54 protein-coding genes, 1 tRNA gene and 1 pseudogene (2 of these 56 cut by a window edge) are annotated in these 55,476 nt (G+C 68.1%); 23 read left to right on the forward strand and 33 right to left on the reverse strand.

Features of this window, described 5'->3' with window-relative positions; genetic code table 11:
* Both ACIA5H_RS20500 and ACIA5H_RS20505 read right to left on the reverse strand, forming a co-directional pair.
* A protein-coding gene (locus tag ACIA5H_RS20500) for an MFS transporter (RefSeq protein ID WP_397077074.1) crosses the window boundary here: on the reverse strand, window positions 1-2,235 show its 5' portion. Its footprint begins 333 nt before the window's first position; 2,235 of the gene's 2,568 nt are visible here — the first part of the coding sequence; the start codon lies at window positions 2,233-2,235; its stop codon lies beyond the left edge, outside the window.
* 9 nt (window positions 2,236-2,244) lie between these two features.
* The gene (locus ACIA5H_RS20505) at window positions 2,245-2,742 is read right to left on the reverse strand and encodes a MarR family winged helix-turn-helix transcriptional regulator (protein ID WP_379254166.1); all 498 of its coding nucleotides are present in this window, start codon (window positions 2,740-2,742) and stop codon (window positions 2,245-2,247) included.
* A 134-nt stretch (window positions 2,743-2,876) separates the two neighbouring features.
* Between ACIA5H_RS20505 and ACIA5H_RS20510 the strand changes: the two genes are divergently transcribed.
* Window positions 2,877-3,686: an APH(3'') family aminoglycoside O-phosphotransferase gene (locus tag ACIA5H_RS20510; protein ID WP_397077075.1), complete on the forward strand. Its 810-nt coding sequence runs from the start codon at window positions 2,877-2,879 to the stop codon at window positions 3,684-3,686.
* 5 nt (window positions 3,687-3,691) lie between these two features.
* Here ACIA5H_RS20510 and ACIA5H_RS20515 read toward each other — a convergent pair whose 3' ends face one another.
* Entirely contained in the window at window positions 3,692-4,015 is a 324-nt protein-coding gene (locus ACIA5H_RS20515) for a YbjQ family protein (RefSeq protein ID WP_355075979.1), read from the reverse strand.
* A 360-nt stretch (window positions 4,016-4,375) separates the two neighbouring features.
* On the opposite strand from ACIA5H_RS20515, the gene ACIA5H_RS20520 reads away from it, so the two are divergent.
* The gene (locus ACIA5H_RS20520) at window positions 4,376-5,050 is read left to right on the forward strand and encodes a hypothetical protein (protein WP_397077076.1); all 675 of its coding nucleotides are present in this window, start codon (window positions 4,376-4,378) and stop codon (window positions 5,048-5,050) included.
* 110 nt (window positions 5,051-5,160) lie between these two features.
* Window positions 5,161-6,435 carry a lipase family protein gene (locus ACIA5H_RS20525; RefSeq protein ID WP_397077077.1) on the forward strand — a complete coding sequence of 425 codons (1,275 nt, stop codon included), beginning with the start codon at window positions 5,161-5,163 and terminating at the stop codon, window positions 6,433-6,435.
* A gap of 18 nt (window positions 6,436-6,453) precedes the next feature.
* Here ACIA5H_RS20525 and ACIA5H_RS20530 read toward each other — a convergent pair whose 3' ends face one another.
* Both ACIA5H_RS20530 and ACIA5H_RS20535 read right to left on the reverse strand, forming a co-directional pair.
* A complete protein-coding gene (locus ACIA5H_RS20530; RefSeq protein ID WP_379254171.1) occupies window positions 6,454-7,509 on the reverse strand; it encodes a phosphotransferase family protein in 1,056 nt (351 codons plus the stop codon).
* Window positions 7,506-8,714 carry an acyl-CoA dehydrogenase family protein gene (locus ACIA5H_RS20535; protein WP_355075763.1) on the reverse strand — a complete coding sequence of 403 codons (1,209 nt, stop codon included), beginning with the start codon at window positions 8,712-8,714 and terminating at the stop codon, window positions 7,506-7,508. The genes ACIA5H_RS20530 and ACIA5H_RS20535 overlap by 4 nt, the downstream gene beginning before the upstream one ends.
* Before the next feature lie 90 nt (window positions 8,715-8,804).
* On the opposite strand from ACIA5H_RS20535, the gene ACIA5H_RS20540 reads away from it, so the two are divergent.
* Together ACIA5H_RS20540 and ACIA5H_RS20545 are read left to right on the forward strand one after the other, a co-directional pair.
* Complete coding sequence (locus ACIA5H_RS20540; protein ID WP_397077078.1) at window positions 8,805-9,416, forward strand: TetR/AcrR family transcriptional regulator; 612 nt, start codon at window positions 8,805-8,807, stop codon at window positions 9,414-9,416.
* A gap of 406 nt (window positions 9,417-9,822) precedes the next feature.
* Window positions 9,823-11,394: a hypothetical protein gene (locus tag ACIA5H_RS20545; RefSeq protein ID WP_397077079.1), complete on the forward strand. Its 1,572-nt coding sequence runs from the start codon at window positions 9,823-9,825 to the stop codon at window positions 11,392-11,394.
* 87 nt (window positions 11,395-11,481) lie between these two features.
* Here ACIA5H_RS20545 and ACIA5H_RS20550 read toward each other — a convergent pair whose 3' ends face one another.
* Complete coding sequence (locus ACIA5H_RS20550; RefSeq protein WP_379254173.1) at window positions 11,482-12,018, reverse strand: PadR family transcriptional regulator; 537 nt, start codon at window positions 12,016-12,018, stop codon at window positions 11,482-11,484.
* A 141-nt stretch (window positions 12,019-12,159) separates the two neighbouring features.
* Between ACIA5H_RS20550 and ACIA5H_RS20555 the strand changes: the two genes are divergently transcribed.
* The 4 genes from ACIA5H_RS20555 (at window position 12,160) to ACIA5H_RS20570 (ending at window position 15,354) form a co-directional block, all read left to right on the forward strand.
* Window positions 12,160-13,032, forward strand: a complete 873-nt coding sequence (locus ACIA5H_RS20555; protein WP_379254174.1) for an SDR family NAD(P)-dependent oxidoreductase — start codon at window positions 12,160-12,162, stop codon at window positions 13,030-13,032.
* Window positions 13,029-13,871, forward strand: a complete 843-nt coding sequence (locus ACIA5H_RS20560) for an SDR family NAD(P)-dependent oxidoreductase (RefSeq protein ID WP_379254176.1) — start codon at window positions 13,029-13,031, stop codon at window positions 13,869-13,871. Before ACIA5H_RS20555 ends, ACIA5H_RS20560 begins: the two co-directional genes overlap by 4 nt.
* A 63-nt stretch (window positions 13,872-13,934) precedes the next feature.
* Window positions 13,935-14,540, forward strand: a complete 606-nt coding sequence (locus ACIA5H_RS20565; protein WP_379254177.1) for a ClpP family protease — start codon at window positions 13,935-13,937, stop codon at window positions 14,538-14,540.
* 220 nt (window positions 14,541-14,760) lie between these two features.
* Window positions 14,761-15,354 (forward strand): ClpP family protease, encoded by a 594-nt coding sequence (locus ACIA5H_RS20570; RefSeq protein WP_379254179.1) that lies wholly within the window; start codon window positions 14,761-14,763, stop codon window positions 15,352-15,354.
* On the opposite strand, the gene ACIA5H_RS20575 is transcribed toward ACIA5H_RS20570, so the two are convergent.
* A complete protein-coding gene (locus ACIA5H_RS20575; protein WP_355075777.1) occupies window positions 15,355-15,741 on the reverse strand; it encodes a helix-turn-helix transcriptional regulator in 387 nt (128 codons plus the stop codon).
* A gap of 129 nt (window positions 15,742-15,870) precedes the next feature.
* Here ACIA5H_RS20575 and ilvD point away from each other — a divergent pair, with 129 nt between their 5' ends.
* Window positions 15,871-17,577: a dihydroxy-acid dehydratase gene (ilvD, locus tag ACIA5H_RS20580; protein ID WP_355075779.1), complete on the forward strand. Its 1,707-nt coding sequence runs from the start codon at window positions 15,871-15,873 to the stop codon at window positions 17,575-17,577.
* A 314-nt stretch (window positions 17,578-17,891) separates the two neighbouring features.
* On the opposite strand, the gene ACIA5H_RS20585 is transcribed toward ilvD, so the two are convergent.
* The 4 genes from ACIA5H_RS20585 to ACIA5H_RS20600 form a co-directional block, all read right to left on the reverse strand.
* The gene (locus tag ACIA5H_RS20585) at window positions 17,892-18,620 is read right to left on the reverse strand and encodes an alpha/beta fold hydrolase (RefSeq protein WP_379254183.1); all 729 of its coding nucleotides are present in this window, start codon (window positions 18,618-18,620) and stop codon (window positions 17,892-17,894) included.
* 37 nt (window positions 18,621-18,657) lie between these two features.
* A complete protein-coding gene (locus ACIA5H_RS20590; RefSeq protein ID WP_397077080.1) occupies window positions 18,658-19,623 on the reverse strand; it encodes an alpha/beta hydrolase in 966 nt (321 codons plus the stop codon).
* A 38-nt stretch (window positions 19,624-19,661) separates the two neighbouring features.
* Window positions 19,662-20,384: an alpha/beta fold hydrolase gene (locus tag ACIA5H_RS20595; protein ID WP_397077081.1), complete on the reverse strand. Its 723-nt coding sequence runs from the start codon at window positions 20,382-20,384 to the stop codon at window positions 19,662-19,664.
* 103 nt (window positions 20,385-20,487) lie between these two features.
* Complete coding sequence (locus ACIA5H_RS20600) at window positions 20,488-21,495, reverse strand: GlxA family transcriptional regulator (protein WP_397077082.1); 1,008 nt, start codon at window positions 21,493-21,495, stop codon at window positions 20,488-20,490.
* 77 nt (window positions 21,496-21,572) lie between these two features.
* On the opposite strand from ACIA5H_RS20600, the gene ACIA5H_RS20605 reads away from it, so the two are divergent.
* Entirely contained in the window at window positions 21,573-22,184 is a 612-nt protein-coding gene (locus tag ACIA5H_RS20605; protein ID WP_355075788.1) for a TetR/AcrR family transcriptional regulator, read from the forward strand.
* A gap of 24 nt (window positions 22,185-22,208) precedes the next feature.
* On the opposite strand, the gene ACIA5H_RS20610 is transcribed toward ACIA5H_RS20605, so the two are convergent.
* Window positions 22,209-23,072 (reverse strand): helix-turn-helix transcriptional regulator, encoded by an 864-nt coding sequence (locus ACIA5H_RS20610; RefSeq protein WP_379254189.1) that lies wholly within the window; start codon window positions 23,070-23,072, stop codon window positions 22,209-22,211.
* A gap of 137 nt (window positions 23,073-23,209) precedes the next feature.
* Between ACIA5H_RS20610 and ACIA5H_RS20615 the strand changes: the two genes are divergently transcribed.
* Window positions 23,210-24,133 carry an SDR family NAD(P)-dependent oxidoreductase gene (locus ACIA5H_RS20615; protein WP_397077083.1) on the forward strand — a complete coding sequence of 308 codons (924 nt, stop codon included), beginning with the start codon at window positions 23,210-23,212 and terminating at the stop codon, window positions 24,131-24,133.
* A gap of 125 nt (window positions 24,134-24,258) precedes the next feature.
* Here the strand turns inward: ACIA5H_RS20615 and ACIA5H_RS20620 are convergent, their stop codons facing one another.
* Window positions 24,259-24,681 carry a hypothetical protein gene (locus tag ACIA5H_RS20620; protein WP_379254193.1) on the reverse strand — a complete coding sequence of 141 codons (423 nt, stop codon included), beginning with the start codon at window positions 24,679-24,681 and terminating at the stop codon, window positions 24,259-24,261.
* Window positions 24,682-24,832: 151 nt separating this feature from the next.
* Between ACIA5H_RS20620 and ACIA5H_RS20625 the strand changes: the two genes are divergently transcribed.
* Window positions 24,833-25,846: a Ppx/GppA phosphatase family protein gene (locus tag ACIA5H_RS20625; protein ID WP_397077084.1), complete on the forward strand. Its 1,014-nt coding sequence runs from the start codon at window positions 24,833-24,835 to the stop codon at window positions 25,844-25,846.
* A gap of 8 nt (window positions 25,847-25,854) precedes the next feature.
* On the opposite strand, the gene ACIA5H_RS20630 is transcribed toward ACIA5H_RS20625, so the two are convergent.
* Window positions 25,855-26,805: a serine/threonine-protein kinase gene (locus ACIA5H_RS20630; RefSeq protein ID WP_379254197.1), complete on the reverse strand. Its 951-nt coding sequence runs from the start codon at window positions 26,803-26,805 to the stop codon at window positions 25,855-25,857.
* A gap of 188 nt (window positions 26,806-26,993) precedes the next feature.
* Window positions 26,994-27,410, reverse strand: a complete 417-nt coding sequence (locus tag ACIA5H_RS20635) for a hypothetical protein (RefSeq protein WP_355075798.1) — start codon at window positions 27,408-27,410, stop codon at window positions 26,994-26,996.
* A 230-nt stretch (window positions 27,411-27,640) separates the two neighbouring features.
* On the opposite strand from ACIA5H_RS20635, the gene ACIA5H_RS20640 reads away from it, so the two are divergent.
* Window positions 27,641-27,796, forward strand: a complete 156-nt coding sequence (locus ACIA5H_RS20640) for a DUF6011 domain-containing protein (protein ID WP_397077130.1) — start codon at window positions 27,641-27,643, stop codon at window positions 27,794-27,796.
* Between the two features lie 114 nt (window positions 27,797-27,910).
* On the opposite strand, the gene ACIA5H_RS20645 is transcribed toward ACIA5H_RS20640, so the two are convergent.
* Genes ACIA5H_RS20645 through ACIA5H_RS20655 form a run of 3 tightly spaced genes read right to left on the reverse strand, consistent with a single transcriptional unit; the run spans window position 27,911 to window position 29,260 of the window.
* Window positions 27,911-28,762 (reverse strand): class I SAM-dependent methyltransferase, encoded by an 852-nt coding sequence (locus ACIA5H_RS20645; protein ID WP_379254198.1) that lies wholly within the window; start codon window positions 28,760-28,762, stop codon window positions 27,911-27,913.
* 4 nt (window positions 28,763-28,766) lie between these two features.
* Window positions 28,767-29,108, reverse strand: a complete 342-nt coding sequence (locus ACIA5H_RS20650; RefSeq protein WP_397077085.1) for a VOC family protein — start codon at window positions 29,106-29,108, stop codon at window positions 28,767-28,769.
* Window positions 29,105-29,260 carry a CopG family transcriptional regulator gene (locus tag ACIA5H_RS20655; protein ID WP_355075803.1) on the reverse strand — a complete coding sequence of 52 codons (156 nt, stop codon included), beginning with the start codon at window positions 29,258-29,260 and terminating at the stop codon, window positions 29,105-29,107. The genes ACIA5H_RS20650 and ACIA5H_RS20655 overlap by 4 nt, the downstream gene beginning before the upstream one ends.
* Window positions 29,261-29,408: 148 nt before the next feature.
* Here ACIA5H_RS20655 and ACIA5H_RS20660 point away from each other — a divergent pair, with 148 nt between their 5' ends.
* From ACIA5H_RS20660 to ACIA5H_RS20675, 4 genes are all read left to right on the forward strand, one after another.
* Window positions 29,409-30,041 carry a TetR/AcrR family transcriptional regulator gene (locus ACIA5H_RS20660; RefSeq protein ID WP_379254201.1) on the forward strand — a complete coding sequence of 211 codons (633 nt, stop codon included), beginning with the start codon at window positions 29,409-29,411 and terminating at the stop codon, window positions 30,039-30,041.
* A gap of 285 nt (window positions 30,042-30,326) precedes the next feature.
* Window positions 30,327-31,568, forward strand: a complete 1,242-nt coding sequence (locus ACIA5H_RS20665) for a PucR family transcriptional regulator (protein WP_397077086.1) — start codon at window positions 30,327-30,329, stop codon at window positions 31,566-31,568.
* A 97-nt stretch (window positions 31,569-31,665) separates the two neighbouring features.
* Entirely contained in the window at window positions 31,666-33,036 is a 1,371-nt protein-coding gene (locus ACIA5H_RS20670; protein ID WP_397077087.1) for an ABC1 kinase family protein, read from the forward strand.
* A gap of 384 nt (window positions 33,037-33,420) precedes the next feature.
* Window positions 33,421-34,566, forward strand: a complete 1,146-nt coding sequence (locus ACIA5H_RS20675; RefSeq protein WP_355075809.1) for an alpha/beta fold hydrolase — start codon at window positions 33,421-33,423, stop codon at window positions 34,564-34,566.
* Between the two features lie 102 nt (window positions 34,567-34,668).
* Here the strand turns inward: ACIA5H_RS20675 and ACIA5H_RS20680 are convergent, their stop codons facing one another.
* Window positions 34,669-35,298 carry a glyoxalase gene (locus tag ACIA5H_RS20680; RefSeq protein WP_356967072.1) on the reverse strand — a complete coding sequence of 210 codons (630 nt, stop codon included), beginning with the start codon at window positions 35,296-35,298 and terminating at the stop codon, window positions 34,669-34,671.
* Window positions 35,299-35,582: 284 nt separating this feature from the next.
* Between ACIA5H_RS20680 and ACIA5H_RS20685 the strand changes: the two genes are divergently transcribed.
* The gene (locus tag ACIA5H_RS20685; RefSeq protein WP_379254318.1) at window positions 35,583-36,863 is read left to right on the forward strand and encodes an ATP-binding protein; all 1,281 of its coding nucleotides are present in this window, start codon (window positions 35,583-35,585) and stop codon (window positions 36,861-36,863) included.
* Window positions 36,864-36,951: 88 nt separating this feature from the next.
* On the opposite strand, the gene ACIA5H_RS20690 is transcribed toward ACIA5H_RS20685, so the two are convergent.
* The 3 genes from ACIA5H_RS20690 to ACIA5H_RS20700 all read right to left on the reverse strand — a co-directional run bounded on the left by ACIA5H_RS20690 (window position 36,952) and on the right by ACIA5H_RS20700 (window position 39,607).
* Window positions 36,952-37,968, reverse strand: coding sequence for an LLM class flavin-dependent oxidoreductase (locus ACIA5H_RS20690; protein ID WP_379254206.1), 1,017 nt, complete (start codon window positions 37,966-37,968; stop codon window positions 36,952-36,954).
* Between the two features lie 267 nt (window positions 37,969-38,235).
* On the reverse strand, window positions 38,236-38,532 hold the full coding sequence (locus tag ACIA5H_RS20695) for a putative quinol monooxygenase (RefSeq protein WP_397077088.1): 297 nt from the start codon (window positions 38,530-38,532) through the stop codon (window positions 38,236-38,238).
* A 25-nt stretch (window positions 38,533-38,557) separates the two neighbouring features.
* Entirely contained in the window at window positions 38,558-39,607 is a 1,050-nt protein-coding gene (locus ACIA5H_RS20700; protein ID WP_397077089.1) for an aldo/keto reductase, read from the reverse strand.
* 141 nt (window positions 39,608-39,748) lie between these two features.
* Between ACIA5H_RS20700 and ACIA5H_RS20705 the strand changes: the two genes are divergently transcribed.
* Entirely contained in the window at window positions 39,749-40,603 is an 855-nt protein-coding gene (locus ACIA5H_RS20705; protein ID WP_397077090.1) for a helix-turn-helix transcriptional regulator, read from the forward strand.
* Here the strand turns inward: ACIA5H_RS20705 and ACIA5H_RS20710 are convergent.
* From ACIA5H_RS20710 to ACIA5H_RS20740, 7 genes are all read right to left on the reverse strand, one after another.
* On the reverse strand, window positions 40,562-41,851 hold the full coding sequence (locus ACIA5H_RS20710) for an FAD-dependent monooxygenase (RefSeq protein WP_397077091.1): 1,290 nt from the start codon (window positions 41,849-41,851) through the stop codon (window positions 40,562-40,564). The genes ACIA5H_RS20705 and ACIA5H_RS20710 overlap by 42 nt on opposite strands.
* 555 nt (window positions 41,852-42,406) lie before the next feature.
* Window positions 42,407-43,489 carry a zinc-binding dehydrogenase gene (locus ACIA5H_RS20715; protein WP_397077092.1) on the reverse strand — a complete coding sequence of 361 codons (1,083 nt, stop codon included), beginning with the start codon at window positions 43,487-43,489 and terminating at the stop codon, window positions 42,407-42,409.
* A gap of 77 nt (window positions 43,490-43,566) precedes the next feature.
* Window positions 43,567-44,799 (reverse strand): MFS transporter, encoded by a 1,233-nt coding sequence (locus ACIA5H_RS20720; protein ID WP_397077093.1) that lies wholly within the window; start codon window positions 44,797-44,799, stop codon window positions 43,567-43,569.
* 141 nt (window positions 44,800-44,940) lie between these two features.
* Window positions 44,941-45,828: a dioxygenase gene (locus tag ACIA5H_RS20725; protein ID WP_397077094.1), complete on the reverse strand. Its 888-nt coding sequence runs from the start codon at window positions 45,826-45,828 to the stop codon at window positions 44,941-44,943.
* Complete coding sequence (locus tag ACIA5H_RS20730) at window positions 45,825-46,895, reverse strand: maleylacetate reductase (protein ID WP_379254219.1); 1,071 nt, start codon at window positions 46,893-46,895, stop codon at window positions 45,825-45,827. Before ACIA5H_RS20730 ends, ACIA5H_RS20725 begins: the two co-directional genes overlap by 4 nt.
* The gene (locus tag ACIA5H_RS20735; protein WP_397077095.1) at window positions 46,892-47,299 is read right to left on the reverse strand and encodes a nuclear transport factor 2 family protein; all 408 of its coding nucleotides are present in this window, start codon (window positions 47,297-47,299) and stop codon (window positions 46,892-46,894) included. The genes ACIA5H_RS20730 and ACIA5H_RS20735 overlap by 4 nt, the downstream gene beginning before the upstream one ends.
* On the reverse strand, window positions 47,296-48,186 hold the full coding sequence (locus ACIA5H_RS20740; RefSeq protein WP_397077096.1) for an NAD(P)-dependent oxidoreductase: 891 nt from the start codon (window positions 48,184-48,186) through the stop codon (window positions 47,296-47,298). The genes ACIA5H_RS20735 and ACIA5H_RS20740 overlap by 4 nt, the downstream gene beginning before the upstream one ends.
* Before the next feature lie 469 nt (window positions 48,187-48,655).
* On the opposite strand from ACIA5H_RS20740, the gene ACIA5H_RS20745 reads away from it, so the two are divergent.
* On the forward strand, window positions 48,656-49,405 hold the full coding sequence (locus tag ACIA5H_RS20745) for a helix-turn-helix domain-containing protein (protein ID WP_397077097.1): 750 nt from the start codon (window positions 48,656-48,658) through the stop codon (window positions 49,403-49,405).
* Between the two features lie 100 nt (window positions 49,406-49,505).
* Here ACIA5H_RS20745 and ACIA5H_RS20750 read toward each other — a convergent pair.
* The 3 genes and pseudogenes from ACIA5H_RS20750 to ACIA5H_RS20760 form a co-directional block, all read right to left on the reverse strand.
* Window positions 49,506-49,814, reverse strand: a pseudogene (locus tag ACIA5H_RS20750) (acetyl-CoA C-acyltransferase); the annotation flags it as partial.
* An 11-nt stretch (window positions 49,815-49,825) separates the two neighbouring features.
* The gene (locus ACIA5H_RS20755; protein ID WP_379254223.1) at window positions 49,826-50,455 is read right to left on the reverse strand and encodes a TetR/AcrR family transcriptional regulator; all 630 of its coding nucleotides are present in this window, start codon (window positions 50,453-50,455) and stop codon (window positions 49,826-49,828) included.
* A 59-nt stretch (window positions 50,456-50,514) separates the two neighbouring features.
* The gene (locus ACIA5H_RS20760; RefSeq protein ID WP_397077098.1) at window positions 50,515-51,399 is read right to left on the reverse strand and encodes a hypothetical protein; all 885 of its coding nucleotides are present in this window, start codon (window positions 51,397-51,399) and stop codon (window positions 50,515-50,517) included.
* Between the two features lie 294 nt (window positions 51,400-51,693).
* Here ACIA5H_RS20760 and ACIA5H_RS20765 point away from each other — a divergent pair, with 294 nt between their 5' ends.
* The gene (locus ACIA5H_RS20765; protein WP_397077099.1) at window positions 51,694-52,485 is read left to right on the forward strand and encodes a hypothetical protein; all 792 of its coding nucleotides are present in this window, start codon (window positions 51,694-51,696) and stop codon (window positions 52,483-52,485) included.
* Between the two features lie 576 nt (window positions 52,486-53,061).
* Here ACIA5H_RS20765 and ACIA5H_RS20770 read toward each other — a convergent pair.
* Window positions 53,062-53,143, reverse strand: a tRNA-Leu gene (locus ACIA5H_RS20770).
* 386 nt (window positions 53,144-53,529) lie between these two features.
* Between ACIA5H_RS20770 and ACIA5H_RS20775 the strand changes: the two genes are divergently transcribed.
* On the forward strand, window positions 53,530-55,476 hold the start of the coding sequence (locus ACIA5H_RS20775; RefSeq protein WP_397077100.1) for a fatty acid synthase subunit beta domain-containing protein. The gene runs 7,371 nt beyond the window's last position; only the first 1,947 of its 9,318 coding nucleotides appear in the window; the start codon lies at window positions 53,530-53,532; its stop codon lies beyond the right edge, outside the window.

Below are 55,476 nucleotides of genomic sequence, written 5' to 3' on the forward strand. Positions count from 1 at the left end.
GGTCAGCGCGGTCGCGCTGGGACGCATGTGCTCGGCGACCGCCACGACGGTGTACGTGCCGGGCACGACGCCGTGGCAAACGTAGCCGCCGTCGCCCTCGGCGGTCGCGGATCCGACGACCTCGCCGTCCAGATCGGTCAGCGTGATGGTCGCGCCCGGCAGCGGCTCGCCCAGGGTGCTGGACCGGACCACGCCGGACACCTCGCCGGAGCCGAGCAAGGTGATGTCGAATTGCTGCGGCCGGTCTGCGACGGTCACGTTGACCGCGGCGGGCTGATGTCCCGCGGCCGACACGATCAGCACGTAGTTGCCCGCGTCGGGCACGCCGACGAGGTAACTGCCGTCCGCGCCGCCGTTCGTCCGCGCGGCCTGCCGCCCCTGATGGTCGATCAGCGTGAGTGCGGCGGCGGGCACCGGCCTGCCGTCCTCGCGATGGACGTAGCCGTTGAGCGAACGGCCTTCGTGCTCGGCGCCGTCGAAATTCGCCCTCGGCTCGCGCAGGTACGCGCCGTTGGCCGCCGGTTCGCCCGAGGCGTAGCCGCCCGCGGCCGCAGCGAGCACCGGTTCCGGCTCCGACAGCGCCTGCGCGGCGCCCTCCCAGACCTGATCCGCGTCCCAGTGCGACTCGGCGGCCTCGGTCTGCTCGACCGGCGTCTGCGCGGCGGGCGCCGGAGTGTCCTGGAGCGGGATCTCTTTCATGAACATCAGCACCACGCAGGCCAGCAGCGCGACCGCGCCCGCCGCGTAGAACACCCCGTGCATGGAGTTGGTGAAGCCGGTGAGGATCGGCACCTTCAGCGCGTCGGGCAGCGCCGCGATGCCGCTGGTATTGGACTGCATGCCGCTGAGCTGCTCGGTCCCGAACCCGGGTGGCAGCGCGCCGCCGAACGCGTCGGTGATCCGGTGCGGCAGCAGATTGAACAGAATGGTCAGGAACACCGCGACGCCGAGCGTGCCGCCCATCTGCCGGAAGAAGGTGGCCGACGCGGTGGAAACACCCATGTCGGAGCGCGGACCGGCGTTCTGCGCGGCGATGATCAGCGTCTGCATACAACAGCCGAGCCCGAGCCCGATCAGTCCGCCGATGGCCAGCGGCTGCCACAGCGGGCTGTCGTAGTGCACCTGCGCGTACAGGACCGCGCCGACCGCGACGATGAACGTGCCCGTCACCGGCAGGATCTTGTAGCGGCCCGTGCTCTTGGTGATCCGCCCCGCGGTCTGCGAGCCGATCATGATGCCGAGCACCAAGGGCAGCATCAGCAGACCGGCCTTGGTCGGCGAGTAGCCGCGCACGACCTGGAAGTACTGCGGAACCATGGTGATCGCGCCGAACATCGCGACGCCGACGATGAATCCGCCCGCGATGGTGACGCTGAAGGTCGAATTCTTGAACAGCCGCAACGGGATCAGCGCGGAGTCCTTCATGAAGAACTCGACCAGGAGGAACAGCACCAGACCCGCCGCGCCGATGCCGTAGCAGAGCAGCGAGCGGTGCGAGGACCATCCCCAGTGCCTGCCTTGTTCGGCGACGATCAGCAGCGGCACCACGCAGATGGTCAGCGTCAGCGCGCCGAACCAGTCGATCCGGTGATGCTGGCGCTGGTGCGGCACGTTGAGCACCTTGGCGACCACGAGCAGGGCGAGCACGCCGACCGGGACGTTCACCAGGAACACCCACCGCCAGCCCTCGATGCCGCCGAGCTGTTCGTAGTCGGAGAAGAAGCCGCCGAGCACCGGGCCCAGCACCGTGGCCGTGCCGAAGACCATCATGAAATAGCCCTGGTAACGCACTCGTTCGCGCGCCGGGACGATGTCGCCGATGATGGTGAACGCCAGCGACATCAGGCCGCCCGCGCCCAGGCCCTGGAACGCGCGGAACGCGGCGAGCTGGTACATCGAGGTGGCGAAGGTGCACGCCACCGAACCGATGACGAACAGGCTGATCGCCGTGAGGTAGAACGGCTTACGGCCGTAGATGTCGGCCAATTTGCCGTACAGCGGCGTGGTGATCGTGGCGGTGATCAGGTAAGCGGTGGTCGCCCAGGCCTGTTCGTCGAAACCGTGCAGGCTGTTGGCGATTCTGACAATCGCGACGCTGACGATGTTCTGGTCGAGCGCGGCCAGGAACATGCCGAGCAGCAGCCCGGACAGGATGGTCAGGATCTGCCGGTGCGACAGTGACGTGTCCGCGCCTGCGGCCGGGTTCCGCGGAGCCCGGGTGGTGGAAGTCGTCATGAATGAGCCCTATTTCGGATCGGCTGGGTGTCGGGTGGTGGTCTCTATTCCTGCGGTGAGCCGGTCGAGCAGCGCGGTCAGGGTGTCGCGGTCCGGTGCGGGCCAGTCGGCCAGGATGTCGGCCAGCCACCGGTTGCGCTGGGCGCGATTCTCCTCGAAGACGCGAACGCCTTCCGCGGTGGCCGCCAGCACGCACGCCCGGCCGTCGACCGGGTCGGCCCGGCGCTCGACCAGGCCGTGTGCCACGAGTTGTCTGCTCTGTCTGCTGATGGTGGATGGCTCGGCGTGCAGCACTTCGGCGAGCCTGCCCGCGCGCTGCGGTCCCTCGTGCACGAGGGAGAACAGCACGGCGTAGGCGAGTCGCTCCAGTCCGTCCGGACCCGGCCGGACGGGCTGCCATTTCGCCCGGTTGACCGCGCGCATGAACCGGACCAGCCGCTGACCGAGTTCGTCGGCGGCCGCGAGTTCGGCCGCCGTGATCCGGCGCTCGCGAGCGGTTGCGGACATGACACTCACCTCGATGTTCCCCACCAGCACATTGATTGGCAACCACAACTAGTTGCTTTAAGCAACTATACATCCGGGTTGCCGGAGGTCTGCGAGGTGGGTCACGCGCCGGTTCCGTTGCTACCGTCGATGGCGTGTCCGAGTCGCTTGTCCGCTTCCGTGCCGCCTTGCCGTCCGATTGCCGATGGGCGCCGGTCGGCAGCGGGGAGTCCGGCGCCGAGGTGTTCCGGTCCGCCGACGGCTCCCGCTACGCCAAGTGGGTCGATCCCGGTGGGGTCGCGGACCTCGCGCTGGAGCGGGACAAGATCGTCTGGCTCGACGGCCACGATATCCCCGGCCCTCGAGTGCTGGACTGGCGGGCCGGCGACGATGGCGCCTGCTTGGTGACCAGCGCGGTCCCGGGCGTGCCCGCGGACGCGGTGTCCGGCGAGACGCTCGGCCGCGCTTGGGAATCCATCGCGGACACGGTGCGGCGCCTGCACGAGGTGCCCACCGAGCAGTGCCCGTTCGATCGTGGCCTGGCGCGGATGTTCGCGATGGCCCAGGACGTGGTGGTCCGGGGTGCGGTGCACACCGAGTTCCTCCCCGTGGAACAACAGGGCACTCCGCCCACCGTACTGCTCACCAGGCTGGCCGGTGAGCTGGAGCCGAGGATGACCCAGGAGTTCGCCGAAGCCGTGGTGTGCCACGGCGATCTGTGCCTGCCCAACATCATCCTCGATCCGGAAACGCACACGGTGACCGGTTTCGTCGACCTCGGGCGTCTCGGCATCGCCGACCCCTACGCCGATATCGCCCTGCTGCTCGAAAATTCCCGGGAGTCATGGCAAGACGAGCGGCGCGCCGAACAGGCCGACCGGACATTCGCCGCCCGCTACGGCATCGAGCTGGACGCCGATCGTCAGCGCTTCTTCCTCCATCTGGACCCGCTGACCTGGGGTTAGCTCGATCACGCGGAGGGTTTGAGCAGCACGGCGGTGCCGTACGCCGCCACCTCGCTCATCGTCCCGGCGATCTCGTTGCAGTCGAAGCGCATGGCGATGACCGCGTTCGCGCCGAACGACATGGCGTGCTGACACATCCGCATGATCGCCTCGTGCCGCGACTGGTAGAGCAGCTGGGTGTACTCGGGGATCTCCCCGCCGCCCAGCGAGCGGAAACCGGCGCTGAAGTTCGAGCCGAAGCTGCGGCTGCGCACGGTCAGCCCGGCGACCTCGCCGAACACCCGGGCGATCTCCTGTCCGGGAACGTCGTTCATGGTCGAGACCAGGATGGGGAACTGCGGTCCCGGCGGCGGGGGCGGGGGATACGGCTGCGGCGGCTGGTGCGCGGGATGTTGCGGATAGGGCGGCGGCATCGGCTGGCTCATGTGCGGGATGCTACGGCGGCAGGGCGGCCGCGTCGCTTCCGTCCGCGGCGAGATCGCCCGGAGGCCCGGAATCGCACCGACCGCCCGGTCCCGATCGGCCGGTTTCGCGTGTTCCGGGGCTGTCGTGGCGGAGTTCGTCCTTGCCTGTTGAGCATTCGACCGACAGAATCCGAAGAGATATGCAATGTTGTTATTGCGCAACGGCATTGAGAGGGAACCCACGGTGGCCGAATAGGCACCGGTAAAAGGGGGTGCGGCGAGATCATGTCGTCGAACACGTCCGAGCCCGGCGGCCGACGCGCCCGCCCGGGCCAGGTCGGGGCCGAACGCGTGCCCACGTGGCCCGGGATGATCTCCGCCAACGAGCCGCCGCCGCGCCGGGAACGCGACCGGCATCGGACCCACCGCGATCGACGCCGTGCCCGGCGCGGCGCTCGGCGCGCGTGGCTGGTCGGCGGTGCCGGGCTGGCCGCCTCGCTCGCCGCGGCCGCGCTGGTCCTGGTCTACACCGACGCGGCGTCGGCTCCCCGGCAATCGGCCACGGTAGCGGACCCGGTGCTCGGCGGCGGTCCCGGCTGTGAGCCGACCCGAGGCGCACAGTTGGTGCGCGGCAACGGGACCGGCTCCACGGCCTCGGGACCGGACGTGATCCTCGCCTTCCAGCACGCCTACTACGCGACCCGGTCCGGAGCGGTAGCGCGATCGTTGACGGCACCCGACGCCGTGGTGCCGCCGGTCGCCGTGATCGATGCGGGCATCGCCTCCGTCCCCACCGGAACGCAGCACTGCGTCATGATCACCCCCATGCTCGACGGACGCTACGACGTGGTCATCACCGAGTTGCGCCCCGACGCCACGAGCCGCACCTACCGGCAGTTCGTCACCGTGGTCACCGCCGACGGCGGATCCACCATCGCCAAGATCACCGCACCGAACTGAGTCCGATCTCCCGTTCGAGCGCGGGGACTTTCGTTACGATGCCACTGCCGGGGCGGTCGATCGGCGCGAAATGCGGTGCATAAGCGATCGATTCCAAGGGGAGGTCGTCGGTGGTGTTCGCACGGTGGTGCGCGGTTGTCGGAACCGCTCTTTCGGTGCTGCTGGCGATACCGGGCCCGCCGTCGCAGGCGGAGCCGCAACTCCCGGCGGTGGCGGATCCGGCGCCGCCGGAGCAGGACCCCTTCTATCGGCCGACCGCCGAGCTGGTCGGCGCCCAGCGGCCCGGCGGAATCCTCGCCGCGCGACCGGTCACCATCGCGAACCAGGCGCCCGGGGCGCTGGATGCCGAGGCATGGCAGATCTCCTACCGGTCGAACAACAGCGCCGACCAGCCCATCGCCGCCGTCGCGACGCTGCTGAAACCGCCCGCGGCGAACGGGAAGCTGGTGTCGCTGCACGCCGCCGAGGATTCCATCGGACTGTTCTGCGCGCCGTCCTATACCGTGCGCCGGTCGATGGGGGCCGGTCTGCTGGACGGGCAGATCGACCCGTTGCGCAGCGCTGCGGCGCTGTTGGCGCAGGGGTGGACGGTCGTGGTGCCGGATCATCAAGGGCCGAATTCGGCGTTCGCCCACGGCCCGCTGGCCGCGCGGATCGCCCTGGACGGCATCCGCGCCGCGGAGCGGTTCGGTCCGCTGGGACTGCCTGGACCGGATACCGAGGTGGCGATGTGGGGCTATTCCGGAGGTTCGGTCCCCACGTTGCACGGCGCCGAGTCGCGCAGCTCCTACGCGCCGGAGGTGAACCTGGTCGGCGTCGTCTCCGGCGGTACCGACGTCGACCTCGAGGCGTTGTCGCTGGCGGCGAACAAGGGCCCGGGCGCGGGCCTGGTCGCGGCCGCCATCATCGGTCTGGCGCGCGAGGAACCGGAATTGGACGCCTACCTGCGGGCGAACGCGACGCCGCCGGGACGGCTCTTGCTCGACGCGAAGGACAGCGGCTGCGTGCTGTATCAGGCCGCAACGGAACCGTTCCTCGACATCGACAGCCTGGTCCAGGGCGGTCTACTGCACACGCCGGTGCTGCGCGCGGTCTTCGACCGCACCAGAATGGGCAAGTCGGTGCCCGACGCACCGGTCTTCCTCTACCACGCGACCGCGGACTGGCTCGTCCCGATCGGTCCCGCCGACGCACTCGCCGCCGCCTACTGCCGCGACCCCGCCGCTCGCGTCACCTACATCCGTGACCACGCGAGCGAACATCTGACCCTCAACACCCTTGCCGAGCAGAGCGTGGTCGCTTGGCTGCGCGACCGATTCGCCGGGATACCGGTCGCCAACGGCTGCGCCGTCACGGATATGGGGTCCATCGCGCTCGGTCGATGACGGAGTTCGCGTGACGCGTTACTCGAGGCCCGCGACCTTCCGGCAGCGGAAATCCAGGTAGTTGATCATCTTCCAGAAATCCTTGAACGCCGGGTTCGTGGTCTGGCCGTGGTGGTAGCGGTAGTAGATCTGCTGGGCGATGACGGCCAGGCGGAACAGCCCGAAGACCTCGTAGAACGGCCAGTTCTCGGCGGAACGGCCGGTGCGCGCGCAATAGTGTTCGACGATCTGCGCGCGGGTCAGCATGCCGGGCAGGTGACTCGGCTGGCGGCGGGAGGCCCGCATGACCTCGTCGTCGTCCGCCTGCACCCAATAGGCCAGCGCGCCACCGAGATCCATCAGCGGGTCGCCCAGCGTCGCCATTTCCCAATCGAGCACACCGACGATCGCGCCGGAGCCCGACGGATCCAGCACCAGATTGTCGAGCCGGAAGTCGTTGTGGATGACGGTGGTGGCGACGTCCGCGGGCTGGTTGGCATCGAGCCAGGCCATCACCGCGGCGAAATCGCTGACATTGTCGGTGCGCGCGTTCACGAAGCGCCGCGACCACCCCGCGACTTGGCGGCCGACATAGCCCGCGCCTTTGCCGATTCCGGTGAGACCGGCCGCCTCGGGGTCGACCTGGTGCAATTCGATCAGGCAGTCGAAAGCCGTGGTGGACAACCGCTTCGCCTGATCGGGGGACAGGCTGGTGCCCTCTGGCAGATCGCCGCGCAGAATCGTCCCCGCCACCCGCTCCATCACGTAGAAATCGCTGCCGATCACGTCCGGATCGGCGCACCGGGCCACCATCCGCGGCACGTAGCGATAGTGCGGACGCAGCCGCTCCTGCACCAGGAACTCACGGCCCATGTCGTGCGCGGAAGCCGCCTTCGTTCCGCTCGGCGGACGGCGCAGGATCAGGTCACGATCCGGGTAGCGCAGCAGATACGTCAGATTGGACGCGCCGCCGGAGAATTGGCGCACCTCGGGCGGCTCGCTCAGACCGGGGACCCGCTCGGCGAGCCAGGTGTGCAGGGCGGCGACGTCGAAGGCGTCCTCCGCGCGGACAGCGGTGGCCTCCGGAGCGCTCACCGGTCGGTCCCGTATTTACGCAGCTCCTGCCGGGCGATCACGCCGAGGTGCACCTCGTCGGGGCCGTCGGCGAAGCGCAGCGAACGAATGCCGGCGAACGCGCGCGCCAGCGGGAAGTCATCGGAAAGTCCCGCCCCGCCGTGCAATTGGATCGCCATGTCCAGCACCTCTTGGGTCATCCTCGGCACGACCGCTTTGATCTGGGAGACCTCGCTGCGCGCGCCGGCCAAGCCCTTGGTGTCCAGCAGCCAGGCGGTGTGCAGGACCAGCAACCGCGCCTGATCGATCGCGACGCGCGCGTTGGCGATGCGCTCGCGGTTCCCGCCGAGGTTGGCCAGCGGCTTGCCGAACGCGGTGCGCGACAGGGCGCGGCGGCAGCCCAGTTCGAGCGCGCGCTCGGCTAGGCCGATGGCGCGCATGCAGTGGTGGATGCGGCCGGGACCGAGACGGCCCTGCGCGATCTCGAAGCCACGTCCTGGCCCGGCGATCACGGCGTCCAGCGGCAGCCGCACGTCGGTGAAAGTGACCTCGCCGTGGCCGAAGGGCTCGTCCAGGTAGCCGAAGGTGGTGAGCATCCGTTCGACCCGCACGCCCGGGGTGTCCAGCGGAACCAGCACCATCGAATGCCGCTGGTAGGGGTGCGCCTCCGGGTCGGTGAGGCCCATGAAGATGACGAACTTGCAGTTCGGGTGGCCGATGCCGGTGCTCCACCATTTGCGGCCGTTGAGCACGATCTCCTCACCGTCCACCACGGCGGTCGCGGCCATATTGGTCGCGTCGGAGGAGGCCACCTCGGGTTCGGTCATGCAGAACGCCGAGCGGATCGTGCCGTCCAGCAGCGGTCGCAGCCACTGCTGCCGCTGCTCGATGCTGCCGTAGTGCAGCAGGACCTCGGCGTTGCCGGTGTCGGGTGCGTTGCAGTTGAACACTTCCGGCGCCCACCCGGAACTGCCCATCGCCTCCGCCATCGGGGCGTAGTCGACGTTGCTCAGGCCCGCGCCGAGTTCCGGATCGGGCAGGAAGAGGTTCCACAGACCCGCATCCCGCGCCTTCTTCTTGAGCTCCTCGACCACCGGCGGAACCGCCCATGGCGATTCCCGCAGGGCGGCGGCGTGCTCCTCGTCGCGCGGCTCGATCTCGTCGCGCACGAACTGCCGCACCTGATCGGTGAGGCGGACGGCTCGATCGGAATGCGTGAAGTCCATACCCATCCTCGAGGTCTGCTGAGCATTGCTCAACTTCCGGTCAGGTCATTGGTAGCATATTGTTGAGCATTGCTCAATAGAGGAGGGTGGATGACCGAGGTCGCCGTGGAGCCGGGCGGCCGGCGCTCGGCGGACGACCGGCGCAGGCAGCTGATCGGAATCGGCCTGGGCATGCTGATCGACCGGCCCTGGCACCGGATCACCGTCGACGCGGTCGCGCAGCAGGCGGGCATCTCGCGCGGGCTGCTGTTCCATTACTTCCCGACCAAGCAGGACTATTACGCGCAACTCGTCCGCGCCGCGTCGCAGCGATTCCTGCGCGCCACCGGCCCGGACCCCGACGCCGCGGACCCGCTCGCGTCGATGATCGCGAACTTCGCGAGCTACATGCGCAAGCGCAGCGGACCGCTGGTGGGGCTGCTGCGCGCCGCCGGGCAGGACCCGGTCCTCGAATCGATCATGGAGCGGATGCACGACGAACTGACCGATCGGGTGTTCGCCGCGCTCGGCAGGCCCGCGCGGTCGACCGCCGAGCGCCTGGTGGTGCGTTCGTGGTGGGCGATGGCCGAGGACCTGACGGTGCAGTGGTTGTCCCGCGACGACGTCGACCAGGACCGGCTGGACTCGTTGCTGTTCGACACGTTGTCGCGGGTGCTCGACTCGGTGGACGCCGAATGCCGGGCGGATCCGCCCGCGGAGTGAGCCGCCCGGTGCGAGAAGGTCTCCGCGATTCGGCGGGCCGGAATGGCCGCGCGAAATACTCGGTGCACGTAAATGGCGGAACGCGGTCGGCCCGGTGCCGCCGAGGGGCGAATCTCGACGGCACCGGCGTATCCGAACGCGCTGCGGGAGCGCACGCGCCGCCGCGAAGGGAAAGCGCGCCAGTTCAGCATAGAGCGATCAATGGTCTGGCGCGCGGGGAAGGAAGTGCCTGCGACCGCCGGGAAATCACGTCGCACAGCGTGTGTCGTCCGCGGCACGCCGAATAGTTTTGCGAGATGGCAAATGAACAGTTTCGCCGGTAGCGGTGGATCGACTATGAATGAAACGTGCCGTTGCCATACGTGATCACTTGTCTGCCATCGCGTCTCCCGTGCGGGGAGCGCTGATGGTCATCGAACATCCCATCGAGGACGAGGTTACACAGCTGGCGAGGCGGGTCGAGAAGGCCCGTGGACGGCTCGCCTACCAGTTCGATCCCGCGCTCACCGAGGCGCTGTCGGAGGACGAACTGTATGCCGAACGTGAGCTCGCCGAACGGATCCGCACCCAGGAGCGCGGACAGCGCTGGAAAGAGGCGCAGGCTGCCGCCGCGGCATCCGACCGCGCCAGGCAGACCACCGAAGCGATCGAGAAGGCCGACATGCGAGATCTCCTGCTCGCCCGCAAGGCGATTGCCGCGCAGCGACGCGAATCCAGCCCGCACGCGAAGCTGGCCTCGCTGTATCGGCATCGGTCCTGGTCGCTGCGCGCGCTGGCGGGTGTCGTCGCGGCGGGCATGTTGTGGTCGGCGGTCAACGTCCAGCACAACATCGCTCCCGGCGGCGCGACCGATCCGCTCTACTGGTTCAGCTACCTGCTCGAAGGCATGATCAGCGTCTGCCTGATCATCATCATGATCGGCACGAACAAGGTCGCCGAATGGGGTGTGATCGACAACCGCCGCCAGGTCGCGACGGCCGAAGTCGCCCTGCTGGCGCTGACCGTCAGCCTCAACACCTATCCCTACTTGCGCGCGGGCGCCTGGTACGACGCGGCCGTGCACGCCATCGCGCCGGTGATGATCGGTGTCGCGCTGCTCATCCACGACGCCGCGAGCGCTCGCTACGGCCTCGCCATCGCCAGGGCCACCGAGCAGGTCCGTGACCTGCCCGATCCGGCCGAGCAGATCCGGCTCACGCTGCCCAGATATCGCGCGCCGGTCGCGCCCGAGGCGCCGAGCGCTCCACCCGAACAGAGGCACTACGAACCGCCTCCTGTTGTCGCGGCGCCTCCGGAGGAGGTCGTCGAGCAGGACGTGGTCGAGGTCGCCGAAATCCAGTTCCTGCCGGAGGTCTCCGACGAGGAGCCCATGGCCACGGTGAAAGCCGAGAAGAAGCGGCCTCCGGTCGAGGCGCCGCGCAAGCCCGTGCTGCCCGAGTCCATCGAAGATCTCGACGCGATGGCGGCTTTCGACGCGCGCCCCACGTCGCCGGTGCAGGTCAAGGACACCGACGTCATCGTCACCAATGGCGGTGCGCCCGCCGCCAACGGGAAGAAGCTCGCTGCGAACGAGCCCGCACCGGTATCGGCCGCGAAGGCCGAGTCCCGGCCGGCCGCGCGCGTGCCGGCCGAAGACTCCGCCGCGGCGAAGGTGGTCGTCCGGCAGACGCCGCCGGCCAAGCCGCGTACGCCGGTGGCCGAGGCGGAGGTCTCGACGGCCGAGATCCCGGCCGTCACCCGGCAACCGCTGGCGGACAGCAAGAGCGACAGCTCGACGCCGGAACCGAAGAACGGCAAGGACAGCCCCGCGCCCGACGTCGCGCAAGCGCCGACGGCTCGCCCGCCGGACATCTACGACACCGGTTCGTTCCGCGTCGCCGACATCCTCGAGCAGGAACTCGCCGAACTGCAGGCCGAACGCCGCCGCGCCCGCACCAGCAGGCAGCGTTCCGCCTCCACCGCGGGTCGCGAGTCCTAGCGATTACGCCCTCCGGTAAGGATGCCCGCCGGCGCATCACGCGCCCGGCGGGCATCGGCGTCTTCCGATCGGAATGCGCTGGGATCGTTAGGATTCCGGCTCGGACAAAGGCGCTGTCTTCGCCCACTCCGCCCACTCGGCGAGGGCGTCGTACAGTCGGACCGCGGCTTCGACCGTGACACGCATCGAGCGGGTCTGCGGGGAGTCGCCGAAGTCCCCGCGGTCTTTGGCGTTCGCGTACTCGCGGTAGATTTCCGCCTTCTCCCGGTAGAACCGGGCTTCCCTGGTGAGGTGCGCCTCCAGTTCGTCGGAGTTCAACAGCCAGAAGAACAACGAGCGCAGGACCGGTTCCAGACGGATGGTGTGGTCCACATCGACGTGCACCAGCCAGCGGCGCAACTCGGCGACGCCGTCGTCGGTGATGCGGTACTCCTTGCGCCGGCGCGGGCCCTCCGCCGCCGCCTCGACCAGTCCTTCTTCCGCGAGCCTGGTCAGCTCCCCGTAGATCTGGGGATGCTTGGCGGGCCAGATCGCGCCGAGCATCTCCTCGAATCGGCGCGTCAGGTCGTAGCCGCTGCCGGGCTGGTCGGCGAGAAGTCCGAGTAACCCGTGACGCAGTGACATCGACGCTCCCTATTCCGTGATCGGTGGCCCGGCTGGAGCGTACCTCTGTCGTTCTGCCGTAGTTCACCGTCTTGACTGTTCCGACATGTAGCTTTATACATGTTGCATGGAACATGTGGTTGCTTACTTATGGAGGCTGATATGACGACTCAGGGTTCGAAGGCGGTGCTGATCACCGGTGCGGGCGGCGGAATCGGTTCGGCCACCGTCGAGGCATTCGCCGCGCGGGGCTACCGCGTCTACGCCGGAGTGCGGACGCTGCGAAACGCCCCCCGGTTCGGGCACGCGAACGTCGTGCCGGTGGAACTCGATGTGACCGACAGCGCGGGCGTTCGCCATGCGCTCGACGCGGTCGCGGCCGACCGTGGCCCAGCCGGGTTACAGGTGCTGGTGAACAACGCGGGCGTCATCGTGCAGGGGCCGCTGGAGCTGGTCCCCGACGCGGAACTGCACCGGCAGTTCGACATCAACGTCTACGGCCCGCACCGGGTCCTGGTGGCCGCACTTCCGCTGTTGCGGGCTGGCGGCGGCCGGGTGATCAACATCAGCGCGGCGAGCGCTCGCACCGCGATGCCGTACCTGGGACCGATCTCGGCGAGCAAGGCCGCGCTCGAATCGTTGTCCCACGCGGCACGCGTCGAGCTCGCGCCCTGGGCCATCCCGGTCTCTGTGGTGGAGCCGGGCGCGCTCGAGACGACGATTTTCGCCAAGGCCGAATCGGCTGCGCGCGAAGCACTCTTGCTGGCCGACGCCGACCGTGTCGAGCTCTACCGCGCACAATTGGCCGCCGTCGAAAAGGCGCTGGCGGAACAGAAGACACGGCCGGTCGGCACGGTGGTCGACGCGATCGTGCGGGCAGCCGAGGCCAGGCGGCCCAAAGACTGCTACGTCGCGAGTTCGGACGCACGCATGCTGCGGATGCTCGCGTATCTGCCTTTCCGCCTGCGCGATCGGGTGATCGCCGGTGCATTGGGCTTGGGCAAATCCGACGTGGCGGCCGGAGCGGCGCGATGAGCCGGATCGTGTTCGCCGGAGCCACGTCCGGGCTGGGACGGCAAGCGGCACTGCGGCTGGCTAAGGACGGCCACGACCTCGTGCTGGTCGGCCGCGACGCGGAAAAAGGCGCGCGGCTGGCTCGCGAGACCGGTGGCCGGTTCGTGCGCGCGGATCTGGCGGTCTCGACGGGTATCGACCACGTCGCGGAGCAGGTCGCCGAGCGGTTCGACGGCGTGGACATCTTGATCAACAACGCCGGTGTCATGACGCCCGAACGTCGCGTGACCGGCGAGGGAATCGAGCTGAATCTCGCCGTCCATCATCTCGCGCCGTTCTCCTTGACCGGACGACTGCTGCCGTTGTTGTGTCGCGGCGGCGGCCGGGTGGTCAACGTCAATTCCGAAGGCCACCGGCAGTCGATGTTCCGCGCGGGCCCGGTGCGCATCGACTTCGACGACTTGCCCAGCGAGCGGAACTTCGACCCGTTCGTGACCTACAGCCGTACCAAGTTGGCCAACCTGTTGTTCACCTACGAACTGCGTCGCAGGTACCCGCAATTGACTGTGGCCGCACTGCATCCCGGCTTCGTGCGCACCGACCTCGGCCGGGAATTCCCACGGGCGCGGGTGGCGATGCTGCACCTGACGGCGTTGTCCGCGCGGCAAGGCGCCGCGCCGGTCGTCCACCTGGCGACGACGCGGGATGTGGTGAACGGGGCCTATTACAACCGCTTCACCGAGACGCGCAGCTCGGACGCGTCCTACGACCGGGATACCGCGCTGCGGCTGTGGGAGGTGACCGAACGGCTGCGTGGCCCGTTCGCCGCCCCGGTTCGGGATCCCTCGCTCGACTGCTGAGAGCGGATCTGCCGAGGGCAGCGGGGGAACGGTCCGGCGCCACGCGTGCGGCACCGTGGAGCCATGGCTCACGATGACAAGACTCCGATGTTCAGCTGGCGGGCACGCGAGCAACTGCTCAGTCGCCGCATCGTCGTGCTCGACGGCGCGCTCGACGACGACAACGGGACGCTGCTGATGACCCAGCTGCTCACGCTCGCCGCCGAGGATCCCGAGGCGGGTATCTCACTGTGGATCCATTCGCCGGGCGGATCGGTCCCCTCGATGCTCGCCATCCGCGACGTCATGCGGCTGGTGCCGTGCGAAGTCGCCACGCTCGCGCTCGGATTGGCTTGCAGCGCAGGACAATTTCTCTTGTCGTCGGGCACCAAGGGTAAACGTTTCGCGCTGCCGCACGCCCGGGTGCTGATGCACCAGGGATCGGCGGGCATCGGCGGCACGGCCGTCGACGTCGAGGTCCAGGCCGACGATCTGCGCTACACCGTGGACACCGTGCTCGGGATCATCGCCGAGGACACCGGCCAGCCGTTCGATCGGATCTACGAGGATTCGCTGCACGACCGGTGGTTCACGGCCGCGCAGGCCAAGGAGTACGGCTTCATAGACCACATCGTCGACTCGTTCGGGCAGATCGTCCCGCAACGCCAGCGAATCGGGATCTCGGCATGATCGGTCAGCCCCGGAGGCGGCAGCGCAGCGTGACCACGGAGGGGCCCGATCATGCCGGAAGCGGGCACAGCATGATCGGTCAGCCCCGGAGGCGGCAGCGCAGCGTGACCACGGAGGGGCCCGATCATGCCGGAAGCGGGCACAGCATGATCGGTCAGCCCCGGAGGCGGCAGCGCAGCGTGACCACGGAGGGGCCCGATCATGCCGGAAAGGACACAGCGTGAGCACCTACACCATCCCGAATGTGATCGCCCAGCATCCGCGTGGCGGGGAGCGGATCACCGACATCTACTCCCACCTGCTCGCCGAGCGCATCGTCTACCTCGGCACGCCGATCGACTCCGGGGTCGCCAACGCGCTCATCGCTCAGCTGCTGCACCTGGAATCGGAGAGCCCGGAGCAGGAGATCAACCTCTACATCAACTGCGAGGGCGGCGATCTGTCCTCCATGCTCGCCGTGTACGACACCATGCAGCACGTTCGTTCGCCCATCCAGACCACCTGCGTCGGCCAGGCGATCGCGGTCGGCGCGGTGCTGCTGGCGGGCGGCGAGCCGGGCCGTCGCGCCATGCTCCCGCACGCCAGGGTGGTGCTGCACCAACCCGCCGCACGTGGACAGGGCGCGATTCCCGACCTGATCCTGCAGGCCGACGAGCTGGTGCGGCTGCGGGCGGAGATCGAGTCGATCCTGTCCCGGCACACCGGGCAGTCGGTGGAGCGACTACGGCACGACACCGACCGCGACCGGGTCTTCACCGCGTCGGCCGCGATCGAGTACGGCCTGGTCGACCAGGTCCTGGGACGGCGCGACTGATCAGGCCGCCAGGGCCATGAGCGTGGGCCCGGTGCCGGAACGCGGCGCCGACCGCGGCAGGAGGGCGATGCGGCGGCGCGCGCGTAGTTCGTCCGCCACCTGGCCGGTGAGCTCACCCAGCGTGGTGGCGAGCGATCCGGCCAGGGCGGCGATCATCTCGCTCGACGGCTCCTTGCGTCCCCGCTCGACCTCCGACAGATACTGCGGGGAGATGCCCGCCCGCCGGGCCGTCTCGACCAGCGTCTCGCCGCGGTCCTGCCGCAGGGTGCGCAACTGTTCGCCGAGCACCTCGCGCCACAAGGGTTCCGGCGGCGTTCGCGAGTCCGGTTGAGGGGTGCGGTCATCGCGTCCACCGGGAATCGAGTGCAGTCTCGGGTGCTCGCTCATGAGCAGAGCGTACGGTTCCGGGCCGCCGGAGTGCCCGGCATTACGCTCAGGGCGGACGAGCGGCGGGTCTTCGCGAATTCGGCGTGGTCGTCGCGGTAATCGGCGCGGAGGCGAGCATGATGGGAAACCGTGCCCGAGAACTCGAAAGTCCCCGATCTGAAACCGCGCAGCCGTGACGTCACCGACGGGCTGGAGAAGACCGCCGCTCGCGGGATGTTGCGCGCGGTCGGCATGGGCGACGACGACTGGGAGAAGCCGCAGATCGGCGTGGCCTCCTCGTGGAACGAGATCACGCCCTGCAATCTGTCTCTGGAGCGACTCGCCCGGGGCTGCAAGGACGGCGTCTTCTCCGGCGGCGGCTTCCCCATGCAGTTCGGCACCATCTCGGTGTCCGACGGCATCTCCATGGGACACGAGGGGATGCACTTCTCCCTGGTCTCACGTGAGGTGATCGCCGACTCCGTCGAGACGGTGATGCAGGCCGAGCGGCTCGACGGTTCGGTGCTGCTGGCCGGCTGTGACAAATCGCTGCCCGGGATGCTGATGGCCGCGGCCCGGCTGAACCTGGCGAGCGTGTTCCTGTACGCGGGGTCGATCCTGCCCGGCATCGCGAAGCTCTCCGACGGCAGCGAGCGCGAAGTGACGATCATCGACGCATTCGAAGCGGTCGGCGCCTGCGCCCGAGGGTTGATGAGCCGTGACGACGTCGCCGCGATCGAGCGGGCGATCTGTCCCGGCGAAGGCGCATGCGGCGGCATGTACACCGCCAACACCATGGCCAGCGCGGCCGAGGCGCTGGGCATGTCGCTGCCCGGCAGCGCGGCGCCGCCCGCGACCGACCGGCGCCGCGACGGTTACGCCCGCCGCAGCGGCGAGGCCGTGGTCGAGTTGATCCGCCAGGGCATCACCCCGTCGGACATTCTCACCAAACCCGCTTTCGAGAACGCGATCGCGGTCGTCATGGCGTTCGGCGGCTCCACCAATGCCGTGCTGCACCTATTGGCCATCGCGCACGAAGCGAATGTCGACCTATCGCTGGACGATTTCGCGCGCATCGGTCGCCGTGTGCCGCACCTGGCGGACGTCAAGCCCTTCGGCAACCACGTGATGACCGATGTGGACCGGATCGGCGGCGTGCCGGTCATGATGAAAGCCTTGCTCGATGCCGGGTTGCTGCACGGCGACTGCCTGACCGTGACCGGACGGACGGTGGCGGAGAACCTGGCCGACATCACCCCGCCGGACCCCGACGGCAAGGTGATCCGCGCGATGGCCGCGCCGATCCATCCGACCGGTGGCATCACCATCCTCTCCGGTTCTCTCGCGCCGGATGGCGCCGTGGTCAAGTCGGCGGGTTTCGACTCCGACGTGTTCACCGGCACGGCACGGGTTTTCGATCGGGAACGGGCCGCGATGGACGCCCTCGAAGACGGCACGATCGCGGCCGGCGACGTGGTCGTCATCCGGTACGAGGGGCCGAAGGGCGGTCCCGGGATGCGCGAGATGCTGGCCATCACCGCGGCCATCAAAGGCGCGGGCCTGGGCAAGGACGTGTTGCTGCTCACCGACGGACGGTTCTCCGGCGGCACCACGGGCCTGTGCGTCGGGCACGTCGCGCCGGAAGCCGTCGACGGCGGCCCGATCGCCTTCGTGCGTGACGGCGACCCCATTCGGCTCGATGTCGCCGAGGGCACGCTCGACCTGCTGGTCGATGCCGACGAACTCGCCCGCCGCCGCGCCGGCTGGGAACCGTTGCCGCCCCGCTACACCCGCGGCGTCCTGGCCAAGTACACGAAGCTGGTGGGCTCGGCGTCGATCGGTGCCGTCTGCGGCTGACGGATGCTCGATGCCGCGCACGACAGGGCCGAGTATCGAGGCCGCGCAGGCTGAGAACCGTTGCCGCCGATTGCATCGCAATGTCGTATCGAAGTACGCGGAGCTGGTGGCCCGGGCTCGATCAGGGCTGTGCGGCTGAGGAATTCGGTGCAGCGCAAGGCATCCGGTCCAGTACTGCGACAGTGCCTTGCTCTGTGAACTGGTTGTACGGCTCGACGGCTCGCCGCCAGTCGAGCTACGGACGAGGGGATGGGTCGGGCCCGCGCGGGGGAATCTCCCACCGCGCGGGCCGCTTTGCGTGACCGCGCGGATCCCTAACCGGCGGCGGCTCGGGCGATCAGCTCACCGACCACGTCGGGAGCGGACACCGAGACCGCGTGCGAGGCCGAGACCTCGACGATTTCGGCGCTCGCGCGTTCGGCCATGAACCGCTGCGCTTCCACCGGAATGTTCTTGTCCTCGCCGGTGACCAGCGCGAACGACCGGATATCCCGCCAAGCGGTGGCGGTCGCGGGCTGTTGCAACGCGTCGAGGGCGACCGGTCGCTGGGTCGCGGCCATCAGCTCGGCCGTGGCGGCGGGCACGTCGGCGGCGAACTGCCGGTGGAATTCCGCCTGCCGGATGTAGAGCTCGGTACCGGTTCCCCCCTCGGGAAGCGGATAGGACGCGGCCCGGGTAGTGGGCCCGAGCGTCGATCCGGGGAACTTGTCGGTCAATTGCAGTGCGCTCTCGCCTACATCCGGAATGAACGCGGCGATATAGACGAGCGCTTCGACGTCGCTCCGTCCGGCGGCGGCGACCGTGATGACGCTTCCGCCGTAGGAATGGCCGACCAGGACGCTCGGCCCTTCCACGGAATCGAGTACCGACGCGACATAGGCCGCGTCACTGTCCAGACCGCGCAGTGGATTAGCGGCCGCGATCACGGGATGTCCTTGTGCGCGCAGCCGTTCGACGACCCCGTTCCAGCTGGAGGAGTCGGCGAACGCGCCGTGGACCAGCACGATGGTCGGCGTGGAAGGACTGACGGGCTCGGTGCTCACAAGTGTGGTTCCTTCGAATCGGGTGGTCGGGGACCGGTCAGTCGGTGTACAGCGCGGACCGCAACGTCGCGACGGCCTGCGCCACCGCGGCTTTGGCGGCATGGGTGTCGTGCAGCGAGTTGACCATCACGAAGTCGTGGACGATCCCGCCGTAGCGCACCTGGGTGACCGGCACGCCCGCGGCGCGCAACTTGCCCGCGAAGGCCTCGCCCTCGTCGCGCAGCACGTCGGCTTCGGCGGTGATGACCAGCGCGGGCGGCAGCCCGGCCAGTTGCTCGGTGGTCGCCCGCAGCGGTGAGACGGTGATCTGCGCGCGCTCGTCGGCGCTGGTGGTGTACTGATCCCAGAACCACTTCATGCCCTCGCGGGTGAGGAAGTAGCCCTCGGCGAACTGCTGGTAGGAGCCGGTGTCGAAGTTGGCGTCGGTGACCGGGTAGAACAGCACCTGCTGAACGAAGGAGACGTCGCCGCGCTCCTTGGCCATCAGGGTCAGCGCGATGGCCATGTTGCCACCGACCGAGTCACCCGCGATCGCGATCCGGGACGAGTCGAGGCCCTTCGCCGCGCCCTCCGCGGTAACCCACTGCGCCACCCGGTAGGACTGCTCATTGGCCACGGGGTACCGCACATCGGGCGACCGGTCGTATTCGGGGAAGACCACGGCGGCGTGCGTGCCGACGGCCAGGTCGCGAACCAGGCGGTCGTGGGTGTGCGCGTCGCCGAAAACCCACCCCGCGCCGTGGGTGTAGATGATCACCGGCAGCGTTTCGGTGATGCCCTGCGGCTTGACGATCCGAACCCGCACCGAGCCCGTCGGCCCGCCCTCGACCGTGATCCACTCCTCGTCGACCTCGGGCTTGAAGATCGGCGCGTCCTGCACGGAGTCCACCGCCTTGCGCCCCTCTTCGGGCGGGAGCTGGTAGAGGAACGGCGGCTGCGAGGTCGCGTCGACGAACTCCTGCGCCGCCGGTTCGAGCGAGATGCCCAGCGGGTTACCTGACATGATCGTGCCTCTCGTAGAAGTGGTGGAACTGCGGTGATTCAGGCGGATCGATCGATCGCGTCGGTGATGGCGGCCACGACTTCGTCGGGGTGGGTCTGCATCACCAGGTGTGGTCCGTCGATCTCGACCACCGCGCGCATTCCGGCTCGCTGGTAGCCGAATCGTTCGACGTCGGGATTGATGGTGCGGTCGGCGCCGGACACGATGCCCCAGGCCGGTTTCGTCTTCCACGCGGCCGCCGAGGCGGGCTCGGTGAACGCGAACGCCGACAGCTGCCGCTGCGAGACCGCGAGGACCGCGGCCTTCGCCGGGTCCAGGCCCGCGGCGAAGACGTCGGGGAAGGCATCGATGGCGACCGAGACCTCTGTGCCGGGCTCGTCACCCTCGCTCGGGTACGGCGCGTAGACGAGGTTGGCCGCCAGATCGGAATCCGGGAATCCGCCCTGTAATTGCCCGAGGCTCTCGCCTTCTTCCAGGGCGTAACCGGACACGTAGACCAAGCCCACCACGTTGTCGGCGACGCCTGCCACGGTGATGACGGCGCCGCCGTAGGAGTGGCCGGCCAGCAGGACGGGGCCGTCGATCCGTTCCACGAACGACTTGATGTAGGCCGCGTCCGCCGACAGGCTGCGGTTGAACACCGGGGGAACCACGACGCGATAGCCCTGGTCGAGCAGCCGTGCGGTGACGGGGGACCAGCTCGAGGCGTCGGCGAAGGCGCCGTGCACCAGAACGATGGTCGGACTTGCCGGGGCGGACATCGGTTTCCTTTCTCCAGCGCTCGGTGAGCGGCGCTGTGGCCGACTCAGTCTCGGCCGTAGGCCCCGCCGCGCGCCCCTCCCCACGGGCCACAAAAGCCTCCGTTCAGGACACGGCCTGCTCCAGCGCCGGATCGATCCGGGCGGTCGACCGGAAACGCTGCTGGTACTTGCGCGGGGAAATGCCAACGCGTGCCACGAAGGCCCTGCGCAACGCCTCGCTGGTGCCGTACCCCGCGGCCATGGCGGTCTCCGTCACGCTGTATCCGGCGTGCAGCATGTCCCTGGCCGTGCCGAAGCGGATGAACGCGACGTATTCCGCGGGCGAGCGTTCCAGTTCCGCGCGGAACAGCCGGGTCAGATGCCGGACGCTGACCCGTGCGTGGGCGGCCAGCGTCTGCACCGTATGCGGATAAGCGGGGTCCGCGCAGATCAGATCCACCACCCCGCGCACCAGCGGGCTGCGCGGCGCAGGTCCGGTGAGCGACGCGGAGAACTGTGACTGACCGCCCGCGCGCTGCATGTAGACCACCAGCGCCTGCGCGACGCGCCGCGCGACGTCGGCGCCGTGGTCCTCTTCGACCAGCGCCAGCGCGAGATCGACGCCCGCGGCGACCCCGGCCGAGCTGTACAGATTGCCGTCCCGCACGAAGATCGCGTCCGGGTCCACCTCGATCGACGGATAGCGTCGCGCGAGCTCGGTCGCGAATTTCCAGTGCGTCGTCGCGCGGCGCCCGTCGAACAGGCCCAGATCGGCCAGGACGAACGCACCGCTGCAAATGGACGCCAGCCTGCGGGTGTTGCAGGAAAGATGCCGCGCGGCCGCCAAGACCTCCGGTGTCATGAACTTCCCTGGTGGCAGCTCGCTGCCCGGAATCACCACGGTGTCGAAACGACCCGCGTCGGCCGCCGCGCAGCTCACCTCCACCCGCGCGCCGATCGAGGTCTGCGCGTCCTTGCCGTCGGCCGAGACCAGCACCACCTCGTACCCCGCCACCGACTGATCGGCCTCGACGAACACCTCGGCGGGCCCGACGAAGTCGAGCATCTTCACGCCGTCGAAGACCAGGATGCCCACCCGTTTGCTGGGCGAGGCGGCGAATTTGTTGGACATGTCACCATTATTGTGGAGGCACGGCTCCAGAACAAGCGATGTGCCGCAGTTCGCACGCCGATTGGTACGGTGAGCACATGGGACGGCCGCGACGATTCGACGAGTCGAACCTGCTCGACGCCGCGACCGAGTTGTTCTGGTCGAAGGGTTTCGACAGCACTTCGGTGGAAGACGTCTCGCTCGCGACCGGCGTCGGGAACGGGAGCATCTACGCCGCCTACGGCAGCAAGCGCGGACTGTTCCTGGCCGCGTTCGAACGCTATTGCGAGGGCCGTGCGCGTCTGGTGCGCGATGCCATCGGTACGGCGGGCGGTTCGGCGCGCTCCGCGGTGCGCGCGCTGTATCAAGCGATCATCGAAGACTGCGCGGCGCAACCGGATCGGCGCGGTTGCCTGATGATCAACAGCATCGCGCAGCTCGGCACCCGGATTCCCGAAGTCGCCACCATCGGCAGCCGCACCACCACCGAGATGGAGCGGGGCGTCGCCGACCGGCTGCGGCCCGCGATGCACGACGCGGGAGACGACGACGAAGCCACGCTCTCGGCGGTCAGCGCCGCTGTCGTGGTGGTCGCCCAGGGCCTGATCCAGCTCAGCCGTCAGGGATTTCCCGCACAGCGGCTGCACGAGATCGCCGATGTGTCGAGCGCGGCCTTACCGCGGGAATGGGCCGATCAGCTCGTGCACTGACCCGGGACGTCGATGGCCGTGCGTTCAGGGCAGTGTGCCCGCCGCGCGCCCGTTGGTGACGCGCAGGAGGTCGAGCTTCCCCGCGTCCTCGCTGCCGCCTGCCGCCGTGTAGGTGACCATGCGGAGGTCGGCGCCCGGGACGACGAGGACGTCGCAGTCGAGGGTGATGTCGCCGAGCTCGGGATGCCGGACCGTCTTCCGGTCGCTGGTGTGCTGCGACGCTGTCGCCGTCGTCCACAGCTGGGCGAAGGCGGCGGAGGTGTCGCGCAATTCCCGCACGAGACGATCGAGTCCCGCGTCGGCGGGATAGCGGGACACCGCGTCCTTGAGATCGGCCACGATCGACGCCGCGAAGGCGCCGTGCCCGCGGTCGGACCGGAACGGACGCATCGAGGCGCGTGCCGCGCCGGTGCCGAAAACCGCACGGGCGAGGTTGCGCTCGCCGACCGGGACCAGCGCGGGGTCACCATGCAGCCCGCTCCACATGCCGTTCCACCACAGCAGCGTCCAGTCGGCGCCGAACACGCCGATCGGGACGTCGCCGAGGCGGGCGGTGAGCCGTTGGATGCCCGGCGGGACATGCGTGCCGATCGTCCCGTCCCGCGGGGGCAGCAATCCGGCTGCGCGATACAGCTCGTCGCGCTCGGTCCTGGACAGTTGCAGGGCCCGCGCGAGGGCGCCGACCACCTGCGCGGAGGGGTTACGCGCGCGACCCTGCTCCAAGCGCAAGACGTAGTCGACCGAGAGTCCGGCCAGCTGCGCGAGCTCCTCACGGCGCAATCCCGGAGCACGACGGCCGCCGGTCACCGGGAACCCGGCGTCGGCGGGCGCGAGACGATCCCGCCAGGTGTGCAGGAGCGCGCCGAAATCGGAGCGAGCGGAAGCCATGCGCTCATTCTCGCCACCGCGCGCCGCATCAGCCTGGGTACTGTCAGTCCTGGTGACGGGCGCGGCACTGGCTGCCGAGGGCCGCGGCGGCGACCATCGAGGCGACCGACGGGCTGTCATCCAGGGAAGGAGCCGCTATGCCCTCGACCATCGTGATGACCGGGGCGAGTCGCGGGATCGGCCGCGTCGCCGCGGAGCGCATCGTGCACGCGGCGCCGCAGGCGCATCTCGTCGTCGCCGCACGCGGGTCCACCGGTGCGCGACTGGCGGCCGAACTCGGCGCGGGCGGGCACCGGGTCTCGCACGTCCCGGTGGACCTCGATTCGCTGGACAGCGTGCGATCGGCCGCGGACGAGATCCGCAGCAGGCTCGACCTGGGCGAGCTGCCGCCGCTGCACGGTTTCGTGGGCAATGCGGGAATCCAGTACACGAACGCGCTCACCGAAGGGCCGGACGGATTCGAGTCCACCTTCACCGTCAACGTGCTCGCCAACCACCTGTTCATCCGCCTGCTCGAGGATCGCTTCCGCACTCCGTCGCGCATCGTGATCACCGTGAGCGACACTCACTTCGGCGACTTCCGGCACAACTTGGGCATGGTTCCCGGCCCGGTCTGGCGGTCCGCGGACGTCCTCGCCCGCCCCGGCGCGTTCTCCGAGCCGGGCGCCACCGCCGCCGGGCGCACCGCGTACTCGACGAGCAAACTCGCCGCCATCCACCTCCTGCACGAGTACGCCCGCCGCCTGCCGGACGGCATCGATGCCATCGGCTTCAACCCGGGCTTCGTTCCCGGCACCGACCTCGCTCGCAACGCGGGTCGGGTCTCCCGGTTCGCGATGCGCCGCGTCCTGCCGGTATTGACCCGCACGCCGTTCGCGACCAGCCGCGCTGCCGCCGGGCGTCATCTCGCGGACGTCGTCCTCGGCGCCACCGCCGCGCCGACCGGCTCCTACGTCGACCGCGACCGGGTCGCCCGCTCGTCGGAGGAGTCGTACGATCCGCCGCGCGAAGCCGAACTCTGGGATGCTGTCGAGCGGCTCATCGCGCCTTATGCGGCCTGAGCCGGCGCAACTTTCCCTCCTGATCGGCAGGACCGGCCGGGTGATCGGAGAGAACTCGACGCAGGTCTTCGGAGCCGGGTAGGTCGAACCGCTCCGGATCACCGAGCGTATCTCCGCGAGTCACCTCACAGGTAGGGGAAGCAATCGATATCGCGGTGCGTCAGGCAGGGCTGCTCGACGGGCCGCAGCCAGCGGGCGGGGACTCGCAGCGGTTCGACCTCGGGCAGGCGCACGGGCCGATCCTCGCCGTCGAACAAGGTCCCGCGCACCCGGAACACACCCATCGGCAGTCCGAGCGCGTCGGCTTGCTCGCTGGTCAGGACCACCGCGATGCGGGAGTTCGCGGTGATCCGCAGCCCTTCGACGGTGGTCGGCTCGCTGGTGTGGTCGATGCCGGTGACGGTGAGCCGGAACCGGCCGCCGCGCAGCCACGACCACGCCCACGTGAGCGAACCCGGCTGGTCGCAGTCGGGGTAGCGACTGCGTGGCAAGCGCTGCGGGACCAACACCATATAGGTGCACCCGACCTCGATATCGCGGGTCCGCATACCTTTCAGCGTGGCCGCAGCACCGGCTCATCGCAAGGAAACCAGCAAATCAGCGCTACACCGGGGCGGACCCGAAGGCGTAGGCGCAGCCGGCCGCCGAAACCGCGCCGGAGTCGGGTATGAAAGCCGCCGCGCGGGGTAGGCGGCAGGTGTGCGACTGGGTGTGCTGGACATCGGTTCGAATTCCGCGCAGTTTCTGGTGGTGGACGCCTCTCGCGGGGCGCCTCCGTTGCCACTGCGCGCGTTGAAGGAGCCGGTGCTGCTCGGCGAAGACATCGACGCGGCCGGGGTGATCACCGCGGACGGGGCGCAGCGGGTCGCCGACGCCGTCGAGCGGGTGCTGTCCGAGGCCACGCGCTACGACGTCGACAGCTTCTACGCGTTCGTCACCGCGGCGATCCGCGACGCGCCGAACCAGCGGGCGGTGCTGGACAAGATCGAGGCCGCCAGCGGCATCCGGCCCCAGTTCCTCAGCGGCGTGCAGGAGGCGCGACTGACGTATCTGGCCGTTCGCCACTGGTTCGGCTGGTGTGCTGGCACGCTGCTCATGCTCGACATCGGCGGCGGCTCCATGGAGATCGCACTCGGCCGCGACGCCGAGCCGAGCCTCGCGCTGTCGCTGCCGCTCGGCGCGGGCAGGCTCACACGGGCGTTCTTCGCCCAGGACCCACCGCGCCGGTCGGAGCTCGAGCTGATGCGCAGGCACATCCGCGACTGCCTCGGACAGGTGCGCGACCGCTTGCTGTGGGAAGGCACCCCACGACACGTGATCGGCAGCTCGAAGACGTTCAAACAGCTCGCTCGCCTCTCGGGAGCCGCACCGCAACGCCACGGGCCCTTCGTCGCGCGCACCTTGCGGCGGGGCCAAGTGCATGGCAGCGTCCGCAAGCTGGCCGCCATGCCTGCCGAGAAGCGGGCGGCCCTGCGCGGGGTCTCACCGGCACGCGCGAGTCAAATCCTGGCCGGAGCGATGGTGGCGGACGCGACCATGGCGGCACTGGACATCGACTGCCTGGAAGTGAGCCCGTGGGCCTTGCGAGAAGGGGTCGTCCTGGAACACATCTCCACGCGCGTCGACAGTGACCGGACGCTGCCGTTGCACGCGCTCGAGCTGCCGCGGCACGGCCCGGAGTCCCCGGTCAGCGTGCTCCCGCGACGGATGTGATCAGGGGATCAGCGGTTGCCGAACGCTTTGCCGCCGAATCGTCCGAATGCGGCATTCATCAGTGGCGAGCGGGTGACCGTCACTTTGAGGCGGTTCAGAATGGGGGCGATGGGGCGGGGGTCGACGTCGCGAAGCGCCTCGGTGAGCAGGCGGACGAGTTCGGCGCAGGAGTCGTAGCGGTCACCGGGGGCTTTCGCGAGTGCCCGGTGGAGGATCGCGTCGACCTCGGGCGGGATCCAGCGGTGCTGTGCGGACAGCGCCGGGGGAGGCTCGCGCAGCTGCGCTTCGGCGGTGGCCATGAGGTTCTCGCGAGAGAACGGCGTGTGGCCGGTGAGCAGCTCGACGGCGGAACAGGCCAACGCGTACTGGTCGGTGGCCGGTGACACCGTCTCCGCCCGCAGCAGTTCCGGCGCGGCATACGGCACCGATACGACGACGAACCCGTTGGTGGCCAAAGGCGGTTCCGGCCGATCCAGCCACCGCGCCGAATCGAAATCCGAGATCTTCACCGTCGACTCGTCCGTCCCGACCAGCACGTTCGCCGGTTTCACGTCGAGATGGACCACTCCGTTGGCGTGCGCGAAATCCAATCCCGCCGCGACGTGCGTCAGTACGTGGAGCACCCGCCGCAGGTCCGGGTACCGATGCGGTGAACGCACCAATGTCGAACCCGTCGCGCCCGCCACGTACTCGTGTGCCGACCACAGCCTGCCGTCGGTTTCCCCGTGCGTGTACATCCGCACGATGTCGGGGTGTCGCAACGCCGACAAGATGTCGAACTCGTGCACGAATCGGGCGCGCGCCTCGGGTGACCGACTGTCCTCGGGCCCCAAGATCTTCAAGGACACCGGGCGTGACCACTCCGGATCCTCGGCCAGGTACACGTGGCTGCTGCCACCGTGTCCCAGCGGGGCCCGCACGACGAAGCCCGCGAACTGGTCACCTGGTTCTAGCAGCACCGCCTCACCATAGTGCGACGCCCCCAGCCGCACGCCCGTGTTTGCCTTCGGTGTGCCCAACGGCACTGCGCCCGCGCGGTGAGCGCGATGATGCCCGCCGACGCGCAGCCTGCGGGACGCGAGACTGCTCCCGCCGGCCCGAAGGTCGTGGCACGACACATCAGGCCGACGGGCAGCACGGCGGTGGGTCAGACGAGGGTGATCTTGAGGGTGTAACCGGCCGCCGAGCCGTCGGCGGAGGTGACGAGGATCTGGTAGTCGTTGCCGTCGGCGACGAGATCGGCGTGCGGTGCCTCGTTGGCGACCTGCGGCCCGATCAGCGGGGCCACCGAGACGCGGGCATTGCCCGCGACGTCGAAGCTCAGGCGCTGCCCCGGCGCGGTGGCGATGGAGTAGCTGTCGGCCTTGCCCTGCCCGACGTTGCCGCTGATCTCGGCGCTGTTCTGGCCGGGAGCGATCTGCAGGCGTTGCACGACGCCGGGAACCGAAGGAATACCGGGCGCGGCCTGGGCGGTCGCTGCCCCTCCGGCCGCGGTGAAGCTGACGACGGCGAGCACCGCGGGCACGGTACCCACCAACGAACGAATCAGTCGAGAAGCGGTCATGGGCACCATCTTTCCTCAGCGCGTGTGCGAGATCTCATGCGGCTGCGGTAAACCGATGGCTACGCCCGGGGATCGCGCGTGGTCACCGCACAGACGAAGGCGCCCCAGTGACCGATCACGGATGGAAACACCGGCAATGGACGGGAGATGTCGGTGCCTCATGCCACACTGGCGGTGTAGTCACCTGGCCAGAGGAGAACGAATTGGCCGACATTGATGACCGCCCCGTGGTGCGACTGGTCGCGCATTGCCGTCGCTGTCACGGTTGGCTGCTGTCGCCACAATCGGTCGCACAAGGAATCGGCCCGACCTGTGCGATCCATGAACGCGCGGAGCTGCGCGCCCAATCTACCCGAGAACTCACTCTTTTCGACGTCGCGGCGTAGCCGGGGTTCGGTGCGTTGTCCGGCCGACCCGAAGATCCTGACCGGGTCGTCCCGCATCGAGTCCATAGCCGAGCTGTGGCATGGGGAGCGAGACGGCCCGGCGGGCCGATGCGTTCAGGTCGTCGCGATCAGAATCTGTTCCGATTCGGCCGGTCGCAGCCCGTCGGTCCGGTCGGCGAAGTAGCGGCCGGTCAGCTCCGCGGCGGAGACGTGCCGGGTGGCGGCGAATCCCGCGTCTTCGGCCAGCCGCACCATTTCCTCGGGACGGAAGAAACTGATGAACGGCGTGCCGGATCGGCGGGCGCCCTCCTCGGCGAATCCGCGCATAACCTGTTCATCGGCGTCGACGAGTTCGAGCGGCAGCAGGAAGGTCGTGACCAGAGCGGAGCCCGGCGCGAGCGCCGAAAGTTGCTGCAGAGTAGCGATATTCGCCTCGCGGGTCAGGTACATCGACACACCGGTGGAGGCGACGAGCGCCGGACGGGCGGGGTCGAAACCGGCCTCGAGGAGCCGCTGCCACCACGCGTCCACTTCGAAATCGACCGGAACCAGCCGCAACCACGGCGGGATGTCGAAGCCGAGTTCGCTGAGGCGCTGCCGTTTCCATGCCTGCGGTCCGGGTTGATCGACCTCGAAGACGGTGAACCGCGCGGCCAGCTCCGGTCTGCGCTGGGCGAAGGTGTCCAGTCCCGCGCCGAGTACCACGTACTGATCCACGCCGCGCTCGGCCTGCTCGGCCAGCAGATCCTCTACGAAACGCGCCCGGGACACGATGCCCGCGCGCATCGGCGCGGTGGACCGCGGATCCATGTCCGGGCGGTCCCGCCAGCCGTCCTCGGGCGCGGCCAGGCGTAGGCCGACGCGGTCGTCGAACACGTGCGGCGCCTGGTCGTGCAGCGCGTGCACGGCTCGCCACAGCGCGACCCGGACCGCAGTGCTGTCCGGCGCGATCGTCTCGGGTGTCATCGGCTCACTCCTCTCCCGGGGCCTGCAGGCTCCATACCCGCCCGTCCGGGTCGTGGACGGTCATCTCCCTCGTCCCGTAATGGGTCGGCTCGAAGTCGGTGCGGACCTCGACACCGTCACCCGGACGTACCGCTGGGCTCGCCACCTTCAGCACCAACCGGGTGCTCGTCTGCTGTGTCGGCGGCACCTCGGCCACGAAGACGTAAGCTCCCTCGCCGTTGCGGAACTGGCCGGAGTTGTGATCGGTCTCGAAGTCGACCGTGAAGCCGAGCCCTTGCAGGAATTTCGCCATCCGGCCCCAGTTGTGGGTCTCCAGGAACACGGCCTCGATGCCATCGGTGGTCATTGCCGATCCTCTCCTTCGTCGTCGAGGTAGGCGCGCAGCGCGGCGGTGACCAGCGCCGACAACGACATCTCCGACTCGATCGCCCGATACTTGACCTGCTTGATCAGCTCGATCGGCAGGTAGACGTTGAACTGCTTCACTTCCTCGGCCACGAGGCAATGCTAGCAAACTAGCATGCTAAGGGACAGGGTTCCAGCATCGACCGTCGATCGGGTCATCGAACCCGAGTTCGAGCACGACGCCGGTCGCTGTGGTTAAGATGAGCGACGCTCATTTTCCGTGGACGGGCGGGAGGAAGTCATGCCGCCGAAGGCTGTCGGTCAACGTCGTCGCCCCTCGCAGGCGCGGGCCAAAGCGACCAGGGAGCACATCCTGGACACAGCGGCGCGGCTGTTCGGCGAGCGCGGTATCGCCAATACCTCCACGAACAAGATCGCGGCGGAAGCGGGCGTGAGCATCGGCACGGTCTACCGGTACTTCGCCGATCGCGGTGTCCTGGTCGAAGAACTGCTCGAGCGGTTGCTCGAAACGGTGGAGCGGCGTTTCACCCAGCGTGTCTTCGACTTGTCGGGAAAAACGATGCATCAGGTCGCCGCCGACATCCTGGGCGTGATCACCGAAGAGCTGGTGGCCAATGCGAAGTTGGTGCGCGCGCTCGTCGCAGGCGTGCAGTTCTACAGCAGTGGCATTCCCGAGTTCGAACCGCGGCTGCGCCTGCTGGTGAAAGTGATGCTGATCCAAGTGCTCGGTCCGGGCGACGATCACGAGTACGACGTGATGACCTTCGTCGTGATCAATACCGGTTTCGCGGCTGTCTTGCGCGCGTCCGCCCTGGAGGTCGACGACCCCGCGCGCGCGGAGGCGATCGACATGACAGCGCGGATGATCGGCGCCTGGGCCGAAGCCGAGGCGGCGGCGCGCGCCGCCGTCTGAGCAGCTGTGGCGCTCTGCGCAAAAAAGTGAGCACCTGACCATGTATGTGGTGCGCATGAGCTTCCCAAATCGGGCTTTCCTTCATGATCTTCGCTGGTCAGAGCTTATTTTTCCGTTACTTCCCCAGCCGCCCGAAGCGGAGTAGCAGCTGAGTCGGCCTGCGGTTTACCGTTTTTCCACGGACCGAACGGCAGATAGTGCCGCGGACACCGCGAGGTAGTCACGGTCGCCGATCGAGCGCGAACCCGACGCTCCCTCGGTTCCACGGCGACAAGGAGGTCACCAGTGACGATCGAGAGCATCGCCCACGTCGAATCCAACAAGGCGCGGCGCGTCACGCCGCAGACACCGAAAACCCACCGGGCCGCCGCGAAGGTCGTCGCGCACCTCATCGATTCCGCCGCGTTGCCCGGCGGCACGGCCGAGGCGGAAGCCGCTGCCGTGGTTCGGATGTGCTTGGAGTGGGCCGTCCAGCGATTGAACGGGCAGGAATCGACCGGACGAACCGACATTCTGCAGACAGCGGCGGCGGGATGGGCCAGGAAGGGGATCCCGATCGACGGCATCCTCCATGCGATCCACGCCGGGTTCAAATTCGGATTGGGCATGCTGTTCGCCGACGAAGACGGCCGCGCCGACCTCATCGCGGGCGCCGCCGTCACGCTCGAGCTCTTGAACCTGATCACCGCGACGGTCAGTAAAGCGTATGTGCGAGAGTGCAAAGCCGTGGCGGCCGAGGACCACGCCGCGACGCACACCTTGACTTCGGCGCTGCTCGGCGGGCACGCGTCCTCGATGATGGCTCGCGAATGCGGAATACCGGTCGCCGACGAGTATTTCGTGCTCGCGGTCGCGGTGCCCGCGCATCCCGACGAAAGCCTTCCCCAGCTCGACAGCCGAGTCGTCGCCCGGCGTAAGCTGCGCCGCCTGCAGTCCGGCCTCGCCGACCTGTTCGACGGCCGGGCGCTGTCGCTGCTGTCGGTCGACGGAGGAACGATCCTCATTCCCACCACCCAGCTCAGCGCCCTCGATCTCGACGGCGTGGTCGACAAGCTGTCCGCGGCGGCGCGCGTGCCGGTCACCGCCACCGTCGTGACCGCCGGTCCCCGGCAGGTCTCCGTCGCCGCTGCCCAAGCCCATGAGTTGCTCGACACCGTAGAGCAACTCGGACGCGAACCCGGGTTGTACAGATTCACCGAACTGGCGCTGCAATATCAGCTCACCCGGCCCGGCATCGGCCGCGATGTGCTCGGCACCCGAGTCGCGCCGCTGATGGAACATCCGGACCTGTTGGAGACGCTGCGGATCCACATCGACAACGACCTCAACCGCCAGCGCACAGCTCGGCAACTCCATGTGCATCCGAACACCGTCGATTACCGGCTGCGCCGAATCGCGCAGCTCACCGGACTCGATCCCGCCGACGCCAGGGGACTGTGGTACCTGCGTTCAGCGCTGATCGTCTGGACCGACGACGGCACCCGGCGGCTCCCCGCCAATGCCAGGCGAATGGCCGACTCGCGGTAGTCCGCAGGCCGCCTCGCCCCCTCGACAATCCGCGATGGAGGTGCGAAGAATATCCGGACGCGCGACGCACGCGCGGATGCTCATGGAGGTGCGTGCCGTGGCCGATCGAGTGCCCGGAGGACGTCTGGTCAGGAGCGGTCGGTTGGGCAGACTGGCCGCAGGCCAAGCCGTGCGTGGGGTCGGAGCCCGGTTGTCGATGATCGGCCGGACCGAAGAGGCCCGGCGCGTACTCGCCGAACGTTCCACACTCGCGACCGCGCAGCAGGTTGTCACGGTGCTCGGCAGCATGAAAGGCGCGGCGATGAAGCTGGGCCAGATGCTGTCGGTCCTCGATGTCGACCTCGTTCCGGAATCGCATCGCGAGCTCTTTCGGACCAAGCTGGCCGAACTCCGCGATCAGGCGCCGGCCGTGCCGTTCGGGGAGATGCTGAAAGTCATCGAGGACGATCTCGGGCCGCCTGCGCGCGTATTCGCCGACTTCGACGAGACACCGATCGCCGCGGCATCGATCGGCCAGGTCTATCGGGCACGACTGCACGACGGGCGCACCGTCGCGGTCAAGGTGCAATATCCCGGCGTCGATCGAGCCGTCCACGCGGACATGCGCAATCTCGAGATGCTCAGCAAGCTGTGGAAGTCCATGTTGCCCAGCGCCGCCGACAATGCCGTGCTGGACGAGATCTCGCGCAATATCGGTAACGAACTCGACTATCCGCGGGAAGCCAGGACCCAGCATCGGGTCGCGATGCGTTATCGGGGGCATCCGTTCATCACGGTTCCCGACAGTATCGAAGAGTACTGCGCGCGCAGAGTTCTCGTAACCGAGTTCGTCGAAGGCGGCACTTTTCAGCAGATCCGGACGCTGCCCGACACCGAGCGTGACCGGCTCGGTGAGTTGATCTACCGCTTCTATATCAGTTCGCTGTTCTGCGACAATGAATTCTGCGGTGATCCGCATCCGGGAAATATCCTATTGGCGGCCGACGGCAGGCTCGCGTTCGTCGATTTCGGACTCTACGACCGGATGGACCCCCTGCATGTCGACTTCGAACGCGCGTGTCTGCGTGCGGCCGGGGAACACCGCGCCCGAGACCTCTACGAGGCCTGGGTCGGGCGCGGCATCATCGACCCGGATGTGGGGGTCACTGCCGAGGAATGCTTGGAATACGTATGGGCCGCGACGGGATGGCATTTGCTCGACGAGCGAATAACGATCACCCCCGAGGTCGCGACCGGTGCGGTGATTCTGGCTGTCGACCCTCGTGCCGCCCAGTTCAAAGGCATGCGGCAGCAGTTGCTTCCGCCCGAGCACGTGTTCTCGCGACGCGCGGATCTGTTCACCTTCGCCGTGCTCGGTCAGTTGCGGGCCACCAACAATTGGCATCGGCTCGCGCGTGAGTGGCTCTATCACGAGGACCCCGTCACCGAGATCGGGCAGGCCATCGCGAAATGGCGGGCCGGCTTGTGACGCCGTTCGAGTTTCCGGACCCCGCAATCCACTGATGCGCTGAATCCGGTGACCGACTCCGACGCCTTGCGTTTCGGATTTCGGTCCGGAAATGGGACTGCGTGACCGCGGTATCTCGTCGGCGGCCCATGCCATGCGGTCGATCTCGGTTTCTCTCGTTCTGTGGCCGCTCATATAGGTAGCCGCAACTTCGCAGTGAGCCGCCCAGAATCCGTTGCTGACCAGCATCTTTCGCCGAATTCCGTCCTATCGTTGCTGCCGTTCGACATTGCGAGGCGCGCCTGCCGGCAAGGACAACCATGCCGAAATACGGAAAGGCATTCGATGAGATCAAGCGTCAGTCGGCGAATATTGCGCACCGCCGTATTCACCGTAACCGCGACCATGACGATGGGGTTGAGCGTGCTGACCGTGCACGCGGCCCCGGAGACGGGTCCGACGGAGCAGCAGTTGGCCGATTACATCGCGGCGGGCCGTAAGGCAGCGCCGGTTGCGGATTCGGGGAGCGCGGGGTCGGGGTCGGCGTGTACGTCGGGGAGTGGTGCGGGTTCCGGGAATGGATCCGGTGACTGCTACGGGGGTTCGGGCAGTAGTTCCGGGTCGTCGGGTGGCTATGCCAGTGACACCGTGGGATTCGGTCCGCCGATGACGTCGTGGTTGGCGGCGTTCGGGTACGGATTGACTCATCCGGATGTAGCGCCGCCGGGAGCGAACGACTGGAACTGCAAGCCGACGGCGGAGCATCCGCGTCCGGTGGTGTTGGTGCACGGGACGTGGATGAACGCCTACAACGGATTCGCGTTCATGGGGCAGCCGATCAAGGATGCGGGGTTCTGCACGTTCACGTTCAACTATGGACGGTCGAATCTGTTGGAGGGCGGCGGTCTGGGGTCGGTGTTGCCGGGGGTGATGGGCACCGGTTACATCCAGGATTCGGCCAAGCAGTTGGCGGTCTTCGTGGATCGCGTGCTGGCGGCGACGGGGGCCTCGGAGGTGGATCTCGTGGCGCATTCCCAGGGTGGGTCGATGTCGAACTGGTACACGAAGTTCGAAGGCGGCGCGGCGAAGGTGAAGAACTTGGTCACTTTCGGTGCGACGCATCACGGGACGAGTCTCGACGGGATCGGCGCGCTGGGGCGGGCGATCAACAACTTCGGAATCGACGTGCTGGGTTTCATCGAGATTTTCGTGGGGCATGCGGGAATTCAGCAGACGATCGGTTCCGACTTCGTCAACAAGCTGAACGAGCACGGTGACACGATCGCGGGGGTGGACTACACCGTGGTCGGTACCCGGTATGACGAGATCACCAATCCGTATGACCTGACGTTTCTGAAGGCGGCGCCGGGGGTGTCGGTGCAGAACATCACGTTGCAGGACGGGTGTGAGCAGGATGTGTCGGATCATCTGACGATGATGTATTCGCCGCGAGCGTTGTCGATCGCGTTGCGGGCATTGGACCCGGTGGGTCATCCGAATCTGGAGTGCACGTTCAACCCGTGGCTGCTGGGCGGGGGAGGCTCGCTGTAAACACCGCGGCGAAGTGCCCATCGAGCGACCTGGACCCTCGCTCGATGGGCACACCCATGCGGTCAGTGAGCATGTCTGGCGAGCACCGGCCGACCCACCGGCTCAGACCGCGGCCTCCCAGGCGAACCCGTCCGGGTCCACGAAAGGGCCGATATTGCCGCGGATGGCGATCCGGTGCGACCCGGTGCCTTCCGGTGCGATGCCGGCGTCCTTGGCAGCGGCACGGCGCCCGTAGAGCGCCAGTTTGACCGACGCGGCCGGGGTGGCGAACTCCACGTACTTGCTGCCGAAGCTCTTCGCCACAGCCAGGCCGTGGTCGATGTAGAACTGCTTGGTCGCCTTGACGTCGTCGACCCCGAGGAGCACGACGAAATCATCGACTTCCCGGGTGGCCGGGCCGGTGTCCTTCTTCGATGACGTCGCCACCTTCCAGAGCGCACCGTCCGGCGCCTGGACGACACCGCCGTAGCCCCAGAAGCTCTTCTTGACGGGCTTGAGCGTCGTCGCACCGGCGTCGACAGCGGTACCGACGAGGCTGTCGACGGTGCTCGGCTGAGACACCACCAGCGACAGCACATAGCCGCGGAAACCGCTGGTCGGAGCGTCGGAGGCGCGGAAGCGCAACTTGCCGCCGAGTCCGAACGCGGCGGCGTAGAAAGCCTCGGCGGCGCCCGGATCGGGCACCTCGAGCACGACGGAATCGATTGCGGCCTGATCAGTGGTGAGATTCATGGCACCAACGCTAGGCGGCGCGCGGCGAGCGACGCTTCTCGATTCCTGACCGGTCGGTTCCGGCGGCCAGAGATCCCGCCCGAGACCGTCCGGCGGACGTGCCACAGCTACCTAGCGGCCGCGGTGATCAGCCGCTGAATCCCGAGTCGGCCGTCGAGGGCGCGAGGTGCGCTTGGTCGCCAGCTGCGGCGGGGCGCAGGGATCGGCTTGCTCACGTACGCCATGGGTGTTTACTGGGGGAGCGGTTCGGTTCGTCCACCCTTCGATGGCGGTTCGAGGTGCGTATGCCGGTATGGCGGATTCGCGAGTTTCGTGACGCTGATCTGGATCAGGCGATCCAGATCTGGGAGCAGAGCCGTATGGACACCGCGGGTGAGCCGGTGTTCGCGTTGGCGGAGGTGCTTGCGTCCGCGCGGGCGGGGCAGCCGGCGGTGGTGGCCGAGGTCGGCGAAGAGATGGTGGGTATGGCCGTCGCGCAGGTCCAAGGTGAGCGGGCGTGGGTGTTGCTGGTGGCGCTCGGTGCGCAGTGGCGGCGGCGCGGTATCGGCAGTGCGTTGCTGACCGAACTGGAGAGGCGGCTGCGGGCGGACGGGGTGCGGCGGATCTGCACGCTCGTTCCCGAGGGCGCCACCGGGTCGGTCGCGTTCGAGAATTCCGGCTATCTGCGCAGGACGGGTTTGGTCTTCTACGAGCTGGTCGAACCGTTGGCGCCCGCGCAGTCCAGTCTGCTGAGCGAGCTGGGCGGTCGGCTGTTGCCACCGGGGTTGTGGGAGTCGATGGCGGGCATGGACCGAGAGAAAGAGGTCATCGAGCGGCGGATCGTGTTGCCGTTGGCGCGCCCGGATGTCGCGGAACGTTATCGGGTCAGGCCACCCAAGAGCGTGATCTTGTTCGGACCGCCGGGTACCGGGAAGACCAGTTTCGCGAAAGCGGTCGCTTCACGACTGGGTTGGCCGTTCGTGGAGTTGTTCCCGTCTCGGCTGGCCGCGACGGCCAGCGGTGGTCTCGCGGCCTCGCTGCGTGAGGTGTTCGCGGATTTGAGCGACCTCGATGAACTGCTGTTGTTCATCGATGAGGTCGAGGAGATCGCCGGTGCGCGCGAGGGGACGGCGACCAGCCCGGCGCACGGGGTGACGAACGAGTTGCTGAAGCTGATCCCGGTTTTCCGGGAGGACTACAGCCGGTTGCTGATCTGCGCGACCAACTCGGTCCGATCTCTGGATTCGGCATTCCTGCGGCCGGGCCGCTTCGACTACGTGATACCGGTCGGCCCGCCCGACGAGCCTGCCCGCAAGGCAATCTGGCGGCGCTACCTGGGTCCGGCAGCCGAGACCATCGATCTCGCACGCCTGGTCCGCGCGACAGTCCACTTCACTCCCGCGGACATCGAGTTCGCCGCGCGTGCCGGTGCGCAGTCGGCGTTCGAACGCGCGGTCCGCGAGGAAACGAGCGAACCCGCCGACCTCGAGGACTATCTGGCCGCCGTCGCCAACACTCGCCTGACGCTGACACCGGAAATCCTGACAGCGTTCGAGCAGGACCAGGCCGACTACACCCGACTATGAGATTCGGCCACATTCGAGGCGTGCTTACGGAGATTCAGGACTCGATACCGAGGAGTGGTCCGCAGCCTGTGGTGGACGCCATCGCCGATCACCTCTCCGAGGCGTGCCGAAGGGAGTGCGACTCCATCAACAGTTCATAAGATCTGCGGCGGTCGCTCGGGTCGTACAGGTCGGTCTTGATCAACAACTCGTCGGCACCGGTGGCATCGACCAGCGCTTGCAACTGCGGTAGCACCGTGGCGGCGCACCCGACGAACACACCGGTCAGCTTGTCATCGGTGTTCCGACTATTCATATACCCGTGTGCTTCAGCGGTTTGCGGGCTGGGCAGTTGTATCGGTCGGCCCTGCCGTCGCCGGGCGACCTTCATTCTCAGCGATCCGGCCAGCCACTGGGCTTGCTCGTCGCTGTCGGCGACGATAACCGCCACACTGATGACGATGCGCGGAGCCGGGCACAGCGATGACGGCTGGAACGTTTGCAAGTAGCTTCGGACCGCATCAATCGTGCTCGAGGGTTTCAGATGGTGGGCGGCGGCGAACGGGAGCGCGAGGCTCCCAGCGATCCGGGCGGTATGGTCGCCGCTGCCGAGCATCCAGATTTCCGGCCTATTGCCCACGGCAGGCACAGCCGCCACGCGGCCACCGGCTCTATCCACCTCGAACAGCGCGAGCAGCGCTCGAACCTGATCTTCGAACGATTCGGCCGTGCGGTCGTGCTCGCTGCGCACGCGGTCGGTGATCTCGCGAGGTCCGCCGAGCGCTCGTCCGAGTCCGAGATCGATTCGCCCCGGGTGAAAAGCCTCCAAGGTGCCGAACTGTTCGGCGACCACGATCGGAGCGTGATTCGGCAACATCACCCCGCCGGCGCCGACCCGAATCCGCCGCGTCACCGAGGCCACGCGTTCGACAACGACTGCCGGTGCCGCGCAGGCCACACCCGCCATCCCGTGGTGCTCGGGCACCCAGTACCGGTAGTAGCCGAGATCGTCGACGAGCTGTGCCAGCTCAACGCTATTGCGCAGCGCCATCCTCGCGTTCGATCCCTGCGTGACAGGAGCCGTGTCCAGAACCGAGATACGAACCTCACGAGGGTGTTCGACCATTCAGAGCACCTTTCCGCAGCGGTATCCCGCGCTTGCTCAGTTCCCGCCGGCCGTTGAGCATCCGTCGTGCTCGATGCCGCGACGGTATCCGCGCTGACGCTGTGGATATCGTCGCACTGCCTCGTGCAGTCGCACCGGGCCGCAGCGTCCGCTCCCACGAATGCGGGTCCTCGGAGAGGCAAGCGGCCGCGGTAGTTCCTCCCGGTCAGGAACCCCGAACTCGCGCATGGAATCGCGGTCGGGGTTCCGTCGCGGGCTCTCGACAGTTCACCCGAGAGGGGCGGCGACGAGTGTGCGGAGGGTCATCGGCTCGGCGAGCACGAGTTCGAGCACCTGCTCCACATGTCGGAAGTGCGCTGTCGTGAAGTGGTCGGCGAGAGACTGAGCGCTGGTCCACTCCTCGACGATCACCATCCGGCCGACGTGGTTCGGGTCGAGGTAGGGCCGGTAGGCCAGGCAGCCGGGCTCCTCCAGCGAAGGCTCGATCATCGCTTCCAGCGCGGTGCGAAGCCGATCCTCCTGTCCTGGCGCGGCCAGGCACTCGGCGATGACGGTGAGCGACATGTGATCTCCTGTGCGGTAGAGGTTCTCACGGCCGAGTGGGACCGGCGCCCGCGCCGGAGGCGGTGATCGCCGCGGCGATCTCGGCCAGGTCCGACGGCGTCAACGCCACCGAGTCCGCGCCGATCCAGCCGTCGACCTGGTCGGACTTGCGCGCACCGACGATGGCTCCGGTGATACCGGGCCAGGCCAGCACCCAGGCGATGGCCACCTCGGCGACGGTCACGCCGTGTCGTGCGGCGATGGGGCGCAGCGCGTCCGCCAACTGGAGGTTGGCGGTCAGACCGGTGGTGAAGTCGTGGTGGGCGGTCCGCCAGTCCTCTGCGGGCAGACCGGCCACACGCTCGGCGGAAAAGGCCCCGGTCAGCAGGCCGGACTGCAACGGCGAGTAGACGATCACGCCGGTTTCGTGTGCGTGTGCCCAAGCGATCTCGGCGGCGGACGACCGGTTGATCGCCGAGAACGGCGGCTGGATGACGTCGACGTGAGCGATCCGCTCGGCGGCCTCGAGCAGGTCTGGCGTGTGGTTGGACAATCCGATCGCCCGAACCTTGCCCTCGGCCTTCAGGTCGGCCATGACCTGCCAGTACTCCTCCAAGGGGGTGGCGTTGGGCGACACCGCCCCGAAGCCGCCGCCGGCGTACTCCAGCGATTCGCCGGTGTCGGGATAGTGCACCTGGTACAGGTCGATGTGGTCGACCCCCAGCCGCCGCAGGGAGTCTTCGACCTCGTGGCGCACGCTCGCGGGTTTCATGATCCGCCGAGGCGCGGCCGACGGGTTCTCCGGGTCCCAGACCAGGCCGACCTTGGTGAAGATGTACGGGCGGTCGGCCTGCGGCAGGCCGGAGATGGCCTTGCCGACCAGTTCCTCCGAATGGCCCAGGCCGTACACGGCGGCGGTATCGATCCAGTTGACGCCCGCGTCGAGCGCGTGGCGGATCGCGGCGACCGATTCGGTGTCGTCCGTGGCGCCCCAGCTGAAGGTCCAGCCCGATCCTGAAACGGCCCACGAACCGAAGCCGAGCCGGGTGATGTCCATACCGGTGGTGCCGAGGGGGACGGCGGTCAGGGTGGTCATTGCGCAGTGCTCTTTTCTTGTCGGCGTTCGTTTTCGGTGCCTCCAACCTTGGCGGCCGCGTCCCGGGCTACCCAGTGCCAGCTGGAGCCTGGGCACCGCATGACCAGGCTCGCGTCCGGCAGGCGCGGGGATACTGGCCGCATGCCATTGGACAGACGGGCGGAACTAGGCGAATTCCTGCGCTCTCGGCGGGCCCGCTTGCGGCCCGAGGAACTCGGCCTGCCGGACTACGGCGGTCGCCGCCGCGTTCCCGGGCTGCGCCGGGAGGAACTCGCGCAGCTCGCCGGAGTGAGCGTCGACCACTACGTGCGGCTGGAACAGGGGCGCACCCTGCACTTTTCCGAAGCGGTACTGGATGCGGTCGCCCGGGCGCTGCGCCTGAACGATGTCGAGCGGCAACACCTCTACCGGCTCGCACGACCTTGGTCGGAAGGCGACCGCGCGGATGCGCCGCAGCGGGTCCGGCCGGGGTTGCGGCGGCTGCTGGACTCGGCCGCCGACGTGCCCGCGTACATCGTCGGCCGCAACACCGACGTCCTGGCCTGGAACCGACTCGCCGCCGCGCTGATCACGGACTTCGGCGCACTGCCACCCGCCCAGCGGAACCTGGCCCGCCTCGTCTTCCTGGACGAAGGCATGCGCAGCCTCTACGCCGACTGGCCGGAGAAGACCCGCGACGTGGCCGCCTACCTCCGACTCGACGCCGGGCGTCACCCCGACGACCCGGAAACGGCGGCGTTGCTCGACGAGCTTTCCGCGAGCAGCCCGGAATTCCGGAAAGCGTGGGCAGAGCACCAGATCAAGGACAAGACCCACGGCCGGTACGTCTACCGGCACCCGGTGGTCGGCGAACTGGACCTCGGCTTCGAAACCCTGCGCTTCCCGGACGATCCGGACCAAGCGCTGATCGCGCACACCGTCGAAGACGGGTCGGCCTCGCAAACCGCCTTGCGGTTACTGGCGAGCTGGGCTGAGGAAACGCGGCCGGTGAGTTGAGACCACTCTTGCCATCGCGAGTTCCCCTCGTCGAGCAGCGCGCCACCACCGCCGTCCGGAGTCGATGGCACGCCGGATCTTGCGCACAGTGGGTATCTGTGTGAGCAGGTGTTGCTGATATCGCCACGGCATTTGTGGCCCGTGCCGAGCCGCCATCGCATAGGCGAGTCGCACGGGGCTGCGGTCGAGATACCGGTCAGCGTGTTCGAACCAGATCATGCTGGTGCGGGCGGCCGCCTGGATCGGGCGTAGCGCAGCGCGGCGCTGCGCATCGTAGTTCTCCAGCGCGTCGGTGAGCTCGGCATGCTCGTACAGGTTCTGTGCGAGCACGACGGCGTCGACAATTGCCAACCGGGTGCCGGAACCGATGGTGAAGTGCGTCGTGTGCGCTGCGTCGCCGAGCAGCACCACGTTGTCGTGATACCAGATCTTGTTGGTCACCTCGGGAAAGCGGCTCCACCTCGCCGCTTCGCCTCGTGTGGTGCTGAGCAAGGAGTGATCGTCGAGAGTGCGCGTGAATATGTTCTCCAAAACGCGCAAGTTCTCCAGATTGTCCTGGGAATCGAATCCCAGTCCACGCCAAGTCTGCGGTTGGCACTCGACGATGCAGGTGCTGATTTTCCCGGCAATCGACGGGTAGGCATGGAACCAGATCCATCCGGCCGAGGTGTGTTCGAAGGCGAAGGTGAATCGGGTGAAGACCTTGTCCGTACCGAGCCAGACATATCGATTCTCGCCGAGTGTGACGGACGTGCCGAAACGATCGTCAACCAGCCGCCGTACCCGGCTGTTCGCGCCATCGGAGGCGACGATGAGATCGGTGTCGCCGAAGCCGGACAGATCGTGCACCTCTCGCCCATGCTGGACATCGACGCCCAGGTCGCTCGCCCGCCGGGAAAGTACGTCGAGCAATGCCGCGCGCCCCATGCTGAACCCGTAGCCCCCGAAATACGCGGCTCGGTCGTCACGCACATGAATTTCCTGCTCACGCCATAGGACCGACCCGGCCCGCACCGCCTGGGCGCTGTCGGGGTCATTCCGATACAGAATGTCGAGCAGGTCGTCCCAATACACGACGCCCCAGCCATAGGTGGACCCAGCGGGATCGCGGTCGATCACCGTGATGTCATGAGCCGGGTCGCGCCGCTTCATCGAAATCGCGAAGTACAGTCCGGCCGGCCCGCCACCGACGCACACGATCTTCATCTCGTCACCAGCTCCAGCCCGGTCGGTCGAACTCGGCTTCACATGAGCCCTGCTCGATGCGACCGAGCCCGGCACGCTGTACGTGTCCGGGCCCGGTCACCGGCGCTAGAAGCTGCCCCAGCCACCCCAGCCGGGGTTCCACCACCCCCAGCCACCGTTACCCCAGCCGCCGCCCCAACCCCAACCCCAACCGCCGCGGCCCCAGCCGCCGCCGCCCCAACCCCAGCCGCCGCGGCCCCAGCCGCCGCCGCCCCAACCCCAGCCACCGCCGTGACCCCAACCAGGGCTGTCGACGAGCTGGGTCGCAGACGTGGGCGTCGTTGCGCGGGCGGTAGGCGCTTGCGCCGCAGCTGCGACGACCGGAACTGCGGCAACTGCGGCTATACCGGCGGCGGCCGCTAACCGGGCGAACTTTGTATGTGAATTCTTTCTGTCGAACATGATAGGGCTCCAGGGACAGTCCCGACCTGCCCGAATTGTACGCGTTTTAGCGGAATTGTAGAAGTTTCCGTGTTGCCCAATTTATAATGCTCGCCGCATTCCCTACCGCTGCCTGATCCGAGGATGCCCGCGTGCCCTGTGGAGGGGATGGAATCGTCAGTAAGGCCGGTGTATTCGGTGGCCGGGATCGATGAGGATCTTGCCTTCGATCCGGCCGGCGGCCAGCTGGTCCAGTGCGTCGCCCAGCTCGGCGAGCGCTATCGGGGGTCGGACGAATTCGTTGCCCAGTTCCGGGGTGGCGGTGAGGATGTCCAATGCCGCCGGAAGGTCGGTGTCGCAGATGTGGGCCAAGGTCGTGTCGAGGGTGACCTCGCGGAAGATCATCGAGTGCAGGTCGAGTGTGGGATGTTGTTTCGGGATGCCGACGGCTTGGACTCGACCACCGTCGGTGACCATGTCGAGGGCGGCGGCCAGTTGGCCCGGCGCGCCACTGGCTTCGATCACCACATCGGGCTTGCGACCGCCGAGCGCGTCGCGGACGTCGGCGCTCAGCGCTGAGGAGGGCGGCAGGGTTCGGGCGGCGCCGAGCCGTCTGGCGCGTTCGAGGCGGGTGCCGGGGAAGTCGATGACGGTGATGTCGTAGTCGCCGAGATGTTTCAGGCCGGCCAGGACGAACGAGCCGATCGCTCCGGCGCCGATGACCACGACATGGTCGCCGTCGCGTACCCCGGCTCGACGGGCGGCGTGGATGCCGACGGCCAAGGGCTGCGCGAGTGCGGCGTGGTCGAGGGGGAGGCCGGGCGGCAGTCGGCGCAATGTTCGCACCGGAACGGCGACGTATTCGGCCATGCCGCCGTCGAGGTCGAGCCCGAGGGTCTGGTATCGCGCGCACCGGTTGGTGCGGCCTTCGTGGCAGCGTCGGCAGGTGCCGCACCAGATCCCGGCTCCGCTGGCCACGAGTGTGCCGGAGGCGAGGTCTGTTCCGGTGTCGACTTCCACGATCTCGCCGACGAATTCGTGCCCGGGGATGATCGGGCCGAGGTGGCGGCTGTGGGGGTGACGGTGGTGGACGGGAAAGATCTTCGGCCCGGCTGTCCACTCGGCGGCGTCGGTTCCGCAGATGCCCGAGCGCAGCACACGCACCAGCGCTTCGGTCGCACCCGGGGTGGGGATGGCGACGTGTCGCAGACGGATATCGCGGGCGCCGTGGTAGACGGCGGCTTGCATCGTCGATGGCACAGAAGGTCCTCGAGGTCGGGGCGTGTTGCCGGACAGCGCCGTCGGGCCGGTCGTATGACGAGCGGCCCGACGGCGTTTCATACGGTGACGGGTGCGTCGTCGCGGGGGTCGGTCATGGGTCGGATGACGACGGTGTCGTCGGTGGCGCCGGAACGGGGCAGCAGCAGGGCGACGACGGCGGCGAGTCCGAAGAAGCAGGCACACAGGATGAGTCCGCCGCTGAAACCGATGTCGGCGGCCAGTCCGGCCAAGGCGAACGGCGCGAGCGCGGAGATGCCGCGGCCGACGTTGAAGCAGAATCCGGCTCCGGTGGCGCGGGCTCGGGTGGGGAACAGTTCACCGAGGTAGGAGCCGAACAGGCCGAAGAAGGCGGTGAACGCGCCGAACAGCGGTCCCAGCCACAGCAGACTGGTTTGGTGGGTGGTCACCGCGTAGATCGGCAGTGTCAGCGAGACCCCGGCCAGGGTCAGGATGATGGTCCGGTGGCGGCCGATGTGGTCTGCGAGGAACCCGAATCCGTTGTAACCGGCGAACATTCCCAGGTTCAGGATGGTCACGAAGACCGCGACCGAACTCGAGGGCAGGTCGCGTTCGGTCGTGAGGTAGGTGGGCAGCCAAGTCGTCGCGCCCCAGTAGCCGAACAGCGCGAGGGCCGCCATCAGGGTGCCGAGCAGGGTCGTGCGGCGCAGGCCGGGGCCGAGGACATCGCGCACGGAGACGACCTCGCCGGTGTTGGCGGCCTTGTGCACCGCCCAACCCGCGGATTCGGTGAAGAAGATCAGGACCACGACGACGGGGAGTGCGACCGCGGCGCCCGCCACGAGGAACATCAGTCGCCAGTCCGGCAGGAACCAGCCGGAGATGGTGGCGGCCATCGCGCCACCGGCAGGGAAGGCACTGATGACGAAGGCGGCGGCGCGGCCTCTGCTGTGTTCGGGCCAGGTCTCCACGACGTAGGCCGAGACCACGCTCCACACCGCGCCCAGGCCGATGCCGGCGAGGAACCGCAGCAGCAGGACGGTCTCGAAGTTCGGGGCGACGGCGATCACGGCGGTGAAGACACCGAAGGTAACCAGCGACGCGATCAGTGCCTTCTTACGTCCGAAGTTGTCGGCGACGTAACCGCCCAGGACGCTGCTGACGCCGATGCCTATCAAGGTGGCGGTGGCCAGCAGTCCGCCCTGGGTGACCGATAGCCCCATGTCCTTGCGGATGGTTGGCAGGGCCATGGACAGCAGCACTATCTCGAGCGCGTCGAACAGGTAGGCGAGAAAACACCCGCCGAGCACGATCCAACGACTACGTCGCATCGCGACACCTCCAAAGTGGCCTGCCGCGGACATGACTGCGCGGCAGAGAAAATCGTGTTCGCAGGGAATGAAGCCCGCCCTGCCGGGCAGATCCGGGATCCGCGTGCGCGGACGGCGCGGTGTGCGGCCCGCGATAGCCGGCTAGGAGCCGTCGTGGGCGGCCAGGACGAGGTCGAAGTCGATGCTCGTCCAGCCGCGTTCGGAACGGGTGCCATCGGGCGTGGGGTCGACGGCGTCGTGGCTCACGACGTCGACTACCAGGTTCTGCTTCACCCCGAACACCGCGTCACTGTCCAGGTACGGGTCGCCGGCGACGAAGATGTGGGTGATCAGGGTCCGGTATCCGGGTGCGGTGACCATGAAGTGCAGGTGGGCGGGCCGCATGGGGTCGCGGGCAGTGGCCGCGAGCAGGTCGCCGACCGGGCCGTCGTGCGGGATCGGATAGGGCGCGGGGAGAATCGAGCGGAAACGGTATTCGCCGTCGTGGCCGGACCGCAGCCAACCGCGACCCGCCGAGCGGCCGTCGGGATACGGGACGTCGTAGAAGCCGTCTTCGTCGGCCTCCCACACTTCGATGCGCGCACCCTCGATGGGGACGCCGGTGACCGAGCGCACCTGGCCGGACACATAGCAGGGGATTCCGGCCGCACCGCGGGCGATGTCACCGCCGAGCGGCACTTCAGGGGCTGTGTCGACGAAGAACGGGCCGAAGACTGTGGATTCGGTGGCTCCGGGTTCGCGCGGTTCGTTGATGGCGATGGTCAGCATCGACAGGCCGAGCACGTCGGAGAGCAAGATGAACTCCTGGCGGCGCTGGTCGGTGATGCGCCCGGTGCGGGTGAGGAAGCCGATGGCGACTTCCCACTCGCGTTCGCTGAGCCGCACGTCGCGGGCGAAGGCGTGCAGGTGCTCCACAAGGCTGTGCATGATCTCGCGCAGGCGGGGATCGGGGGTGGCGTCGAAGCTGGCCAGCACCTCCTCGGTGACGGCTTCCTCTCGGTCGGTGGTCAGAGTTCGGTCGATGCTCATGTGGTGTGCCTCGAAGGGTCGGATCCCGACCATGCGGCGTGCAGCAGGGCACGGAGGCCGGCAGGAGTGACGGGAGTGGGGTTGTCGGCGGGTGCGATCGCGAGGATGTCGTCGCCGACCGCGGCAATGTCGAGTTCGGTGACGCCGAGTTCGCATAATCCTTTGGGAATTTCGAGCTTCTCGCTGAGTTCGCGCAACGCGGTCACCGCGTCGGGGCGGGCGAGCGCGTTGGCGATCCGGTCTCCGGCCTGCGGCGCGTTGGGCAGGTTGTAGGCCAGCACGTACGGCAGGACGATGGCGTGTGTCTGCGCGTGGGGCAGATCGAACGCGCCACCCAGGACGTGGCAGATCTTGTGGTGCAGACCGGATCCGGCGACGGCGAACGCCGATCCTGCGAGGTAGGCGCCGAGCAGCAGTTCACCGCGTGCCGCGAGATCCGAGGGCGCGGCGTGGATGGTGGGTAATCCGTTGATCAGATGGCGAATACCGGCTTCGGCGACAGCACTCGAGATCGGGTTGCGCTGCGGCGCCCAGAACGCTTCGACGCAGTGGGCCATCGCGTTGAGACCGCTGGCGACCGAGAGGTCCACCGGGAGCGAAACAGTCAGTTCGGGGTCGTAGATCACCGTGCGGGGCAGGACCCGTTGATCGGTGCCGGTGGTCTTGCGGCCTCGATCGGTCAGCCCCCACACCGGCGTGACTTCCGAGCCCGCGTAGGTGGTTGGCACCGCGAGGATCGGCAGCCCGGTGGTCAGGGCGACGGCCTTGGCGGTTCCGGTGGTCGACCCGCCGCCGACCGACAGCACGAGATCGGCATGTTCGGCGGCGGCGCGGGCGCGTTCGGCGACCTCGGTGGGTACGTGCGGACGCACGTCGGTGAATGTCGCGATCACCCTGTCGGCGAACGGCGCGCACAACCGCGCCCCGATCACACCTTCCTGGCCAGTGCCGATGAGCAGGATCCGTTCGGCGCCGATACGGTCGATCTCGCCGAGCAGCTGGGTGCGCGCTGCGCCCGCACCGAAGACGACGCGGCCGGGCAACCCGTCGTAGGTGAAACTCGTCATCGGCGTTCACCCGCCGGGATGACGGTGGGCTGGAATGCGAGTAACAGCCATTCGTCGTTCTCGTACACCCAGACCGCGAGTACTCGGTTGGCCAGCGTCTTGCGGACGCCGGCGGCGGTGATCTCGGCGTGCATCTCACCGACGACGATCGCGGTGTCCGCGGCGACGACGACCCGTGTCACCGGGTGGTCGATGCGGTGGTAGCGGTAGTGACCGGTGCGGAGTTTCTCGAGGTAGCTGTCGCGGGTGTCGACCTCGGCGGTGGAATGGGTGTAGACGAGGTCGGGGTGGGCCAGCGCGGCGAAACGGTCGAACTCGCCGGTGAGGACCGCGGCGTAGCGCCGATCCTCGAGCTCCCGGATGGCGGTCGCGATGCTGGCAGCGGTCATGGTTGCGCCGGTCATGGGCGCGCTTCTGTCTGTTCGAGTTCGGAAGCGGTCGTGTGGTTCGGTTTCTCCGCGCGATCGCGCAGTGCGGTGAGTACTCGGGTCATGTCGGCCTCGGCGAGGCCGGCGTCCACGGCCTTGTCGAGGACGGACAGCGCCGCTTCAGAGCCGGGCAGGTCGAGCCCGTGTCGGTGGGCGAGGTCCAGTGCCAGACCGAGGTCTTTGCGGATGAGGGAGACCGGGGCCGCGACGGCGGTGGACTCCGGTGTGAGATACGTCTGGCGTTTGTAGCCGACGTACGGGGCTCCGGCGGCGCTGCCGCTCAGGATGTCGTAGAAGACACTGAGGTCGAGATCGGCGGCCTCGGCGATCAGCAGGCCTTCGGCGACAGCCTGGTTGAGCCCGGCCAGCACCGCGTTGACGGCGAGTTTGGCCGCCGAGCCCGCACCGACCGGGCCCGCGTGGAACTGGACCGCGGTCATCGCGGCCAGTACCGGACGGGCGCGCTCGAACTGTTCGGCCGACGCGCCGACCATCGTGGTGATGGACGCGGTCTCGGCCATGGAGACGCTGCCCGAGACCGGCGCGTCGATGAGTTGGAGGTGGGGCAGTTCGCCGAGTGCGCGCACGGCTTCGGGGCCGATGGTGCCCATCACGATGTGCAGGTGACCGGGCCGCGCGGCGCGCAGCACTTCGCTGACCACGGTGAAGGTGGAGGGACCGTCTGGCAGCATGCTGATCGACAGCGAGGCGGCGGTGAGGTCCTGCGCGGAGGCGACCGCGGTCGCCCCCTGCGGAGTCAGTCCGGGAACGGGGTCGTAGGCGAGGACGGAGTGGCCTGCCCGGACCAGATGCGTCGCCATCGGATGTCCCATACGACCCAGGCCGGCGAATCCGATCAGCATGACCGCCTCCCTCGTTCGGACATCGCGTGTCGCGCGAGCGGTGGCACGGCTGCCGTGGGGTGACGCGCTGCGAGGAAAGACATGGGTCTCCTTCGTCATCGGTGACCGGAATGGACGCACTCGTAAGAGTTATGTTCATTATCATGGAACAGAATTCCGCATAGTGTCAAGTGACACCAAACGTACTGGTTGATAGAAGGTAGCTATTAGATCGGAGGATTTCCGCCGTGTCGGACACTGGAAAGGACTTCTCGTCACTACGTAAACTGTTGTGCCGAAGCCAATTAGAGGCTTCAGCGGCCATGTTCGATGCGACTCGGTCCAGGACGGCGCAGACGCGGATGCCTCAGCGGCGATGTTGACGGACTGTTATGCCAGGCCGAACGCCGATCGCGCTGACATGCGAACGACCCGCATAGTGTTCACTGTGAATGAATGATCGAGGGCATCCGGATGAAAGGGTGAGCCGATGGAGGACAGGATCGGATCGGCGTTGCGGCAGGCTCGCCTCGAGCAGAAACTGAGTCTGCGCGGCTTGGCGGCCGCCGCAGGCATCTCGGCCAGCCAGCTCTCCCAGATCGAGACCGGCAAGTCCCAGCCCTCGGTGAGCACTCTCTACGCCCTGGTCACCCACCTCGGCGTCTCGCTCGACGAGTTGCTGGGGATCGGACAGACGCGCCCGGACGCCGACCGCACCGCAGAACCCCGCCGCCAATCCACGGGGGTCGTGCAGCGGGCCGCCGACAATCCGGTGTTGGAGATGGCAAACGGGGTCCGGTGGGAGCGGCTGGCGGTCGATCCGCGCGCCGACGTCGACGCACTGCTGGTGACCTATCAGCCGGGTGCGGCCAGTTCCGTCGACCGGACGATGATGCGCCACCAGGGAACCGAGTACGCCTACCTGCTCGCGGGTGAGTTGACGCTGCTGCTCGACTTCGACCGGCATCGTATCGCCGCAGGCGACTCGCTGTGCTTCGACTCCACCAGGCCGCACATGTATGTCAATCAGGGGGCCGAACCGGCTACGGGAGTGTGGTTCGTCTCCGGTCGCCACAATCCTGGTCCATCGCGGACTTGGGTCGCCGAACAACTCGGCGAGGCCGGAGCGCAGGCGTCCCCGCGGGTCACCAACGCCGTCGACGTGCTGAGCCTGCTCGGAGCGGTGGGCGCGCCGCCCGGCGAACGCGACACGGGGGTCGCGCAGCACGGGGACGCCTGAGCAACCCTCGCTCAGGCGAATCCGAGCAGGCAAGGGCCTTCTCGGTGGCGGGGATCGGTCCGATGCCCACGGTGGCGGGCGGAATTGCCACCGCCGCGGAGTTCTTGCCGCCCATGGTGATTCGATCGCGGGCGAGGTGGTCGTGCAGAGCCGCGCCTTCGCCTCGGACGCCCCATCGGATGTCGGTGGCGTAGAACTCGCTGCGGCTCATAGATTCCACGCCGCCAGCCAAGATGGGGTCGCTGTCACCGAAGCGCGTCTGCACGCGCACGTCGAGCACGGCCTGCAAACCCGATCCGCAGCGTCGATCCACCTGTTGACCGGGCACGATGACACCGCGGCCTGCGGCCAGCGGGGCGATCCGCCCGATCGCGGGGCCTCCCCGTTCGGGTTGAGCGCAGTCGCCGAATTGCCGGACCGTCAGCGGGACACCCCGTGCAGGATGAGCGTGTGCTCGATGCAGCGCGCGATGAATTCGTCGTCGAGCGCACCATCGACCACCAGAAGACGGAAATATATGGGGGCTGAGAGGGTTTCGAGTACTTCGCGGGGATCGACGTCCGACGGCAGCTCGCCGCGGTCGACGGCCCTGCCGATGACGTGCGCGGTTCGGTCGAAGCGGTCGACCCAGAAGCGTCGGCGCGCCTCGGCGACCTCGGGATCGGCCGACAGCGCGATGGTCGTGCCGAGCAGCCGCGCGATGCCGGGTCGCGAGATCAGGTGGGAGATCTGTTCGGCGAGTTGCCGGAGATCGCCGCGCAACGTCCCGGTATCGGGTGCGGGGTTGCCCGCCGCCGCCAATTCGGTGACGGTCTCGGCGATCAGGGTCGTGCGCGTGCCCCATCGCCGGTAGATCGTCGTTTCCGCGACTCCTGCCCTGGCGGCGACATCGCCGATGGTCAACCCCTCGATCCCGTGTTCGGCTACCTGCTCCAGGGTGGCGGTCAGTACCGCGTCGCGCACGCGCGCCGACCGTCCCCCGGTCCGCTTACGCGGGGCCGGGGGCGGTGACGATTCGTCGATGCTCGCGTCGCGTCCGCGCTGATCCATGCCCCTGTTCTACTCGATGCGCACCCTGCGATGGGCGGACCGGGCCGCGAACGGCTCGGTCAGCGCAGGTAGGCGGTGATCCAGTTGCCGAACTCGCAGGCCAGATGCCACTCGTGTTCGGCGATGTACAGGCCCGGAACGGCCGCCGGAAAGGCCACCGCGAGACGGCTCCGGAAGCCGCCGCCGGGCTCGTCGCGGAACTGGTGCCGCACGCCCCCGACGACAGTGCCATCGGCGAGTGCGGCGGTTCCGGCGACGGCGAGCGGATAGGCCGGGTCAGCGGAAACGGGAACTCCGGTCGAGTCGGCGTAGTCGACGAAGAAACGGCTGGCCAGGACCGCTCCACCGGTCACCTCGACGACTTCCTGACGTCCGTCCGCCAGGGTGGCGATGATGTAGTGGTCAGGGCACGCGTCGGTCCAGATCGCGCGCGCGTCGGTCGTGCGCGCGAGGCCGAACCATTGGACGAAACCCGCGGCGCTGCCTCGGTCGCTGACGATCTCGGTAGTCGAGATCGCCCATTGCCCGCCCGAGGCGGCGAGCGCGGTCCGCGTGGCCGCCTCGGAGGCGGCGAGTTCGGCGGCGAGCAGTTCCCGCAGTCCGTCCGAGCCGATCAGGGCGCGCGCCTTCGACAGGGCCGATCGCGCGGCGGCGATGTCGTCCACGGCGACGGCGAACCGACCGAGCAGGGAATCGAGCTCACCCCGCAACAGTCCGGCGAAGTCGGTCGACAGTCGCGCCGCCGCCACCGACAGTCGTCGACGCTCCCATTCCACGACCCCGGACGGCTCGACCGGCGCACCGCCGATGAAGGTCCGCAGCCCGGTTCCGAAGGCCGGGGACCCTGTATTCGCCCCCGCCGCGCCGCAGGCCAGGTACATCGCGGTCGCTGCGGTCGCGGCCGCTCCTGCGGTCCGGTTCATGAAGTTTCGCCTGGTCAGCATCGACCGATTCCTCTCGCCTGCCGCCCTGTTCGCGCGCGTCGACGACGTGCTCGAACGGGGATGAAATGTTAATGCAAGATGGACTTGCGTTAAGGTAGCATGGGTGACTCGGGTCACTCTGTCAACAGTTCCGGGACATTAAAGCTAGGAAAACTTGCGTTTGCAAGGGGGTGGGATTACGTTGACGCTGGTCTGCTCGGCGTTAGCCACCGTGCTTCCCGAGCGGGCGGACGTTGGTTCATCCCCCGCCGACGGGAAGTGGTCGGGACGGAAACGGAGAGGAAGGCGAGGCTCATGGGCGAGTCCATCGCGATTCGGACGTACATCGGCGGCGAGCAAGTCTCGCGGGAACAAGTACGAGCATGGGAAGCCCGCCGGGCCGCGGTGGTGTTGACCAAGCTCGCCCGTCGTCTGGGAGCGCGAGCCTTCGCCGAACTCGCGCCGGGAAAGCGTTTGGACGACCTGCTCGGCGCTCCGCTCGACGCGCAACGATCCGCGTTGACCTCGATGAAGACCCGCCTGGGTCACGCGGGCGTGTACGCCGCCCTCAGGCGTGACCTCGAGATCTCCGAGCGGATGACGCGCACCGGCGTCGCGCTCAGCCGGGGCCGCACCGAGCACGCCGTCACCCGCCTCGAGGTTCCCGGTTACAGCGCCGAACGATTCGCCGCCTGGTTCTCCGACCTCACCGCCACCAACGCCGAGACCGATATGGTCGACGCCTGCCCCGACCACTACCTCCTGCGCGGCCTCCCCGACGGCCGCCAGGAAGTCGTCGAAACCACCGGCGGGTCACCCCTCGCCACCCGATTTCTCGTCGACTACGGCAGAACCGAAGCGCTCACCATCCCCGCCGACCCCCGCTATCCCCAGCAGATCGCGGGCCGGGCCCTGCTCGACGACGGCCTCGTGATCGGCGGTGTACGACACCAATTCCTCGACCGCCGCGGAACGATGGAAGCGCTGCTGACCGTGCAGTTCCCGGCGAGTCTGCCCGCCCGGTTCATCCGCGAGCACCGATGGCACCTGGCGGTGGAATTCGGCAACTGGATCACCGCCGCCGCGCCCACAGCCTGCACGTCGTGAGCCGACTTCGGCTTGACGCCGATCCCTCCGCGGGCATGCAAATTGGAACATGCAGCGCTGCAACGCAGTACTGTCCGCAAATTTCGGTGCCCGTGTTGATGTGAGGCAGCCCGGCAACGGAGTCATCGGCGCACCTCCTCGAGCAGTCGCCGGCGGCCACGCACAACTCATCGAATGCGGTGAGGGGCAGTAGCCTTCCGGCATCGACCCGAGTCGGTTCCAGGTGAATGCTCGGCCCCGGTCGAGGGCGGCGACGGGGTGCTTGTCGAGGATGCGGCCTCGGTCTCCGGGCGTGCAGATTCCGTGGACGACATCGCCGTCGGCGGTACGAACCACGCGGTTCGTGACCTGCGGTCGGTGAACACGTTCCTGCAACGGCGACTGTGGCGGGATGACCGGCGCGATCACGGCTGACCACCACCGCCAGCAAACTTTTCGCAGAAGGCAAATGTGTCGCGATCCGGCACATGTGGCATGGATCGCGGCAGGTCAGAGCGTGTTCAGCTGGTCGACTCCGTGTGTGCGCCTGCGCTCCCACACGCGGCTCGGGAAGGTGTCACGACTGACGGGAATCTGTGCGCGAGAGGGGACTTGAACCCCTACGTCCGTGGACACCAGAACCTAAATCTGGCGCGTCTGCCAATTTCGCCACTCGCGCTTGATGGTACGACCGTCCAAACTCTACCGGGCCAATCGGTCATCGCGAAGCATTGGGTTGGCGTGGCGTACTCGTCAGTAACCTCACCTGGGATTATAACGATTTGGCAAACCTCAATGTGAGGGGCACTCATGTTTCGTACGTGTTGGTAACCCGATGGACCAGCGTGTTCAAACATGAGGCGGAGTCATGTTTATCACTATTCTGGTACGTACGTACTTAAATACTCTCTAGTAGTGGGCGCGCCCAGGGGCAAACGTGAGGATTTCCTCATGATTCTGTGTCATCCTCGCCCGTATCAGGCCGATCAACCGCGATCACTCGTGAACCGGTAGGGACCGGCGTGTCGCCGAGGCATGTCGCATGGAGAAGGAAGTCGAAGCGTCTTGACGATCAACGAGAGCACCAAGACCGAAGCCGGACAGAGCACGAAGGTGGCTGCCGCCGCCGGGAAGGCCGCGTCGGGCGGGGCGCGGTCGCCGCTGTTGGATCGTCTGCTCGGCGGCGTGCCGTACGCGCTCGCCTTCGGTGGGCAGGGTGCGCAGTGGCTGAGCGAGTTGGAGGAGATCGCGCGCGACAGTGCGCTGGAGCCGGAGCTGACCGCGCTGGTCAACGAGGCGGCGGCGCTGTTGGAGCCGGTCGCGGCGCAGTTGCTTGTGGTTCGTCCGGTCGGCTTCGACCCGATCGGCTGGATGCTGGAGAACGAACTCGCCGACGGTGACGAGGGCGAGATCTCCGCGGCCCCGTCCGACGCCGTACTGCGCTCGGCGGCGGTGTCCATGCCCGGTGTGCTGCTGACCCAGGTGGCGGCCGTGCGGGCGCTGCGGCTGCAAGGCTTGGATCCGGCCGAGCACGCGCCGGTCGCGATCGTCGGGCATTCGCAGGGTCTGCTCGCCGCCGCCGCGGTCGAAGCCGGTGGCGCCCGCGACGCGGAGCTGCTGGCGGTAGCCCAGATGGTCGGCGCCGCAGCGGGTTTGGTCGCGCGGCGGCGCGGGCTGATGCCGGTGGGCGAGCGCTCGCCGATGGTCGCGGTGTCCAATGTCGAGCCCGAGCAGCTCGGCGCCGTGGTGGCCGAGGTGTGTGACGGATCCGATCCCGCTGCGGCCGTGGTGGTCTCGATCCGCAACGGACGTCGGCGCGCGGTGCTGTCCGGGCCGCCCGCGCAGCTGGAGCGGGTGCGGCAGCGGTGCGCGCAGATCCACGACGAGCAGGCGCGCGAGCGCGACGCGAAGGTGCGCGGCGGCTCGGTGTTCGCTCCGGTCTTCGAGGACGTGGCCGTCGACGTGGCGTTCCACCACCCGGCGCTGGCCGACACCGTCGACCTGGTGAGCAGCTGGGCCGACCAGTGCGGCCTGGACAAGGAGCTGGCGGGCGAGCTGGCGCGGCAGATCCTGGTCGATCCGATCGACTGGGTGGCCGTCGTCGAGGGCGTGATCTCCGCGGGCGCGGAGTGGATCCTGGACCTGGGCCCGGGCGACCTGCTCTCCCGCGTCACGGGGGGCACGCTGAAGGGCACCGGCCTCGGCATCATCGCGGCCGCTACCCGCGCCGGACAGCGCAGCCTGCTCACCCCCGGTGCCGCGCCGGAGCCCGCGGCCCCGTGGTCTGCGTTCGCGCCGCGGCCGGTGCGGCTGCCCAACGGGCGCATCGTGGTCGAGACGGCCTTCACCAAGCTGACCGGGCGCTCGCCGATCCTGCTCGCGGGCATGACTCCGACCACGGTCGACGCGAAGATCGTCGCGGCCGCGGCGAACGCGGGCCACTGGGCGGAGCTGGCCGGCGGCGGGCAGGTGACCGAGCAGATCTTCGCCGACCGGGTGGCCGAGCTGCGGACGCTGCTGCACCCGGGGCGCTCGGTGCAGTTCAACTCCTTGTTCCTCGACCCCTACCTGTGGAAGCTGCAGCTGGGCGGTAAGCGACTGGTGCAGCGGGCCCGCACGGCAGGCGCCCCGTTCGACGGCGTCATCGTGACGGCGGGCATTCCCGAGCTGGAGGAAGCTGTCGCGCTGATCCAGGAACTCACCGAGGTCGGGATCAGCCACGTCGCGTTCAAGCCGGGCACGGTCGCCCAGATCCGGGCCGTGCTGCGCATCGCCGACGAGGTCCCGGACTACCCGGTGATCATGCACATCGAGGGCGGCAAGGCCGGTGGTCACCATTCCTGGGAGGACCTGGACGATCTGCTGCTGGACACCTACTCCGAGCTGCGCAACCGCGCCAACGTCGTGGTGTGCGTCGGCGGTGGCATCGGAACCCCCGAGCGCGCGACGGAGTACCTCACCGGCCAGTGGGCGGTCCGGCACGGCTACCCGGTGATGCCGCTGGACGGCGTG

The sequence above is a fragment of the Nocardia sp. NPDC051900 genome (assembly GCF_044452545.1).
Lineage (GTDB): Bacteria > Actinomycetota > Actinomycetes > Mycobacteriales > Mycobacteriaceae > Nocardia > Nocardia sichangensis.

Excerpts from the sequence above, each read along its gene's own strand:
- ACIA5H_RS20505 (WP_379254166.1), bottom strand. The coding sequence starts at position 2,742 with ATGTCCGCAACCGCTCGCGAGCGCCGGATCACGGCGGCCGAACTCGCG.
- ACIA5H_RS20520 (WP_397077076.1), top strand. The coding sequence starts at position 4,376 with ATGTCGTCGAACACGTCCGAGCCCGGCGGCCGACGCGCCCGCCCGGGC.
- ACIA5H_RS20535 (WP_355075763.1), bottom strand. The coding sequence starts at position 8,714 with ATGGACTTCACGCATTCCGATCGAGCCGTCCGCCTCACCGATCAGGTG.
- ACIA5H_RS20540 (WP_397077078.1), top strand. The coding sequence starts at position 8,805 with ATGACCGAGGTCGCCGTGGAGCCGGGCGGCCGGCGCTCGGCGGACGAC.
- ACIA5H_RS20545 (WP_397077079.1), top strand. The coding sequence starts at position 9,823 with ATGGTCATCGAACATCCCATCGAGGACGAGGTTACACAGCTGGCGAGG.
- ACIA5H_RS20550 (WP_379254173.1), bottom strand. The coding sequence starts at position 12,018 with ATGTCACTGCGTCACGGGTTACTCGGACTTCTCGCCGACCAGCCCGGC.
- ACIA5H_RS20555 (WP_379254174.1), top strand. The coding sequence starts at position 12,160 with ATGACGACTCAGGGTTCGAAGGCGGTGCTGATCACCGGTGCGGGCGGC.
- ACIA5H_RS20560 (WP_379254176.1), top strand. The coding sequence starts at position 13,029 with ATGAGCCGGATCGTGTTCGCCGGAGCCACGTCCGGGCTGGGACGGCAA.
- ACIA5H_RS20565 (WP_379254177.1), top strand. The coding sequence starts at position 13,935 with ATGGCTCACGATGACAAGACTCCGATGTTCAGCTGGCGGGCACGCGAG.
- ACIA5H_RS20575 (WP_355075777.1), bottom strand. The coding sequence starts at position 15,741 with ATGAGCGAGCACCCGAGACTGCACTCGATTCCCGGTGGACGCGATGAC.
- ACIA5H_RS20590 (WP_397077080.1), bottom strand. The coding sequence starts at position 19,623 with ATGTCAGGTAACCCGCTGGGCATCTCGCTCGAACCGGCGGCGCAGGAG.
- ACIA5H_RS20595 (WP_397077081.1), bottom strand. The coding sequence starts at position 20,384 with ATGTCCGCCCCGGCAAGTCCGACCATCGTTCTGGTGCACGGCGCCTTC.
- ACIA5H_RS20600 (WP_397077082.1), bottom strand. The coding sequence starts at position 21,495 with ATGTCCAACAAATTCGCCGCCTCGCCCAGCAAACGGGTGGGCATCCTG.
- ACIA5H_RS20605 (WP_355075788.1), top strand. The coding sequence starts at position 21,573 with ATGGGACGGCCGCGACGATTCGACGAGTCGAACCTGCTCGACGCCGCG.
- ACIA5H_RS20610 (WP_379254189.1), bottom strand. The coding sequence starts at position 23,072 with ATGGCTTCCGCTCGCTCCGATTTCGGCGCGCTCCTGCACACCTGGCGG.
- ACIA5H_RS20615 (WP_397077083.1), top strand. The coding sequence starts at position 23,210 with ATGCCCTCGACCATCGTGATGACCGGGGCGAGTCGCGGGATCGGCCGC.
- ACIA5H_RS20620 (WP_379254193.1), bottom strand. The coding sequence starts at position 24,681 with ATGCGGACCCGCGATATCGAGGTCGGGTGCACCTATATGGTGTTGGTC.
- ACIA5H_RS20635 (WP_355075798.1), bottom strand. The coding sequence starts at position 27,410 with ATGACCGCTTCTCGACTGATTCGTTCGTTGGTGGGTACCGTGCCCGCG.
- ACIA5H_RS20645 (WP_379254198.1), bottom strand. The coding sequence starts at position 28,762 with ATGACACCCGAGACGATCGCGCCGGACAGCACTGCGGTCCGGGTCGCG.
- ACIA5H_RS20650 (WP_397077085.1), bottom strand. The coding sequence starts at position 29,108 with ATGACCACCGATGGCATCGAGGCCGTGTTCCTGGAGACCCACAACTGG.
- ACIA5H_RS20660 (WP_379254201.1), top strand. The coding sequence starts at position 29,409 with ATGCCGCCGAAGGCTGTCGGTCAACGTCGTCGCCCCTCGCAGGCGCGG.
- ACIA5H_RS20675 (WP_355075809.1), top strand. The coding sequence starts at position 33,421 with ATGACGATGGGGTTGAGCGTGCTGACCGTGCACGCGGCCCCGGAGACG.
- ACIA5H_RS20680 (WP_356967072.1), bottom strand. The coding sequence starts at position 35,298 with ATGAATCTCACCACTGATCAGGCCGCAATCGATTCCGTCGTGCTCGAG.
- ACIA5H_RS20685 (WP_379254318.1), top strand. The coding sequence starts at position 35,583 with ATGCCGGTATGGCGGATTCGCGAGTTTCGTGACGCTGATCTGGATCAG.
- ACIA5H_RS20690 (WP_379254206.1), bottom strand. The coding sequence starts at position 37,968 with ATGGTCGAACACCCTCGTGAGGTTCGTATCTCGGTTCTGGACACGGCT.
- ACIA5H_RS20695 (WP_397077088.1), bottom strand. The coding sequence starts at position 38,532 with ATGTCGCTCACCGTCATCGCCGAGTGCCTGGCCGCGCCAGGACAGGAG.
- ACIA5H_RS20700 (WP_397077089.1), bottom strand. The coding sequence starts at position 39,607 with ATGACCACCCTGACCGCCGTCCCCCTCGGCACCACCGGTATGGACATC.
- ACIA5H_RS20705 (WP_397077090.1), top strand. The coding sequence starts at position 39,749 with ATGCCATTGGACAGACGGGCGGAACTAGGCGAATTCCTGCGCTCTCGG.
- ACIA5H_RS20720 (WP_397077093.1), bottom strand. The coding sequence starts at position 44,799 with ATGCGACGTAGTCGTTGGATCGTGCTCGGCGGGTGTTTTCTCGCCTAC.
- ACIA5H_RS20725 (WP_397077094.1), bottom strand. The coding sequence starts at position 45,828 with ATGAGCATCGACCGAACTCTGACCACCGACCGAGAGGAAGCCGTCACC.
- ACIA5H_RS20730 (WP_379254219.1), bottom strand. The coding sequence starts at position 46,895 with ATGACGAGTTTCACCTACGACGGGTTGCCCGGCCGCGTCGTCTTCGGT.
- ACIA5H_RS20735 (WP_397077095.1), bottom strand. The coding sequence starts at position 47,299 with ATGACCGGCGCAACCATGACCGCTGCCAGCATCGCGACCGCCATCCGG.
- ACIA5H_RS20740 (WP_397077096.1), bottom strand. The coding sequence starts at position 48,186 with ATGCTGATCGGATTCGCCGGCCTGGGTCGTATGGGACATCCGATGGCG.
- ACIA5H_RS20745 (WP_397077097.1), top strand. The coding sequence starts at position 48,656 with ATGGAGGACAGGATCGGATCGGCGTTGCGGCAGGCTCGCCTCGAGCAG.
- ACIA5H_RS20755 (WP_379254223.1), bottom strand. The coding sequence starts at position 50,455 with ATGGATCAGCGCGGACGCGACGCGAGCATCGACGAATCGTCACCGCCC.
- ACIA5H_RS20760 (WP_397077098.1), bottom strand. The coding sequence starts at position 51,399 with ATGCTGACCAGGCGAAACTTCATGAACCGGACCGCAGGAGCGGCCGCG.
- ACIA5H_RS20765 (WP_397077099.1), top strand. The coding sequence starts at position 51,694 with ATGGGCGAGTCCATCGCGATTCGGACGTACATCGGCGGCGAGCAAGTC.